The following is a 57,671-nucleotide window of genomic DNA, read 5'->3' as shown; positions in this document are numbered from 1 at the left end:
GCGTTGTTGTCGACTTCTTTGTCACCGACAACGACAAGGTAGGGAACCTTGTTAAGAGTATGCTCGCGGATTTTAAAGCCGATCTTCTCGTTTCTCAAGTCAGCATTAACCCTATAGCCCAAAGAATCCCACTTTTTCGCCAGATTCTGACAATAATCACGCTGATTATCGGTGATATTGAGGATAGCCACCTGAGTCGGCGCCAGCCAGGTCGGGAATGCACCTTCGTATTCCTCGATCAGGATACCAATAAAACGTTCAAAGGATCCCAATACCGCCCTGTGCAGCATGACCGGGGTCTTCCGCTCGGAATTATCGGCAACATACTGCGCACCCAGACGACCCGGCATCGAGAAGTCCACCTGAATAGTGCCACACTGCCATACCCGTCCGATACAGTCTTTCAGCGAGAACTCGATTTTGGGTCCGTAGAAGGCGCCTTCGCCTGGCAGCAATTCCCAGTCTACCCCTTCGCGATTCAACGCTTCTTCCAGGGCGGCTTCCGCCTTGTCCCAGACCTCATCGGAGCCAACCCGTTTTTCCGGACGGGTTGAGAGCTTGTACAGGATTTCGGTAAACCCGAAGTCTGTGTAGATCTCGTGCAGCATTTCAATAAATGCCGAGACTTCCTGCTGAATAGAATCTTCTTCGCAGAAAATGTGGGCATCGTCCTGGGTAAAGCCCCGAACACGCATCAGTCCATGCAGCGCCCCGGAGGCCTCGTTCCGGTGGCAGGAGCCGAATTCCGCCAGTCTCAGGGGCAGATCCTTGTAGCTTTTCAGACCCTGGTTGAAGACCTGCACGTGGCAGGGACAGTTCATGGGCTTGATGGCGTAGTCGTGCTTCTCCGACTCGGTGGTGAACATGTCGTCCTTGAACTTGTCCCAGTGCCCTGACTTCTCCCACAGGGTCCGTGACACCACCTGTGGTGTCTTGATCTCCTTGTAGCCATGCTCCTGCTGCTTGCGGCGCATGTATTGCTCAACTTCCTGATACAGCGACCAGCCATCCGGGTGCCAGAAAACCATGCCCGGTGCTTCTTCCTGCATATGGAACAAGCCAAGCTTCTTGCCGACCTTCCGGTGATCCCGCTTCTCGGCCTCTTCCAGACGGTGCAAATAGGCTTTGAGATCTTTCTTGTTACCCCAGGCGGTTCCGTACACGCGCTGAAGCTGCTCATTGCTGGTGTCGCCACGCCAATACGCGCCGGCCACCTTGGTCAGTTTGAAGGCCTTCAGCTTGCCGGTGCTGGGAACGTGGGGACCGCGGCACAGGTCGATAAAATCGCCCTGGCTGTAAAATGAAAGGTCCTCATCGCCGGGAATGTCCTGAATGATACGGACCTTGTATTCTTCGCCCATATCCTCAAAGAGCTTGATCGCCTCATCGCGGGACATGATGGAGCGAGAAACCGGCAAGTCCTGTTTGGAGAGCTCTTCCATCCGCTTCTCGATCCGCGCCAGATCCTCATTGGTGAACGGGCGGTCGTACTTGAAGTCGTAGTAGAAGCCATTGTCGATAACCGGGCCAATGGTGACCTGGGCTCCTGGAAACAGTTCCTGGACAGCCATGGCCATCAAGTGCGCCGTAGAATGGCGAATGATATCAACGCCGTCTTCATCACGCTCGGTGACGATTGCCAGCTCGGCATCGTTTTCGATGCGATAACTGGTGTCCACGAGCTGGCCATCCACCTTTCCGGCAAGGGCGGCTTTGGCAAGGCCAGCGCCGATATCGGCGGCGACATCATGAACGGTTACGGGTTCGGCAAAACTGCGATGGCTACCATCGGGCAGGGTTACGACGGGCATGAAAGGCTCCTGTTGGTTACTCAGCGGTGATCTATACCAGAGACCACATGGTGACGGCACGGCGCGATACAAACCGCGGGCCGCTTCGAGGCGAAGTCTAACAGAAAAAAACCCGGCAGGTTAATGCCGGGTTTGCACGGACAGGTGTGGCGTCAGGCTGGCTGGCCGGCGGCTTCCTCCCTGGCCCGCCGACGCAACTGACCAAACGCCAGAAGGCCGAGTAACACCAGAGCAGGAATGAACATCAGCTCTTTTGGCGGCCGTTCCAGGTCAACCTGCACGGCATCGATGGTCCAGCCAAACTGGATGCCAGCATCCTCCGCCGGGCTACCGAAACCAACGAAGTCTACCGCCATCTTTTCGCCATCCGGGCTGAGTTCAAGGCCGGCGTCCATCAGACGTTGCTCGGGCGTGTCGCCAGCGGGAATCTCAAGCCGCACATAGGTGGTCACCTCGTCGCCGTCAATCGTCATCCCGGAAGCCTTCAGGACAATCGGTTTGTCTGCTGGCACATCCTCAACATACTCCATGATCTCGGCGCCGGGCCGATCTGCCGTGGGCGGGTAAACCATATCCCACCAGAAGCCGGGCCGGAACATGGTGAACGTAATCAGCAGCAATAACAGCGATTCCCACTTATAGCTCTTGGTAAACCAGAACCCCTGCGTGGCCGCGGAAAAGACCAGCATCGCAGTGACTGCACTGAAGATCGTAACCAGCAGGTCAAACCATCCGGTCAACCCAATGAGCAACAACTGGGTATTGAAAATAAACATGAACGGGAGGATCGCCGTACGGATGTCGTAGGTGAAGCCCTGGATACCCGTTCGTATGGGATCGGCGCCGGATATGGCAGCGGCGGCATAAGCCGCCAACCCCACGGGCGGCGTATCGTCCGCCAGAATGCCAAAGTAGAACACAAACAGATGCACCGCAATCAGCGGCACGATCAGCCCATTCTGGGCGCCCAGAGTGACGATTACCGGCGCCATCAGCGTGGACACAACGATGTAGTTGGCAGTGGTCGGCAAACCCATGCCGAGGATCAGGCTGATAATGGCCGTGAAGATCAGCATCAGCAGCAGGTTGCCGCCAGACAGGAACTCGACAAATTCGGTCATCACCAGGCCAATACCGGTCAGGGTAACCGTACCCACCACGATACCGGCGGTGGCAGTTGCCACGCCAATACCCACCATGTTTCGGGCACCGGTGGCGAGCGAATGCGCAAGATCAAACACGCCATCCTTGAACGCAGTGAGGAAGTTGCCGTGCTTGTAGAAAAAGGCCTTCAACGGTCGCTGTGTAACAACAATGAAAATCATGAACAGCGTGGCCCAGAACGCCGACAGCTGTGGCGAGAAACGCTCAACAGTAAGGCACCAGACCAGCACTACAACGGGCAGAAGAAAGTACAGCCCGGTCTTTACAGTTGGGCCAACCGGCGGCAATTCGCCCATGTCCTTATCCGGATCGTCTTCCTCGAGTTCCGGAAATCGGGTGGCATAGCCAACCAGGCCGATATAGATCAGCACCAGCAAAGGTGCCAACACCCACATCGCCGCTTCACCGAAAAGCGTTTTCGTCCAGCCGATCCCGTAATACACCACCAGGGTCAGCACACTCAGGCCGATGAGGATAACGACCCAATTCAGCATCCGCTGGGCAAGAGTCGGCTTGTTGAGACGCTCAATGCCCTGCATGTTCAGCTTGCAGGCCTCAAGGTGCACGATATAAATCAGTGCCACATAGGAAATCATCGCAGGGAGGATGGCGTGCTTGATGACCTCCAGGTAGGAGATACCCACATATTCGACCATCAGGAAAGCGGCCGCGCCCATGATGGGAGGTGTCAGCTGGCCGTTGGTTGATGCGGCCACTTCCACTGCGCCGGCCTTGGTAGCCGGAAAACCAACCCGCTTCATCAGCGGAATGGTGAACGTGCCGGTAGTGACGACGTTGGCAATAGACGAACCGGAAATAACGCCGCTTAAACCACTGGAAACCACCGCAGCTTTGGCGGGACCACCACGCATATGCCCCAACATGGCATAGGCGACTTTAATAAAGTAATTACCGGCGCCTGCTCTCTCAAGCAGCGCGCCAAACAACACGAACAGAAAGACGAAGCTCGTGGAAACCCCAAGTGCAACGCCAAACACGCCCTCAGTGCCCAACCACTGGTGCGACGCCAGCTTACTGAGGCTCACGCCTTTATGGGCAATCACATCCGGCATATAGGGGCCGGCAATCGAGTATGTGATGAAGACCGCAGCAACGATAGTCAGCGGGAGCCCGAGCGACCTACGCGTGGCTTCCAGCAAAAGCACGAGACCGATAAGCGCAACCCACAGATCCTGGGTGATCGGCGCGCCGGGCCGCGTTGAAAGCTCTTCGTAAAAAACGTAGAGGTATGAGGCGCAGAAAGCGGCAACAAGCGCCAGAATCCAGTCATAGATGGGGACGATATTTACATGCCGCCCCTTGATCATCGGGAAGGCAGAAAACGCCAGGAAAACGGCAAACGCAAGATGGATCGAGCGCGCTTCCGTGGAATTAAAGATTGCGAAATTGAAGATATAGGGCAGCGGTGACGCAATCCAGAGCTGAAACAACGACCACACCAGGGGAACGATAAAAAGAATAACCGCAGCATATCCGCTGGTCGCCCTGCCCCCGGTTTCAGTCTGCAGGATCTGGTCTACATTACTGCTACCACCAGCACCAGCTCCGTTAGCCGGATCGCTCGTCGCCATAAATTAGTCCCGTACGTAAAAATCAATCTCTGAAAGGGCGTCACAGCGGGCTTGAGCCCGCTGTGACGGAGTGCAGGCAGATCAGTCGATCAGACCAGCTTCTTTGTAGTACTTGGCAGCACCCGGGTGCAGAGGCGCACTCAGGGCATCAGAGACCATTTCTTCCTTGTTCAGGTTGGCAAATGCAGGATGCAGGCGCTTGAAGCTGTCGAAGTTCTCGAAAACAGCCTTCACAACCGCGTAAACAACGTCATCGGGCACATCAGTGGATGACACAAAGGTTGCCGCAACGCCGAAGGTGGTAACGTCATCGTCACTGCCACGATACATACCACCAGGGATGACTGCCTTACGATAGTACGGGTTTTCGTCGATCAGCTTCTGTGTGGCAGCGTTATCAACGTTAACCAGTACACTGTCACAGGAGGTGGTCGCTTCCTTGATTGCACCAGAGGGGTGGCCAACCGTGTAGAAGAAGGCATCAATGTTACCGTCACACAGGGCCTGGGACTGCTCCGCGGCCTTGATTTCGGCAGCCAGTGAGAACTTGTCCAGCGTCCAGCCCATCTCATCCATCAGGACTTCAGCAGTGGCGCGCTGCCCTGAACCGGGGTTGCCGACAGATACCCGCTTGCCTTCCAGGTCTTCAAAGGTTTTGATGCCTGAGCCCTTGCTGGCAACAACAGTGAACGGTTCCGGATGCAGAGAAAAGACCGCGCGGAGATCTTTGTTAGCACCATCATCCTTGAACTGGCTGGTGCCATTGTAGGCATGGTACTGCCAGTCGGACTGGGCAACTGCCAGATCGAGCTCGCCCTGGCGGATGGCATTCAGGTTGTAGACGGAACCACCGGTACTCTCCACAGAGCAGCGAATACCGTGCTCTTTACGGTCCATGTTCACCAGACGACAGATAGCACCGCCAGCCGGGTAATAAACGCCGGTTACACCGCCGGTGCCGATGGTCACGAAGCGCTGCTCCTGGGCGGAAACGGAGGTTGAAGCAGCGCCCAGGCTGACTGCGGCAGCGACAGCGAATGCGGAGGCTTTAAGTTTCAGTGTCATGTGAGTTCTTCCTTTTTTCTGTTCATTGTAATTCGGCGCCCGCTTCGGGAGCGGGCAAGACGTACGATCACCATAAAACATAGACCACTTCACACCATAAATAAAGTATGGATTAGCTCGCTAACCGGTTGACCAGACAACAAAAAAGCCCGCAAAGCGGGCTTTTTTGCAGGTCGGTGCGAATGTTATTTCGCAGCTCGAGCCTTGGCAAGCATCTGATCCGGCCGCAGCAGGAACCGGGCCAGGGCCGGCAACAGCCAGATGGCTCCAACCATGTTCCAGAGGAACATGAAGAACAGCAGGAAGCCCATGTCGGCCTGGAACTTGATTGGCGAGAATATCCAGGTGACAACACCCAGACCCAGAGTCACACCGGTAAACATAACCGCCTTACCAGTGGAGCGCAGGGTCTCGTAGTAAGCCTCCTGAAGCGTTTTGCCTTCAAGCAGGTATTTCTCCAGCTTGCTGTAGATATAAATGCCGTAGTCGACACCTATACCGACACCCAGGGCAATAACCGGCAGGGTCGCCACTTTGATACCAATGCCGGATACCGCCATGATTGCCTCACAGAGGATCGAAGTCAGTCCCAGAGGTATCACGATACACAGCACCGCACGGATCGAACGGAAGGTCGCGAAGCACAGCAAACTCACCACACTGTAAACGAGGATCAGCATCTTATCCTTGGCGCCGGAGATAACCTCGTTAGTAGCGGCCTCGACACCGGCGTTACCCGCCGCTAGCAGGAACCTGTGCTCATCAGTGCTGTTGTTCCCGGCAAACTGTTCGACGCGCTCAACGACGGTTTCCAGAGTTTCTGCCTTGTGGTCCTCAAGGAAGACCAGTACTGGCGTCAGGCTGCAATCAGTGTTGATCAACCCGGCAGGCGCCTCACGAATGGACGCATTGATAATGGTCTGGTTGCGGGAGATCTCATACCACTTCCAGTTGCCCTCGTTCAGAGCCTTGGTCACCATCTTGGAAACATCTGCAAGTGATACCGAAGACTGAACGCCCGGCGTGTTCTGAAGCTCCCACTGCAGAGTATCCATGGCCCGCAGCACATTATACTGCGTGCACTGCTCTTCCGGTGTTTTGACCATCACCACCAATACATCCGCACTGGTCGAGTAATTATTGATGATGTAGGCATTGTCCTTGTTGTAGCGGGAGTCCGCACGAAGCTCAGGCGCACCCTGATCCAGGTCGCCAATCTTCAGGTCCTGCTTGTAATAAAGACCAAGACCGAGACCAATTACAGCAATCAACAACGAAATTGGCGCAACGCCCGGATGGGAGAAGTAGGACAAAACACGCCATTTCCGATCCTGTTTTTCGCCGTGATTCTGCACGTGACGAATACCCCCTTTGGAGATACCGACATAGGACATAATCAATACATGCAAAACCAGGTTGGTGAAGATCACGAACGCCACACCAATACCTGCGGCAACAGCCAGGTCCCGGATAACGTCGATCTCGATAAAGAACAGGGTCAGGAAACCAAAGGCATCCGAAATCAGAGCCAGCATGCCCGGAATGTAAAGAGCACGGAAAGCCAGGCGCGCAGCGGTCACCGCATCAAAGCCCTTGGCAGCTTCAACCGCCATGGCATTCACAATCTGAACGCCGTGACTGATACCAATCGCAAACACCAGGAATGGCACCAGCACCGAATAAGGATCCAGCCCGTAGCCCAGCAGCCGAAGCGTACCCAACTGCAGGAACACTGCAATGATTGAGGTAAAGACAGGAACCAGGGTGCCGGCAATAGCCCGCGAGTACCAGAACAGAAGCAGCGTGGTCAGCAGAATGGTAATCCCTGCAAACCAGGCAATAGAACCAATCCCCTCAATCAGATCGCCGACCTTCTTGGCGAAACCGACTATATGAATCTTGATGTTCGGGTTCTGTTCTTCGTACTTTTCACGAATCTTTTCTTCAAGCTGACGGGAAAATTCGCCGTAGTCCAGAGCCTCACCGGTCTCCGGATTCTTCTCGTACAGCGGCGCGTAAACGATCGTTGATTGGAAGTTATCAGAGATCAGGCGCCCGACTTCGTTGGAACGAAGAACGTTCTGGCGAAGCTTCTCCAGACTGTCCCGGGAGCCGTCATAGCCGTCCGGTATGACAGTGCCACCCTGAAAACCCTGTTCGGTAACCTCAACCCAGCGGACATTCGACGTCCAGAGGGATTTGAGACCCGAACGATCCACGCCGTTGAGATAAAAAACCTCGTCGGTGATCTGCTTCAGGGTTTCCATGTACTCTTGGGTGAAAATATCGCCCTCTTCTACCTCGACGGCGATACGAACGAAGTTACCGAGGTTTTCAAGATCATCCCGGTGCTCAAGCATATTTACAATGTAGGGATGCTCAAGCGGAATCATTCGCTCGAAGCTGGCATCCGGCTGGATCTTGACGGCGTTATACCCCAGAAACAGCGTCAACACGGCGAAGACGACGAGAATGATTGGCCGATTATTGAAGATCAGCCTTTCGAGAAAGGGTTCGGCCTTGGGCGTGGTCAGATAGTGCTCGCCCTTGTCATGCTTAGGGTTGGACATTCAAAAGCCCCTCTATTATTCGTTCGGTTGTTGCCACATCAGGGCGTTATTGAAGGTTTCTTCCACGGGCGTCTGTGATTTTTACGCCACCTTCGCCGACAATCAGCAGGTCTGTTCCTGAGATAGGCACCGCGCTCATGACACCTTCACGATCACTTCTGAAATGCTCGCGGAAGGTTTCGGCGCCATTGGTGCTCATCAGTACCGCACCACTATTACCTACCAGGGTGATACGACCATCTTCCGAAACGACGCCGTCGTTGAGCGTAGCCCCAGCTGAATTGGGGACCATCCGCCAGCTTCTGCCGAGGTCTGAAGAGAACAGCATGTTGCCACGAAGGCCGAAGGCGAGCATCTCGTTCACCCGGCCTGTACCGATGACACCGAACAGGGAGCCTTCATAAGGCGCCTCACGGCGCTCAAAGGTCTCACCACCGTCTACAGAGACATGTATCTGACCGGCTTCACCAACGACCACCAGTGCACCACCCGTGATCCGGGTAATGCCATTGAGATGGAAGTTCTGCCGGTTATCAATTCTTGGCGCCCAGTCTTTCCAGGTCTCACCACCGTCCATGGTGCGCAGGAACATACCGTAAGCGCCTACCACAAAACCGCGGTTCTCGTTTTCAAACCAGACATCCAGCAGCGGGTTAACTGGACCAATGTCCATATCCGCCTGAATGTTCTCGAGGGCAAAGTAAAGGTCGTCCAGTGCCCACTCGAGATCCTCTTTCTCTTCTTCGGGCGCTTCTTCGATGCGCTCCTCCATGGCGGCAATCTGCTCTTCCCGGCTCTCAATGGCCAGTTCCATGGCGCGGATACCGTCAATCTGAAGGTCCCAGGTGGCCCCGGCGTCGCTGGTATGGAGGACAACGCCGCTGTGGCCCACGGCCCAGCCATGGCTGTCGGAGCCAAAATCGATCCCTGTCAGGGTCACAGAAACAGGTACCTCACCCTGAACCCAGGTTTTCCCCTCATCATCCGAGTAGATGATATGGCCGCGTTCTCCCACGGCCACAATGCGATCCCCAACCCGGGTCGCATCGGTGAGAAGATTTTCCGGGGCCAGATCCGTCGGCCGGGCCGGGGTTTCGATGATATCTGCAAGCGCAAACGCTGCAGGGGCAGACCAGACCATGGAAAGTCCAAGGCAGGCAGCGCCCAGAGTCTTGCACATCAACCTTTTAGCCATTCAGATTGCCTATTATGTTGTATTGAACTGTGTCTCTGACCGGCAAAGCCGGGAATAACTGTAAACATACCGGCAACCTTACGATTGCCGGTATGTCGGGTCGCCACTTCCTGTGGGCGGGGACGCATCCCTCGGCCAACAGTGCGTTAGCGAACACTCCTGCGGCGCAGGGAAGCCGGCGAGAAGTAACGCTTGTTCGGGACCTCATTGGTGAACACGCGGGTATTGGCCTCTTCTGTGTCCAAACCGAGTACATGATAACGACGGGCCTGAAGGTCATGATAGACGTCAAGAACCGTCCACACACCTGGAAGTTCATAATAATTTTTCGGCAGCCCCATCGTGACACGCCAGAGTTCGCCGCGACCGTCGTATTGATCCAGCAGAACCGTGTTCCAGCTGTCCTCGTCGATATAGAAGCGGCGCTTGCCATAGATATGGCGCTCACCGTCTTTCAGTGTGGCTTCTACCACGTGCACACGGTGAAGCTCCCAGCGGGTGAGGTCCGGATTCAGATGGGAGATACCGAGGATTTCCTCGTAAGGAAGACCTTTTTCCCCAATTCGGTAATTGTTGTAGGGGATGTAGATTTCCCGCTTGCCTTCGTAATTCCAGTTATAGCGATCCAGGGCCCCGTTGAAGATATCGGTATCATCTGCGGTCCGGAGGTTGTCAGCCGCTGCAATCGGGGAGTCGTACCCCAGGTTTGGCGCCCGACGTACCCGACGCTGACCGGCGTTGTAGCCCCAACCATTCCGGGGATTGATGATCTGATTCAGGGTCTCATGAATCAGAATGGCGCCACCGGCAAGGCGGGGTGGTGACTGGGTAAACGACAGGTAGTAGAAGATCACGTTATCCAGATCTTCTTCACCGCCTTCCGGGTTGTAGTAGTTGAAGAAGGCTTCCTGTTGAGAGGTAACCAGCGAGTAGTCACCGTTGGTCTGGACTGCCACCTCACTGGAGCGACGGGTTATATTCACGCCCCGCCAGCGGGTCAGGTGGTTCCAGACCGCCTGCCAGGCCTTCTGCTCGTCATTGCCGTGCAGGATCGGGAATGGGTAACCGCCAAAGGCTCCGTCCAGGCCTTCGCCCTGGCCAACAATCTCCGCGCTTACCGCGTTTTCACGGGTATTCTCAGCCACCCAATCAGGGACCGCATGGGTACGACGGGACTGGTAAACGGGCACACGGAATGTGGTCGGGTAGGTTTCGAGCATCGCCTTCACACCGTCAGTGAGGTACTCCTCATACTGATCCATGTTGGCAGGCGTAATGGTAAAAAGGACTTCATCATCCGGGAACGGATTAATGTGGTGCTGTCCGCTGCCCTCATAGCCGGGAGGCGGTTCTGTCAGCCCTCCGGTCCAGGCCGGGATGGTGCCGGCACTGTTGCCGGCCTTGGGCGAGCCAAAGGGTGTCAACTCCTGGCCCAGACGGGCCGCTTCACTGGCGGAGACCGCCGCCCACGCAGGCGCTGATGCCACGGAGAAAGCCAGCAGGCCGCCGAGAATCGCATTTTTGTTATACATCATTGTGAAACCTTAAGTGCGTCTGGAAGCCTCTGCGGAGGCTTTTTTATTGTCGTCTGATGGAATTACAGACCTTACTCCAGATTACCCGATCCCAGACTAAAGTCTATCGACCGAAAGTGCGATTTTGTATCTGGCTTCACTCCGCGAGGCTCTTGTGCACCACCTCATAAACATCCCGGGACAATCCGGATTTGTCGCGAATACGCTCCAGGGCAGATTTCATCTGAGCGCTGTACGCGGGCGCAAACTTTCTCCATCGGGTAAGCGGCGTCACCAGGCGCGCAGCAATCTGCGGGTTGCTGTCGTCCAGGCGGCAGACCTGATCCGCCAGGAATTCATAACCAGAACCGTCAGGCTTGTGGAAAGCAGCCAGATTCTGACCCGCAAACGCACCCACCACAGAGCGAATCTTGTTGGGGTTTTTCCAGTCGAACGCCGGATGCTCCAGAAGCTTACGGATGTCCGCCAACTGCCCGGCCTGATCACTGGACGCCTGCACAGAGAACCACTGTTCAACAACCTGCGGATCTTCCTGGAACCGATCATAGAAGTGATCAAGCGCCTGCCGGCGATCAGCCTCAAAGCCCGAATTGACGAGCGCACGCAAAGCACCCATGCGATCGGTCATATTGTCAGCAGCGTTCAACTGGCTCACAGCCAGGCCCCGACCCTCCTCGTCATCAATCATCAGCAACCAGGCCAAAGCGGTATTGCGCAGGCTACGACGGGCAATGGCCTCCGGCGTCACCTCGTAGGGACCACTGTTCTGTTGGCGCTGGTAGCAATCAATCAGCTCGCCTTTCAGGGCACCGGCCAGGTGCCGCAGCACTGAGTCACGAGCCCGGTGAATGGCTGGCACATCGGCGTTTTCGGTAAGCTCAATCAGGTACGCTTCCGAAGGAAGCTGTAGCATTTTCGCCACCAGGGCCTGATCCAGATCGGTGTCGGAAATCAGCTTGCGATAAGCCTCAACCAGTCTTGGTTCGATGTCCGCATCGTCCGGCGCTCCGACCAGTGACTGGATGACATCGACGGCCAGTCTCTGGCCCGCATCCCAGCGGTTGAAACCGTCCGGATCATGGCTCATCAGGAAGAGCAGCTGTTCTCGGCTCCAGTTGTAGCGAACCCGAACCGGCGCGGAGAAGTGCCGCAAAAGTGATGGCACAGGTCTGGATTCGACGCCATGGAATTCGAACGTGTGGACGGCTTCGGTCAGCTCAAGCACCCGCTCCGTCGGCGCACCCGAATCTCCGGATTCAAGCTGCAACGGCAGGGGCTGGCCATCCTGTCCAAGCAGACCCAGCGCAAACGGGATGTGCTGGGGTTTTTTGTTGGTCTGGCCCGGGGTATCCGGAATGCTTTGCTCAACAGTCAGGCGGTACACACCTGTCTCCGCGTCAAAGTCGTCCGAAATGGCCAACACCGGCGTGCCGGCCTGCTCGTACCACAGACGGAACTGGCTCAGATCACGGCCGGAGGCATCCTCCATGGCTTTTACAAAATCATCGGTTGTGACGGCCTGGCCATCGTGGCGCTTGAAATACAGGTCACTGCCCTTGCGGAACATGTCCGGCCCCAGCAGGGTATGGATCATGCGTACGACCTCTGCACCTTTCTCATAAATGGTCAGGGTGTAGAAGTTAGAGATTTCCATATAGGAAGCCGGCCGCACCGGATGCGACATCGGGCCTCCGTCTTCAGCAAACTGGGCGGTACGCAGCAGCGTGACATCCTCAATCCGCTTCACAGTCGGCGAACCCATGTCTGCCGAGAACTGGGAATCCCGGAAAACGGTAAAGCCCTCTTTCAGGCTGAGCTGAAACCAGTCGCGGCAGGTGACCCGGTTACCTGACCAGTTGTGGAAATATTCGTGGGCGACGATGGCCTCAATGCGCTGGAACGCCAAGTCCGTAGCGGTTTCCTGGCTGGCCAGAACACAGGACGAGTTGAAGATGTTGAGCCCCTTGTTCTCCATGGCGCCCATGTTGAAGTCGTCTACCGCCACAATCATGAAAATATCGAGGTCGTATTCTCGACCATAGACTTCCTCATCCCAGCGCATGGAACGCTTCAGCGAGTCCATGGCGTGATCGCATTTCTCGGCGTTGCGGGGCTCCACATACATGCGCAGATCGATGTCGCGGCCAGAGCACGTGGAAAACGTGTCCCGTTTCTCAACCAGATCTCCGGCCACCAGGGCGAAGAGGTAACAGGGCTTGGGGAACGGATCTTCCCAGGTAACAAAATGACGGCCGTTTTCCAGCTCGCCTTTTTCAACGTCATTACCGTTGGAGAGGAGAACCGGATAGGCGTCCTTGTTGGCTTCTATGCGAGTGCGGAAACGCGCCATCACGTCCGGGCGGTCCGGGAAGAATGTGATGCAGCGGAACCCTTCAGCCTCGCACTGGGTGCAGAACATGCCCGAGGACTTGTAAAGCCCTTCCAGACGGGTATTGTTCTGCGGCTCGATCCAGGTGACGACCGTCAAAGTGAACTGTTCCGGCACCGAGCGAACCACCAATTGATCGCCCCGATCTTCATAATCACCCGCGGCCAGCTCAGCGCCGTTCAGAGCGACAGACTCGAGCGTCAGGCTATCACCATCGAGCTCCAGAGGCGCCGCCGTCTCATCCGATTCCGGGTTCCGGCGGAGTTCGAGGGTGCTGTGCACCCGTGCGCCATCCTCAAAAAGCTCGAATCGCAGGTCTACAGTGTCGACCAGATACGCAGGTACCTTGTAATCGCTCAGATAAATGGTTTGTGGCTGGCTGGTACGCATGGGTTTTCTCCAGAATTCGCGGCCTGTGGGCACTGGCGTACAGTACCCACAGGCATGACAAGATTTGCCGGGAAAGGCGCTATCAGCCTTCCATGACCCGGAAGCGGACTTCATAACCGGTGAACTTCCGAATATTGATCACACCGGTATCCAGAATAAGGTACTGCCCCTTGATGCCCTCAAGTACGCCTTCGACCTCCGGCGATTTGTCGAGGTTATGGGTTTTGATCTTGGCTGGCCAGACCTGGACAGGATAGCCCAGGCCAAGCCCCTGCTCGTCAACTTCCCGAATGGAGTCCTGGCCGTGGGCCTGCCTGAGCGACTCAAGGTCGTCGGATATCAGCCCAAGCATCCGCTGCCGCTCATCCACCAGATCGAGTTCCGGGACATCGCCCTTGAGCATGGCCCGCCAGTTGGTCCGATCGGCGACGTGAGCCTTACAGGCAACTTCCACAAGGCCTGCGAGGTATCGCGTTGCAACTCGCACCATCGGGATAGCGTCAACAGCCCCCTGATCAATCCACCGTGTTGGCACCTGGGACGCCCGGGTAATACCAACCTTGAGACCCGACGAGTTCGCAAGGTACACCACATGCTCCACCATGCAATGGGTTTCACCCCACTCGGGCTCACGGCAGGTACCAAGATGATAGTGGCACTTCTCCGGACTCATGATGCAGCTGTCACAAGCGGCAAGCTTGCGGAAACAGGGGTAACAAAAGCCCTGATTAAAGCTTTTGTTGGTTTTCCTGTCGCAATGGATACAGCGAATCACGCCATCAAAATCCAGGCGCAAAGGCCTGCCGATCAGATCATTCAGAGGGATACGGGTATCGCCAACGGCAATGGAATAGGCCACCGGGTTTCCGGCCTCCGCCGGCATTTTCCGGAGCCGGCCGGTGACATCAATCAGTTCGCTCAAGACTTGACCTCGACAAACTGGCTGGGGTCCATATCGTCTTTATCCTGCTTGCGCTGCACCGAAGGATCGCAGGCGGTACCGGCTTTGCTGCCCCGATCCAGGTAGCCAGTACGCTCTTCTTCAGGAATGTTGTGAAGGTTCTCGTAGTAGATCACCGCTTCCAGGCTGATTTCACGCTGTTCGGGCGTCAGTTTTCGGCCATCAGGCCATTTGCCGAGTTCAATTGACTGCCGGAGGCTCCGGTAGACATTGGGATCCAGTCGCTCGATCAGTTCTTCGTAAGTCATCCCGCTCTCCTGAAAAAACGTTCATTAAAAATATGGCGGAACCGTTTGACAGCATCAAACGATAATGATTATCATTACTTCACCAAATGACGACGGTCGTATCATTTGGTCTCTCTCATCAGGAGCTAAAAGCTCTTTTAACGCCCCGCCTCTGGCGGGGCTTTTTTATGCGCCCCTTCTGCCTTTTACGGGCAAAACCACCGCAAGGGCCAGGCCGGCAACAAACCCGCCCAGGTGCGCCTCGTTGGCCATACGCCCGAGCCCGATCATTTCGGGCAGCGGGGTAAATCCGATGACCATCCACGCAACGGCAAAGGTTACCAACGCAGGTGGAAACTGAAACCTCGGTGCCGATCGCTGGCTGAGCCAGCAATAACCCAGAATCCCATAAACCACTCCCGATAGCCCACCGAACAGCGGACCCGAGACAAAATACTGCAGGCCGTTGGAAATCAGGCTGGTGATCACAAACAGCATGATTAGCCGGGCGCGACCATCAAACCACTCGATCTGGCTACCCAGAAACCAGAGCATGACCGAATTGAAAATGATGTGGGTCCAGCTGAAGTGCAGAAAATCCGGCGTCAGCAGCCGCCAGACCTGGCCGCTTGCCAGCGTCGCTGTCAGCGCTTCAATGCGGCCGGCCATGGTGCTCCAGTCGTAATCCCGGGGGTCGATCACCATCAGGCTGGCCGCCAGCTCATTCTGCCCCATGGCCGTGAGCCAGACCATGGTTACGGCAAACACGATAATCCCCAGCACCAGCGGCGCATGACGTGGAGAAGGTTGCCAGCGGCCACCAACAAACACCGGTGAGCGGTTCTGACGATCCACCGCTTCCCTGATTTCCGGTTCCGCCATAAAACGGTCAAGGGCCGAGAGCACGGGTTCCGCATGGGCGGGATCTTCCAGCCAGAGCACCTGGAACCCGCCCTCTTCCGTGATGCGGTGGGTCACACCCTGGCCGTTCAGCCAACGGCTGAAACCCGCCAGGTTTACCGTGGTATCCAATTGCTTGACTCGGTACACCGCTTACTCCGCCTCCGGAAATGATTCAGCCACAACGCTCGGTCTAGCGTGCAAGACTGTCCTCGCTATTGGGATAATCCGCTTGCTCCGGTCTTTCCACATCAACCCAGACAAATTTGTCCCGGGAAAGTGCCCGCTCACCATCCATTCGGTAAGCGACCAACCGCCCGTACTTCACGGCACTGTAGTCGATGCACGCGACATTGGATTTGAGCGGCGCCGGCTCTCCTTCCATCCAGTAATGCCCGACAAAAACCGGGGGCGCATCGAGAGGATAACTGATCAGCTGCTTTCGCTCGCTTTCCGTCAATACGCGGCTTGCCACTTCCGGTGGCAACGGGTCCGGCTGGAAGACAACATCGGCATAGGTATGAGGATCGTCGGCCCAGAACTTGGTTCGGAAAAACTCGCGCACATAGCCATCCCGACCGGTGATGGTCATTCCCCGGGGGAGCCGCAGATCCGTCCCCCTCAAAAGGGTATCCATAACCTGCCCGGCAAAAGACTCGATGGCGGCAGAGGCGTGCAGGAAATCCTCATCAATGCACGCACCACCCTGCGACTGCTTGAATTTCTCGATCAGGTCGCCATCCCAACACGCGTGCACAACGCGGAAATCCTCGTCGTCGATGAACAGCGGTATGGTGTAGAACCACTCGAGAAACTCATTCCACTCGTAGGGGTGCGCTTCGAACTGCTCGAGAGTCTCGCGGATCAGGCGGTCGTGACGCGCGTTGTGCTCGCGCAGGAAGGTTTTGCCGCTGCCCGGGCGCGCCCGCGTACAGTAACCCAGGGCATTGTACTCATGGTTGCCCATGACAATTCGGGCCGAACCATGTTCCACCATATCGCGCACAAGGTGCAGGGCTTCACGGATGCGTGGGCCACGATCAATGATATCGCCGATGAAGATCGCCTGACGACGGGGGTGCTGGTAGACCCCGTTGATCTTCCGATAGCCCATCTGGTCCAGCAATCGGGCCAGGGTATTGGCACAGCCGTGAATGTCGCCAATGATGTCGTAACCGCGGTTTGCGGTCGGTTTTGTAGCAGCCATGATCAACTCGCTGATATTTCACTAGCCCAGCCAAGCTTGTCACGGCAGGTGGCGTAGAAATTATGGTCTGTGGGGTGAATCAACCGGATCTTGAACGGCTTTTTGGTAATGCGAATGATATCGCCTGGCGCGCAGGCAATGTTCATCTGGCCGTCAAAGCTGATTTGCGGATAGGTTTCATTGGTCTCCCCGATCACCAGTTTGATTTCACTCTTGCCATCGACAACGATCGGCCGGCTACTGAGAGTGTGGGGAAACATGGGCACCAGAACAATGGCGTCCAGCTTCGGGTGCATAATCGGACCACCGGCAGACAGCGAATAGGCGGTAGACCCTGTCGGCGTAGAGACAATCAGGCCATCCGAACGCTGGCTGTACACGAAATGGCCGTCGATGAAGAGGTCAAAGCCAATCATCCGGGTGGATTTACCGGGATGCAGTACGACATCGTTCAGGGCCGTACCAAACCCCAGGGGCTGGCCGTTGCGCTCAACATTGCCATCCAGCAGGAACCGCGTCTCCTCCATGTACTCGCCTTCCAGAACCTTGCCCAGGCGCTCCTCAAGATCGGACGGCGAAATGTCAGTCAGGAAGCCCAACCGCCCACGGTTCACCCCAAGCAGGGGAATCTTGGACTTGGCCAACTCCCGGGCGGCGCCCAGAAGGCTGCCATCCCCGCCAACCACGATGACCAGATCACAGATTTCGCCCAGAAGCTTTTTGCTGGCCACCTGCAGGCCATGCCCTGGCAGCATGCTGGCTGTGTCTTCTTCAAGAATGACGTGGTAATTGTTGGTGATCAGGTACTGTTTGAGCTGGCGCAGTGATTCAACCACTTTCACACTGCCCATTCGGCCAATTACACCAATGTTCCTGAACTGATCCATGAAGTTTCCTGTGATGTCGGGATGCGGCGGGGACCAACGAAACCGTTACCCCGGTGACAATCTGGCGTACAGTTTAACGAAAGTCACCCCGATACTGAAAAAGTTCGAACCTCAGGCCTGGTGTTTCTCACACCGATCGTCAACGCCCGGGCGGAATTCCGAGGGTTGGCTTACCCGCAGGATAGGCTCACCGCAGGGTTTGCCATCATTGCCCTTGTGGGTGCACACAGGATTTTCATAGTGATCCAGCCATTCACGATAGGCGGGTTCATTCATGCCGCAGCGTTCCGCGGCATAGGCGGTGGGGTTGCTGAAGTAGGTCTCAATGTCCTTGAAGGGCAGCGTTACGTGACCGACGCCTGGCTGGTAGGCCACCAGGAACACCGCCTGGCGCTGCAGGTGGTCCATGATGGAGTCTTCCGGAGGTTCGCGGTTTCTCAGCTCGTGGTTCTCTTCCTCGAGAGCGACAATCTTCTCGTCTCTCAGCTCGAGTTCACGCTGACGCCGCTCCAGCTGCTCCCTGAGGAGCAGGAGCTCGGCACCCGCGTTTGAATCCTCCCGCTGTTTCTCCTCACCTACCGCGGCCATCTGCTCCTGCATGGCGAGGTACTGCTCGTTTCTTTCGGAAAGTCGCTTCTTGAGCTGCTCATTACTGAGGCGCTGGCGTTCGTATTTCTGCTCGAGATCCGCAATATCACTGCGTAACCCCTGGACCTCCAGCCGGTGCTCTCGCTGGATATCCGAAAGCGCATCGCGGTGGACACTCTGGAGGGTCTTGATCCGCAGGCGTTGCTCACGAATCAACTGCGCCAGGCGGGAACGGTCGGCGGCGGCTGCGGCCTCTTCGCGCTCCGAAGAATCTTCTGCCTGCTCACTCAGAACCGGAATATTCTCTTCCTGTACCGGCTCAACTTTGCGGAATTTAAGGCTATTGGCCTCTACTGCCTTGCGAATGGCCTGGAAATGATTATTCCCCGGGGTCATGTCCGGGTCCCAAAGATCCTCCTTGAACTTGGGATCGGGGCATTGGCTTCGGCAAACCAGCCGGATCGGACCACCGCCCATGTCCGGCCCCTTGGCGCCTTGCCTGGCGAGCTCTTCAATCGGCAGGTTCCAGTGACTGTCTGCCCTGCCCTCCTCATCAAACCAGATTCGGAAGAACACGAGTGCCTGAACCCGAAGATCGGGACTCAACTCAACCAGAACAGCCCTGACATCGGTTTCGGCAAGATCGGACAGCCCAACGTAGCCATCCAGGAAAGCGCCGAATTCCGTGGCCCGCATTTCGCGAGCCACCTGGCTTCCTTCCACAAAAAATACCGCCGAATAACCATCGGTTGCCTGGTCGGCAGACACCATTGCACGTTCTCCAAAGTTCAACGACTCGACACCACACGACAGAACACTGAGAGATGTTCCATCCGATCGTGGTGCCGGCCTCTTCAACCCCAGCCTCCCGGAGCCGGGGCGAAGACGCAAGCTGACAGACTCAAAGCTATTAGTCTAGCCAGACAATCGTTTCTGCACAGGGAAAAAGTGCAACGATTTGTGATCGTGTTTGCGCTTAAAGCTCTGCTGCCAGGCGACTGCCCTGGTTGATCGCTCGCTTGGCATCGAGTTCAGCCGCCACATCCGAGCCACCAATCAGGTGAACTGGCAGGCCCGCTGCCTCGAGTTCGCTTTGCAGTTCGCGCAGCGGCTCCTGGCCCGCGCAGACGATAATGGTATCCACGGGCAGCATACGATCTTCGCCCTGCTCTGCGCCTTTCGGCGTGACCGTTATATGCAGCCCCTCATCATCGATTTTACGATAGGTCACACCGGGCACCATCTGAACCTGACGGTTTTTTAGGGAAGTCCGGTGAATCCAGCCGGTGGTCTTGCCCAGGTTCTTGCCCACTTTCGAGGCCTTGCGCTGAAGCAGGTAGACTTCCCGGGCCGGCTCCGGTACCTGGGGCTCAACGCCCTGGATGCCACCACGATGCTCAACACTGAGATCCACACCCCACTCACGCATGAAGTGATCGGTATCCAAAGCAGCTGACGTGCCCTTGTGGACGATAAACTCGGAGACATCGAAACCGATACCGCCGGCGCCGATCACGGCCACTTTCTGGCCAACCGGCTTGCGCTCCAGCAGCGCGTCCAGATAACCGATCACTTTGGGATGATCGATACCCTCGATTTCCGGCGTACGCGGCTTTACGCCCGTGGCCAGAATCACTTCGTCAAAGCCACCGGCTTTCAGGTCGTCAGCGCTAACCCGGGTGTTCAGGCGTACATCGACCTGATGCTTGTCGAGCATCACCCGGAAATAACGCAACGTCTCGTAAAACTCTTCCTTGCCAGGAATCAGCTTGGCAACGTTGAACTGGCCACCAATCTCGCTGCCGGCGTCAAACAGTGTCACCTTATGGCCACGCTCTGCCGCCACGGAAGCAAAAGCCAGTCCTGCCGGGCCGGCACCAACCACCGCGATGGATTTGGGCTTCGCGGTCTTCACGTAGGTCAGCTCGGTTTCATGACAGGCGCGGGGATTGACCAGGCAGGACGTCAGCTTGCCACTGAAGGTGTGATCAAGGCAGGCCTGATTACAGCCGATGCAAGTGTTGATCTCCTCCGCGCGATCTTCCGCCGCCTTCAGAACCAGATCGGCGTCTGCGAGGAACGGCCGGGCCATGGACACCATATCGGCATCGCCCTCGGCCAGAATCTTCTCGGCCACGTCCGGCATGTTAATCCGGTTGGTGGTGACCAGAGGAATGCTCACTTCACCTTTCAAGCGCGCGGTCACCTTGGTAAATGCGCCCCGGGGAACTGAGGTGGCAATGGTAGGTACGCGGGCCTCATGCCAGCCAATACCCGTATTGATGATGGTTGCACCCGCCTTCTCGATTTCCTTGGCCAGATGCACCACCTCTTCCCAGGTACTGCCGTCTTCAATCAGATCCAGCATGGACAGGCGGTAGATCAGGATAAAGTTCTCGCCCACTCGTTCACGAACCCGGCGAACGATTTCGATGGGCAGACGAATGCGGTTTTCGTAACTGCCACCCCAACGGTCAGTCCGATGGTTAGTGTGAGACACAATGAACTGGTTAATGAAGTAACCCTCTGACCCCATCACTTCAACGCCGTCATAACCGGCGCTTTGTGCCAGTGCGGCGCACTCCGCATAGTCCTGGATCTGCTTCTCGATGCCGTCTTCATCCAGCTCCCGGGGCTTGAACGGATTGATTGGCGCCTGAATGGCCGAGGGTGCCACCAGCTCCGGAGAATAGGCGTAGCGGCCAGCGTGGAGGATCTGCATGCAGATCTTGCCATCAGCTCCATGCACCGCATCGGTAATGACCCTGTGCTTCTCGACTTCCTCTTCGGTGGTCATCTTGGCGGCGTGCTGGAAAACGCCCCCCTCCACATTCGGAGCAATACCGCCAGTCACGATCAGGCCGGCACCGCCTCTGGCACGCTCTGCATAGAATGCCGCAAGGCGTTCGAAGCCATTTTTGGCCTCTTCCAGGCCGGTGTGCATGGAGCCCATCAGGGTGCGGTTACGCAGTTTGGTAAAACCAAGGTCCAGTGGCTCAAGCAGGTTCGGGTACTTGGCAACGCCTGGCGTCGTGCTCGCGGTCATGTTTGCTCTCCTCATCGTGATCTCGGGCGGAACGCCTGTAAATGACAGGGCTCCGTTCATTGTTGAGCCTTAAACTACCCGCGCATCTTGCCATCGACAATATCCAGGGATAACATTTTATTATCTTTGCATAACATGTCAGACAAAGGCTTCAATGAACGCCCACCTCTCCAGCCCGTCAAAAAACCGAAACTCACTCGGGGACATCAGTGTTCTCTATGTGTCGGCTCTTTTGCGGGCCGCCGAAGCCGAAGGCGCCAGCAGCGCAGAACTGGCATCCCGTTTCCAGCTTGACCATCAGACCCTGACATCACCGGAAGCGCGCATCAGCATCCCGCGGTTTATGCGTCTGGGGCATGCCGCGATCAACGAGACCGGCAACCCGACTCTCGGGCTGAGGATGGGTGCGCTATCACGCCCTGTCGACGCGGGTATTGCAGGGCTGGCCGGAGAAACCGCCGGCACCGCTGGCGCAGCACTCGCCACGCTGATTCGATACGCTCTGCTAACCAGCCGCAATAGCCGTGGCGTTCCAACGGTCCAACCGGAAACCCGGCAAGCAAAGTTCTACTCGATTCGTCCCTATAACGGCTTCAACTACTTCGTGGTGGATTCTGTTCTTGCCGCGTGGACCCAGTTTCTCAGGACCGTTACGGGCCGTTATGACGTTCTGGAGAAGGTCACTATCGAATACCGATCAATCGGCCAGGATGATTTGTTCGAGAGCTGGTTCCGCTGCCCCGTGCAGTTTGGAGCTTCGAGCAACAGCCTTACCGTTCGTCAGGACATTTGGGAAAGCGCCAGCCAGCAGGCTCAGCCCGCCATGCATGAAAAGCTTTCGGATCTCTGCGAACGGGAACTGCAGCAGATACGACGGGGGTGGACCACAGGCGACCGCGTAAAAAACCTTCTCACACCCCTGTTTCGGGGCGAGACACCCAGCCTGGAAACCATTGCAGTTAAACTGGGGATTGCGCCATGGACGCTCCAGAGACAACTGGCCGCCGAGGGAACCGGATTCAGGGAACTGGTGGATGAAACGCGAAAACAGTTAGCGCGGGATTATATTCGGGAGACAGAGACATCACTGGCGGAGATTGCCTGGCTTCTGGGTTTTGCCAATCCTGCGGCCTTCCACAAGGCCTACCGGCGCTGGTTCAATCTAAGCCCCGGGGAGCACCGAAAGCAGATCAGGCATGGAAAACATCGGTGATGGTTTCATCCCTTGCCTATAACTCCATGGCGTCGTCCCAGCCATCATCGTCTTCATATTCTTCGAACTGGTTTTCAATCAACTCTTCTTCGTAATCCCGCATCACAGCCTTCCTGATTCCTGAATTTTCAGAAATAGCCTAGAAGTTTTCAATGACAGAACGATGACAATGAAGCTTCGCGTTGAATGTAAGACAACTGGAAAGGTCGGATAACGTGAAAAGTAAAACGAGGGGAAAAAATGGCGGAGCGGACGGGACTCGAACCCGCGACCCCCGGCGTGACAGGCCGGTATTCTAACCAACTGAACTACCGCTCCGTGCGGGTCATCACAGCTCGCCTCGAAAAGGCTTGGCAATCAAGGGTGTGATTGCTCTGTGACAACGAGGGCGCATTATAAAGAGGCGCCCTGTTATGTCAACGCTTTTTCTTAAATATTTTCAGAAAAGGCGTTCTGTTACATGGCATCGACCATCGCGTCCTTGCCCTGGGCGGTTTTGCGGTATTCGATAGGTGTCATTCCGGACCAGCGTTTGAATGCGCGATAAAAAGTGCTGGGCTCAGAAAAGCCGGTCAGGTAGACAATCTCATCAATGGATTCATCGGTAGTTGCCAGCAACTGACGGGCCAGGCGATAGCGAAAATCCGCGAGTACCTGATTGAAACTGGTCTCGGCCTCTGTCAGCCGGGTACGCAGGGTCCTCGGCTTGATGCCGAGCCGCTCGGCGACGGCATCGAGGGTGACCTCTCCACTATCGAGGAGCTCTGCGACAATCCGCTCCACCTGACCAACGATGTCTTTCTTCTCCAACCGGGCAACCTGTTCGCTGGCAAACCGCTCGTGCAGATCCAGCAGCTCCGGCTCGGCATGCGGCGAAGCATGGGAAAGCAGCTTGGCCGGGAAATACAGCCGGTTTTCCGGCGCGCCGAAGGTGACGTCGCACCCCAGCACCTCGCGAACATGATCCTGGCCCTCGGCACGCTCATGCTCGAACTCGATGCGTGACGGGTAAAAGTTGCCATCGGTGATGGAGCGGAAAAAGGTAATCAGTCCCAGCACGAAACATTCATTGAAATGCCGTAAACGACGTACATCATCAGACGCTGCATCCAGAACCATGCAGGCATCGTCGCCCTCAATGAAGAAATCGGTGTTAGCAGCATCACTCAGCAGACGCTGATAGTTCTGGGCCCGACGCAGGCCCTCGCCGAAGGTTGGGCTGCTCAGAAAGAGGTATTCCAGCACCTGCCCCTTATACGCTGGCAGCAACTGTCCCAGATGCAGGCCAACATCCGGATCGCCGGAAACATCCTCAACAGCCTGCCAGAAGTACATCTGTGCACTGTGGGGAGTTCGAAGCTGTTCGGTATAAACGTAATTTTCATCCACACCCAGACGGCTGAAAATCGCATTGGTATCGATTCCCTTCTTTTTCATCGCCTCATAAATCAGGCGCAACATCACTCCCGCGTCACGAAGTTCCTGCATAAGATCCCGTTTTCTTATTTGTTGACTTCTACTTTGGCCGGCCGGACAGTCGCCGGGGCTCGCCAGGTCAATGCCTGATCTGGCAGGGTTTGCCACACTCCAGAGGTTTGTCAGATCCAGAGGGCCCAGAAAAGGCACCCTGTTAGACAATCGTCTTATATTAGAGCATATCAGGCCACGAACGCCGAGTTGTACCAAAATGTAAAAAAAAGCATATCCTCTGCTACTACGCTTTTACTCAGGCAGCGCCGGCATTTCCGGTCGAGGCTATAAAGGAGAACATCCATGCCAGAGACCCTCGTTTACCACACGACACCACCCGCCTTATTGCCCATGTATGGCAGAACACTGCTGCCGAAACAAAAGCAAACCGGCGGTGACGTCAGCATCCCGGAGTTGTCTGCCAGCCTGCTTGGCGTCAGTACTGCCGGCAAGAACCTCAAGCGCTACCAGCAGGTCTGTGGCTTCGAGGCAGGTAGTCATCTGCCCGCTACCTGGCCCCATGTGCTGGCTTTTCCACTGCACCTGAAACTGCTCACCGAGAAGGCCTTTCCCCTGCCGCTGCTGGGCCTGGTGCACCTGCGAAACACCATTACCCAGCACCGGCCGATCGGCACCGGGGAGAACCTGGATTTATCTGTACGACTGGGGAATACCGTAAAAAGTGACCGGGGCGTGGAGTTTGATCTCATCACCGAGGCTCGCTCGGCTGGCAAACTGGTCTGGGAAGAAGCGAGCACGACGTTGTTCCGACAACCGGATGGCGAGAGCAAGTCGTCCGGCAAAAAAACACCGCCAGAGCTGGAACGTTATCCAAACACCGAAAATTTCAAGGCGCCCGAATCGATTGGCCGGCAATACGCCCGGGTATCCGGCGACAGCAACCCGATCCACATGCATGCCCTGAGCGCCAAAGCGTTCGGCTTTCCACGGGCAATCGCCCACGGTATGTGGACCAAAGCCCACGCACTGGCGCTATTGGAACAACAGGAAGGCTGGCAAGCCAGTGCCCTCAGCATCAGCTGCCAGTTCAAGAAACCGCTGTTTCTGCCTGGTACAGCCCAGCTGAACTGGAACACCGGAGAAACGGGGTGGGACTACCAGGTGCTGAATGCCAAAGGCGATGCGCCCCATCTGACCGGGCGCGTCGACTGGTTTTAGGCAGGCTTGCCATCCGGTGCGCAGGGGGAACCCCGGGCGCCGGCAACGGGCAACGTGAAATAGAAACAGGCACCACCGCCTTCCGGCCGCTCGAAACCGATGTCGCCACCCTGCGCCTGTATGAGGGAACGGCAGGTTGAAAGACCAATCCCCATCCCTTCATCCTTGGTCGTGAAGAACGGCAGGAACAGTTTCTCTTCGGCATCTTCCGATAGGCCGATGCCGTGATCCCGCACCTGGATTCGAACACAGGTGCCACCCTGCACACTGGCACTCACTTCTACCGGCGCGCTGGAATCAATACTGCTGGTCGCTTCCAGAGCGTTGCGAATCAGATTCAGGGCGACCTGCTGTACCTGAACCGGGTCGGCCAGAACCTCAGGCATATCCTCAGGCACGGACAGCTCAATAGCGCCCTTGTTATTACGCATATCCACCTCGGCAAACTGCCGGGTGTCTTCCAGCAACGCAGGCACCGACAGTACTTCCTTGCCCGTCGCCGGTTTTTTCATGAATCGACGAATGCGTCGGATGATTTCACTGGCGCGATGGGACTGTGCCTCGATCTTATCGAGGGTCTCCTGGAGCAGCCCCATGTCAGGGCTTTCCTTTGCCATCATCCGCTTGGCGACCCGGGCATAATTGGTGATGGCGGTCAGCGGCTGGTTCACCTCGTGGGCAACGCCGGCGGCCATTTCACCCATGGTGGTCAGGCGCGAGGTATGGGCAAGCTGATCGCGCTGTTCCTGAACCAGTTGCCGGGCATCCTCCAGCGCCTTTTCATTGTCCAGTTCGGCGGTGATATCCCGGAATACAACAACCGCACCGTGGAGCTCGTCAGAGTCCAGTTTCGGGGTTGAGCGGTACTCCGCCGGAAAGCCGGTTCCATCGGCCCTTAGCATTCGGATATCCCGCTGGTTCTCGGCCACACCCTGCTGACAGGTCGCCTTCACCGGCAGTCCGTCCGGATTGTCACCGGCAGTCGCGAAGTGGGTTTCGAAGAAATCACGACCAATCAGCTCTTCCACCGGGCAGCCAACAATTGACGCCGCCGCCGGATTGGCAAATTCAATAATGCCGTTCTCATCGAGGCCGTAGATGCCTTCGCTGATGGAGTTCAGAATCCGGGCCTGGTCACTCTGCAGCTCCCGGTTGCGGGCCTGCAACTCTCTTTCAAGACGAATAACGCTGGCGTGGGTTTTCACGCGAGCGATCACTTCCTGGGACTGGAACGGCTTGGAGATGTAGTCGGCACCGCCGAGTGAAAAGCCCTTCACCTTTGCCTGCAGGTCGTCCAGCGCAGACAGAAAGACGACGGCACAGTCGGCCGTCTGCGGGGCGGCCTTGAGGCGCTCGCAGACTTCATAGCCGTCCATCTCCGGCATCATGATATCAAGGAGAATCACTTCGGGCTGATGGCGGTGGGCAAGGTCGAGGGCCTTTTCGCCCTCGTTGGCAATGAGTAGCCGGTAACCTTTGTCTTTCAGGGTCTCATAGAGGACTTTGAGGTTCTGCGGATTGTCATCCACGAGCAGAACCGTCACCTCCGAGTTCTCGCTGACAGCTTCAGTCATAAATGTCGGGCCGGTTAGAAAAGTAACCGTATGATGCCGCCGGGATCACCCTGCGTCGATAAGGTCCTTTACGGACAGGACCATACGAACGAGATGTGCCAGGGAATGGGTCCCCATCTTGTGCATAACGCGGGAACGGTGGATCTCGACCGTGCGCTGGCTGATTTCCAGCTCAATGGCAATCACCTTGTTGGCCTGACCGGCAATCATACGGTCCATGATCTCGTGTTCCCGGGGGGTCAGGCTCTTGATGCGGCGAATGATCTCCTGCTTCTCGTCCAGAGACTTGCGCTGCTCAAGGTCCTGTTTGAGGGCTGCCTCAATTTTCTCCAGCAGTGCCTCCTCACGGTAGGGCTTCTGGATGAAGTCCACAGCGCCCTCTTTCATGGCGTCGACGGCCATGGGGACGTCACCGTGCCCCGTCACAAAAATAATCGGCAATATGGAGTGCTTTTCATTGAGCTTTTTCTGGAGCTCCATACCGTCCATGCCCGGCATGCGAATATCCAGCACAATGCAGCCTGCCATCTTGTCGGAATAGTCCTTCAGGAAAGCGGTTGCACTCTCATAGGTCTTTACCGGCTTGCCGTCGGATTTCAGCAGCAGCTCCAGGGAATCGCGGACTGCTTCATCGTCCTCAACAACGTACACGGTTTGCTGGATATCAGTCATGGGTGTGTTCTCTCCTGTCCGTTTTCTTATGATCGCCGGTCAGTGAATTGACGGGTCTTTATGGTCGTCACGGGCATGTTCCTGACGCTCGTGTTCCCGCATTTTTTCTAGCCGTTGCTGGATAATGCCAAAAACGCTCTGCTTCGGGTACCTGCCTTTGTCATCGGCCTTGCCCGCAGGCTTTCCAAGCAGCAGCGTGATGGCCTCTTCAACACGGGCGACCGCGTACACCGCAAACTGCCCCCCGCGCACTGCCTGCACCACTTCGCTGTCAAGCATCAGGTTCTGCACATTGGTGGATGGCACGATGACACCCTGGCTGCCTGAAAGCCCACCCTTGAGCTGGCAGGTGGTAAAAAAGCCTTCCACTTTTTCGTTGACACCACCAATGGGCTGAACCTCACCAAACTGGTTGACCGACCCCGTAATCGCAAGATCCTGCCGAACCGGTATACCGGAAAGGGACGAAATCAGCGCGCACAGCTCTGCCAGAGAAGCACTGTCTCCGTCCACTTCACCGTAGTTCTGCTCGAAGGTCAGACTGGCCGACAGGTGCATCGGATCGTTGACCGCAAAATGGGAGGCTAGCCAGGAGCTCAGGATCATCACGCCCTTGGAGTGCAGATTGCCACCAAGCTTTACATCTCGCTCAATATCCATGACCGCGCCATCTCCATAATAGCAGGTAGCGGTGACACGGTTGGAAAGACCGAACTCAAATCCACCCGTGGACAGCACCGAGAGTGCATTAACCTGGCCAACACATGTGCCACTTGTAGTTACGAGCGTTGTGCCGTCACGGATGGAATCATAAAACTGATCCCGGATCCGGCTGCTGCGGTATTTCGCGCTTTCCAGCGCGCGCTCAACGTGCAGGTCCCGGATCAGCTTGGCACCGGCCTGACGGGCCCAGAAATCGGATTCCCGCAGCAGGTTGGCAATATCGGCCGCATGCAAGGACAGTCGATCCTGATGCTCGGCCATACGGGCACTGTGCTCAATCACCCGGGCAACCGCCTTGTTCGAACAGTGCAGCAGCTTCTTCTCGCTCACCAGGCTGGCGATAAACTTGGCATATAGCAGCTGACTGTCATCGGAACGGTACATTTCGTTCTCGAAATCCGCCGTGACTCGAAACAGCTCGGCGAATTCGGAATCGTACTCCTGCAGCAACATCCAGGTTTCACGGTCGCCGAACAGAACAATCTTGACGTCCAGGGGCACCGACTCCGGTTCAATTGAGATGGTTCCGGACAGCGTCAGTTCCCGTTCCAGGGAATTTATCTGTATGGACTTCGAACGCAGCGCACGCTTGAGGCCATCCCATACGAACGGTTGCTCCAGAACCTTGATGGCGTCCATCAACAGATAGCCGCCGTTGGCCCTGTGCAGGCTGCCCGGGCGAATCAGGGAGAAATCCGTGAACACGGTGCCCTTGTAAGTGACGTTCTCAACGTAACCGAACAGGTTGTGGTAGGTGGGGTTATCCTCCACCACCATTGGCACTTCGTTGGTTTTCTGATGCACCAGAACATTGACGAGGTAACGGCGGGGCATCTTCTTGTCGAGGGACGCATACGCAATCGCTGCCTGTTCCTCGTTGTCATCGAGGAAAATCTCGAGATTTTCAACCAGGTCCGCCCGAACCGCTTCAAAGAAGGCGACCACGTCCGGCAGATCCTTGTATTTCTCGATCAGCTCATCAATCTGATGGCCTGAGATACTCTCGAGGGTCTCCTGATTCAGGGCTTGCTGTTTATCAGCGTATTCCTGCTCCCAGTCCGCCAGTTTGCGAAGCGCCTGCCGGAGCTTTTTCTCGAGCTTGTTGATGGCATCTTCGAACTTGTCGCGCTGCTCATCGGTCAGAGCCTGGAAAGATTCCGCAGTGTGGGGTTCGTCGCCATTCATGGCCACCAACCGATAACCGCCCGGGGTTGTCACAGTGAGGCTGACTTTTTTGCGCTTGGCCTGGGCCGCCACCTTCTCCAGCTCGTCTTCCTGCTTTTTGCCGTATTCGTTTTTCAACTGTTCCGAGCGCTCAAGAAAGCTGTCGCTGTCAAAGGTCTGGGGAATAACCTTGACCAGGCGACTCATCAGCTTTTCCATATCCTGTTTGAGCTGGGTACCCTTCCCGGCCGGGAGCTGCAACAGCTTCGGAATGCGCGGCTCCTCGAAGTTGGCCACGTAGCACCAGTCATGGCTCTGCTGATCCGTATCCACATGATGCTCGAGGTAACGCAGCATCATGGTGCGCTTACCCAGGCCATTACGGCCAACGGCATAGACGTTGTAACCGCCATGGGGCATTGCCAGAGCAAAACGCACAGCCTCCTGGGCACGGTTCTGGCCAACGATTTCAGCCAGGGGCTCCAGTTGCTTGGTGGTTTTGAACGGCAGATCTTTCAGAACACAGGCTTTGTAAAGCTGGTGCAGAGGCAGTGACTTCAAGGTTTGGTCCTGTAACGGTTAACACATTGGCCGGTCATTGTAGATTCTGCGGTCGGCTCTGTCGCGTTCAGCACGAAGATTTCTGGAGTCGCGCACAGTGCGCGGGATTTTGTTAGGCAGTTCACAATTCCGCCGCCGCTCATTTTTCAGCCAGCCTTTCCGGAACTACACTTCATGTCCCAACCATAAAAACAATGCACGCAACGGACGCCAGCGTATGACCAATGATTCCGCAGAGCGCAGAATCAAGGATCGTTACCCCGCCTCCTGCCTGAAGGTCCAGCTCCGGGAGCGTAGCTTCCTTGGTCGTGGCAAACACCCCACGCCGGTTACCTGCCTGGACCTCAACCGATACGGAATGGCAGTGCTATGCCCCCGACCAGTAGAGCCGGGCGCCCGTCTGTTCATGGATTTTGACGGCAAGTACATCAGCGAATCGCGGGTTTGTGCCCGGGTGGTGGAATGCCAGCCCTTCCAGACCGGCTATCGCGTCAGTGTCCAGTTCAGCTATTGCCTGGACAAGAAGGGCTATTCACGAACTGTCGACAATGCCCTGTCGCGGATTGAAGGCTTCTACAACCGGTTTGCCAGCTGAGCCAGGCCTTCGGAATCAAACCAGCCCGGCGTCAAGGCTGGCCGCAACATACATCCCCAGCTCCCGACACTGATCTTCAAACTCTTCCCGGTATTCACCCCGGCAGATCAAAGGTTCCTGAATCAGCTTCCAGCGCAGCCCGGTGGTAATGCTTTCTATTGCCCGCTTGGTGCCCGTGCCGTCATGGCCAGCGCGAATGTAATAGGCGAAAGGTAGCCCCTGGGTCTTCTCGAGGCAGGGATAGTAGCTGCGATCGAAGAAGTCTTTTAAAGCACCACTCATATACCCGAGATTCTCAGTGGTGCCCAGAATAATGGCGTCGCAGGCAAGAACGTCTTCGGGACCGGCATCCAACGGTGCCAGAACGGTTACTTCAACGTTTTCGATATCTTCATGGCGGGCACCCTCATCCACAGCTTCTCGTAGGCGGAGGGTGTTCGGGGAAGGCGCATGGGCAACAATCAAAAGTTTCTTCATGCCATCCATACGTCCTCCCTACATCAAGCTTAGAGCAGCTCGCCGTTGGCTTCTGCAGGCTCTTCTTTTGCGCCTTTCTTCGGTTCAGGCTTGGGCATCAACTTGTCCCGAACCTTGGCTTCGATCTCGTTGGCAATGTCCATGTTTTCTTCCAGGAACTTGCAGGCGTTGGCCTTGCCCTGACCGATCTTGTCGCCATTGTAGGCGTACCAGGCTCCGGACTTGTCGACAAAGCCTTCCTTGACGCCCATATCCAGCACTTCCGCCATGTGGTAAATGCCCTTACCGTACATAATCTGGAACTCGGCCTGCTTGAACGGCGGCGATACTTTGTTCTTGACTACTTTCACGCGGGTCTCGTTACCGACCACTTCGTCACCATCTTTCACGGCACCAATGCGGCGGATATCAAGGCGAACGGAGGAGTAGAATTTCAGCGCGTTACCACCGGTGGTGGTTTCGGGCGAGCCAAACATAACCCCGATTTTCATACGGATCTGGTTGATGAAAATCATCAGGCAGTTAGCGTGTTTGACATTACCGGTCAGCTTGCGAAGCGCCTGGGACATCAGTCGCGCCTGCAGACCCACGTGGCTGTCGCCCATTTCACCCTCGATTTCCGCTTTCGGGGTCAGGGCCGCCACGGAGTCCACGATGATCACGTCTACCGCATTGGAACGAACCAGCATGTCGGCAATTTCCAGGGCCTGCTCACCGGTATCCGGCTGGGACACCAGAAGGTCGTCCACATTGACGCCCAGCTTTTCGGCGTAAACCGGATCGAGCGCGTGCTCGGCATCCACGAATGCACAGGTTTTGCCGGCTTTTTGTGCTTCGGCAATTACCTGCAGGGTGAGCGTCGTCTTACCGGAACTTTCCGGACCGTAGATTTCGCAAATTCGACCATATGGAAGACCGCCAATACCCAGGGCAACGTCCAGGCCAAGGGAACCGGTGGAGACCGCAGGAATGGCTTCGCGGGGCTGATCGCCCATTTTCATCACGGCGCCCTTGCCGAACTGGCGCTCAATCTGCCCAAGTGCTGCGCTCAATGCTTTCTTGCGGTTGTCTTCCATCAGTGCAAACCCTCTGTCGCCTGGGCCGCCACCCTCAGGAAAAGGCTGGCAGCGAAATAGTGAATCGGGAATCTGTACAGCTCGAACAGCCCATTCCCTGTATATTTGAACAGTATTAAAACATAACCCGCAGAGGAGACCAACCCCTCCGGATGTGAAAGCCGTCAGACTTCGTCCACAAAATTGTTAACCCCTTGAAGGGCAAAGAGAACGGCCTGCCTGCGGACCTGATCACGATCACCCTCAAAGTGTTTTACCACGGCCACGGTGGAGGCCGGGCTGCTACCCCAGGCAAACCAGACGGTGCCCACAGGCTTGTCATCGCTGCCACCGCCGGGCCCGGCAACACCACTGATAGCCACGGCAACGTCAGCATCTGTCGCCACCAGGGCACCGGCAACCATTTCCCGCACCACCGGTTCGCTGACCGCACCGTGTTCATCCAGCGATTTCCGGGTTACGCCCAGAAGCCCCTGCTTGGCCTCATTGCTGTACGTGACCAGGCCACCCAGCACGTAGGCCGAAGAACCGGCACGATCGGTCAGTACCTTCGCAACCCAGCCGCCGGTGCAACTCTCCGCCGTCGCAACTGTACGGCCGGTTGTCAGCAGTCGTTCACCAAGGCGGTTGCCTGCCTCTTCCAATTCCTGATCGCTGGCCAGCATAATGACCTCCTTCGTTTCATCACGGCGGTTATTTTCTTACAATTCACGCCTTCATCCAAAGCAAGGCTACCGGACCCGTTCATGTCAGCAGCTCAGACCGATCTTTCCAAGCACACCCCAATGATGCAGCAGTACCTGAAGATCAAGGGCCAGCACCCCAATGAACTGGTTTTTTACCGCATGGGGGACTTTTACGAACTGTTCTACGAAGATGCCAAGAAAGCGGCCGAGCTGATGGATATTACCCTCACCGCCCGGGGCCAATCTGGCGGCAATCCGATCCCCATGGCCGGCATCCCCTATCACTCTTCTGAGGGCTACATTGCCCGGCTGGTTCGGGCAGGTCAATCCATCGCCATCTGCGAACAGATCGGAGATCCTGCCACCAGCAAGGGGCCGGTTGAGCGACAGGTGGTGCGGATCGTCACACCGGGAACCCTGAGCGACGACGCCTACCTGGAAGATCGCAGGGACAATCTGCTGGTGGCTATCTATAACCATCGGGAGCAGTTCGGTTTTGCCTCGCTCGATATTTCCAGCGGCCGTTTTGCCGTGTCGGAGCTGGAAAACCTGGAGGCCCTGCAGGGCGAACTGCAGCGCCTGCGTCCGGCGGAAATCCTGATCAGCGAGGATTTTCCCTACGAGGACGTTCTGGAGGGTTTCACCGGAATACGCCGTCAGGGGCCCTGGCTCTTCGAATCCGATACGGCCCGCAGGGTTATTACCCATCAGCTTCAGGTCAGGGACCTGACAGGTTTCGGCTGCGAGGAACTCAATCTCGCCGTCTGTGCCGCGGGCTGCCTGCTGCAGTATGCCAAGGAAACCCAGCGTACCGCCCTGCCCCATATTCGCAAGCTGACCCGTGAACGGCGCGATGAAGCAGTCATCCTGGACGCGGCCAGCCGTCGCAATCTGGAAATTGACACTAATCTCATGGGCGGCCACCAGTACACCCTCGCCTGGGTCATGGACCGCACTGCCACATCCATGGGTGGACGGGAACTCCGGCGCTGGCTGAATCGGCCGCTTCGGGATGTGGAGATCGTCCGCCAGCGTCAGCAGGCGGTATCGGCACTGCTGGACGGGTTCCACTATGAGCCGGTGCACGATCTACTGAAAGCTGTTGGCGACATTGAGCGCGTGCTCGCACGGGTCGCCCTTCGTTCGGCCCGCCCAAGAGACCTGGCGCGGCTTCGGGATGCCTTCCAGGCCCTGCCGGACCTGCAGGAAACCCTGAAACCGGTCAATTCCCACCACGTCGTCAGGCTGGCGACCATCATTGGGGAATACCCGGAACTGGCGGATCTGCTGGAGCGCGCCATCATCGACAATCCCCCGGTCGTGATCCGTGAAGGCGGGGTCATCCGGGAAGGCTTCGACGAGGAGCTGGACGAGCTGCGCAACATCAGCGAAAACGCCGGCCAGTATCTGCTGGATGTGGAAACCCGGGAGCGGGATCGCACCGGTATCAGCACCCTCAAAGTAGGTTACAACCGGGTCCACGGCTACTACATCGAAATAAGCCGGGCCCAGTCCGATCAGGCGCCGGTGGATTATATTCGCCGGCAGACCCTGAAAAACGCCGAGCGATTCATCACGCCGGAACTCAAGGAGTTCGAGGACAAGGCCCTGAGTGCCAAGAGCCGGGCCCTGGCCCGTGAGAAAGGCCTGTACGATGACGTACTGGAAACCGTCGCCGGGCAACTTGCGCCACTTCAGGATGCCGCCCAGGCACTGGCAGAACTGGATGTGCTGAGTAATTTTGCCGAGCGCGCTACCTCCCTGCGCTTTTCCGCGCCGGAGTTCAGCGAATCCCCGGGTTTTGACATTGAGGAAGGGCGCCACCCGGTGGTTGAACAGTTGCTGGACGAGCCGTTCGTACCGAACGATCTGCTAATGGACACCCAGCGCCGCATGCTGGTGATAACCGGCCCGAACATGGGCGGTAAATCCACCTATATGCGTCAGGCTGCGCTGATTGCGCTGCTCGCCTACACCGGCAGTTTCGTGCCCGCCAACCGGGCAGTGATCGGCCCCGTGGACCGGATTTTTACCCGCATGGGTTCCTCGGACGATATCGCCGGCGGCCGATCCACCTTCATGGTGGAAATGACCGAAACCGCCAACATCCTGCACAACGCCACCGAGCACAGCCTGGTGTTGATGGACGAGGTTGGTCGTGGCACCAGCACCTTTGATGGCCTGTCCCTGGCCTGGGCTACTGCCGAGCACCTTGCCCGGGAGATACGCTGCTACACGCTGTTTGCCACCCACTATTTCGAGCTCACCCAGCTCGCCGACGAACTGCAACATGCCGTAAACGTCCATCTGACGGCCACCGAACACGATGACAGCATCGTGTTCCTGCACAACGTGCATGATGGCCCGGCAAGCCAGAGCTACGGTCTGCAGGTAGCAAAGCTGGCCGGCGTGCCACAGGATGTGATCCGTAACGCCAAAACCCAGCTCTCACACCTAGAGGGCAGCGCTTCGCCAGCGGCGCCGGCAGCTTCGGCCGCTGAACAGGGCAACAACGCATCCCTGGCCAAACCGGCAACCAAGGCAAATGAATCCGTTTACCAGGGCGATATGTTCGCCAGCCTGGAGCCCAGCGCCGTGGAAGAGGCACTTAAAGACATGGACCTCGACGGATTAACCCCCCGGGATGCCATGAATCAGCTTTACGAACTGAAGGCGTTGATGAAGAAATAGCGAAGAATTGATCTGTGTAATAAGGTTATAGCAGTCGAACGCTTGCGGCTGTGCGGGTCGCTCCCTACAATATCGCGCACCAAAATATAACGGCAGCGCCCGACGGCGCTCCTGATGAGACTGACCGACCACTGGACCAGGGATCTGACTATGGCGTTTATCGTTACTGATAACTGCATCAAGTGTAAGTACACAGACTGCGTGGAAGTCTGTCCGGTAGACTGCTTCTACGAGGGACCGAACTTTCTGGTAATCGACCCGGACGAATGTATCGACTGCGCCCTGTGCGAGCCAGAGTGCCCGGCCGAAGCCATTTTCTCGGAAGACGAGCTGCCGGCCGATCAGGTCCAGTTTGTGGAGCTGAATGCTGATCTGGCCGCCAAATGGCCGAACATCACCGAAAAGAAAGATCCGCTGCCAGACGCTGAAGAATGGGATGGCAAGCCGAACAAGCTTCAGTATCTGGAAAAGTAAGCATCCGGAACTGGAACAAAGAAGGGAAGCCGAGGCTTCCCTTTTTCTTTGCCTGAAGTTCCGTGATTGCGTCAGGTGCTGGCCAGCTTGGCACCCATGGCCACGAAAAACCCTCCCGTCAGGCCGTTCAGCGTTCGCTTTACACGCGCGTTTACACCGAGACTCCGAAACGTCACCACCACCCATGCCAGACCACACTGCCAGAGCATTGCCAGCAGAAAATGCACACCGGCCAGCATCAACGACTGTTCAAAGGCGTTGCCTGCCGGATCCACAAATTGTGGCAGCAAAGCCATATAGAACAGCGCAGTTTTGGGATTAAGAACGTTGGACAGCAGGCCCTCACGAAACGACACCGCCAAGCCCACCTTCCGGCGGGCAACCGTTACGTCCTTTGCCGCAGGCGCGTCACCCCGGCGAAGGGCCTGGCGCAACGAACCGATGCCGAGCCAGACCAGGTAGCAAGCGCCGGCCCACTTCAATGCAGAAAATGCCCAGGCGGTTTCCACCAACAGGAGGGAGATGCCCAGCGCCGAGAGCGTGGCATGAATGAACAGGCCGCTACAGATTCCGACACTGGTCACGCACCCATCCCGCAAACCGCCCCGGCCGGTATTACGCATCACCAGCAGGGTATCCACACCGGGCGTGATGGTGAGCAATGTAATGGCAACCAGATAGGCCCAGAACAGATCCGATATCAACGTCATGCCCTCTCAAAATCCTGAACAAAACCTTCCCCGGGGCCCTTCCGACAATCTCAGACTCAGGCCTCCTGCTGGAGAATCTTACGCGCAGCGGCGGACTTGTAAAATGGCGCAAGCCGCCGACGAATCAGGGCCTCAACATAGCCCTCTTCACGCAACACGTCTATAACCGGAATTGCGTAGGCATCTATCTCCGCCATAACAACCTCGCGGCTTACCCCCATATCGCCCAGCAGGTCTGTAAGCGGGCGCTCGCCATATTTGTCGAACAGGTGGGAAACCACGGCCCGGGCACAGTTCTCAAAGTATCCGGTCTTGCGAAACTGCAGCCAGAACTCATAGCCCAGCACCACAAACTCCTGCAGCTGCACGTCTCCGAGCCCCTCGTGCAGCTCGGCAATGGTGCGATCCTCCAAAGACACCCAGGCGGCCATCACACTGTCGCGCAGCTCCTCATCAGACAGGGCACTGTGCAGGAATTGCTCACTGCGGCTGATCAAACCGGGCAGGCTGTCAGACAACCAGGCTTTCAGTCGACGCTCAAAGGTTTCATCCAGCCCCGGCACCGCCCGATTGGCCATCCGCTTGCCAAATTTCATCATCGAACCAACGCCCGGCACAGACTTGGTGATCAGGTTATCCTCGTACAGGTAGTTCACCAGGCCGTGGTACACGACATTGGACACCAGCTCCTGATAGACCGGGTGCGCCATGATCTCGCTGATCACCCGTTCACGCTGCTGCCGGAGCTCCAGAGCTTCCTCCAGAAAGCCCGTGGCCTGTTCGCGGGTGATGATCTCGCCCAGGGTGGTCTTTGACTGCACTTCGGCATTGAGCACCTCGGTGGCCATCTCCGCGGCCAGTTCCGGAATGCCTGCATCCAGTTCCATGTCCATAACGATACGCTGGATAACGCCCATCACCTGCTCTTCCGAGGTTATCCGGCCAAGGGTTATCTCGCCGGCATAATGCCAGAGCTCATCGAGCTCCTGCTCCAGGAACTTGCGCAGCTTTGCGCCCTTTAGCGAAGCCAGCTCATGTTTCACATGCTGCTCAAGCAGTTGGTTGGCGAGATCCGTTTTGCCTTTGGTCATGGCGTCAGTTGTCCTGTTGAAGAAATGAAACACACAGGCCAGAGGCTAACACGAACGAAACGCTGGCAGGTTTGCCAAAACTACAGGTGGAGAGGCGCGGCCGGGCCAGTATGATTCAGTCACGCACTCTGAGAAGGAGTTACTGAAAATCGTTGAAGGTGTGGGGTTCCGCAGCAAGTGCGAGGCAAAGACTGCCGGGGCCAACGTAGATGCTGCTGGTAATCCCCATCTGGGAGAGCAGCAGTTCCACACCATTGCGTTCGCAAGCATCGCGCAGTCGGTTGAGCCCGGGCAAATCCTCGATCTCCGTCCAGGTAAGACCACAGGACAGGCTTACATAGGGTGTCAGAAGCCCGGCTTCGACACGGGCAGCGGCATAGTTCATCACCTTTTCCACGGCCACGTCGAAACTCCGGGTTTTGGCCGCAGGCTGGCCCTCGGCCCCCTGCCCGAAGATAACCGGCGTAATGTTCAGTGCTTTGCCCAGGAAGGCAACCAGTGCCGACACACTCTTGTCACCACGACGCCGTGCCCGTTCACGGATGTAGTGCAGATCCCTCGGAATCACGCAGGTGTAGATCCTGTCGCTGAAGGTTTCCACCTCATGGCGCAGGGCATTCTTGGACACATTCTGGTCGATCAGCTTGAGGGTGTGGGCTGCCAGCAAGCCCTGGCCGGCGAAGATCTGCTTGCTGTCGATGACCCGCATGAAGAAACGACCATCGCGACCGGCGGCGTGCCGCGCCCCTTCGTAATTTGCCAGGACACTGTTCATGGCTTCGGTGGCATTCTGGAAAATCAGGCTTCGGGTTTTCGTGACAGTCTCGCAGATAGCAACATCAAACTGGGTAACGATCTTCTCCATGAACAGGTCGTGGATCTGCTCAGCGGTGAAGGCGCGAGTCTCGGCCTGATGCCCTTTCTGCAGCAAACCGCTCTGGTAAAACTCCTGGGTCCGAACCGGATCATGTTTGTCTATATAGGTCTGGCCATCAATTACAGCGGTTACCGGCAGGACGAACAGGTCATGCTTGCGGCTGAACTCGTAGGGTAAGTCGCACGCAGAATCGACGATCAAACCAACTCGCATGGTGGGCCTCCAGCTCCGGGCAGCTCCTCGAGCGGAAGCCCCCTTTATTGTCGTTATTCTTTGTGCCGAACAGTTTTACACACCCCGGTCAGAATTTCAGCAACCCGGCCCTATCCTGCAGTCGATGTCATATCCAGTTCCTGAAGATTCCGTTCGAGCAGCTCACGGTTATCCTGCTGCCAGGGATGAAAGCCTTTGCGGAAATAGGCCAGGAATTCCGGCAGACACTTGCGCAGTACGCCGGGTTTTCCCCACAGGAAATTGAGGCCACCAATCCAGGTACGAAGACTCCAGAGCTTGCCATCAGCTTTCAGCAGGCTACAGGTGTTCAGGAAGGTGTACTTGAAGAAGTTCCAGGTCACAAACAGGAAGACGATCCGGCGCAGCCGCTCGTTGCCGACACATTCCCGGTAAACATCAAAGGCAACGGATTTGTGTTCGGTTTCCTCGATGGCGTGCCAGCGCCAGAGCTTTGCCATGGCCGGGGTAGCCCCTTCCATCCATTCGGGGTGACTCAGGATGGCGTTGGCCAGTACCGCCGTGTAATGCTCGGCACCGCAGGTGCCCGCCAGTTGCCGGCTCGGCGGAAGTTTGCCAACCCACGCCATATGCTTCTCGAACCGCCGGTCGAGGGCATCGATATCATAGCCCCGCGCCTTCAGAGCTTCGTTGTAGCTCTTGTGCTCCCGGCTGTGCAGCGCCTCCTGGCCTATAAAGCCGCGAATTTCCGCTTTCAGCTTGGGATCCTCAATCTGGTCCCGATAGAGTCGCACGGCATTAATGAATTGCTGTTCGCCATCAGGGAACTGCAGGGAAAGGGCATTGAAAAACGCGGTCCGGAAAGCATCGTTGCCATGCCAGAGCGTTTTCAGATCCTCGCTGACATCGAACCGCAGATGTCTCGGCTCAACGGACACCCCCTCGGGCGTGGAGCTGATGGTCATGACTGCCTCCTGTTTTTGTAGTGTTGTTATCAGTATTGAACAGCGGACAAAATTTCATCAGTTCTGGCAGTTTAAACCCGGAAACCGCGCGGAAGGAATACTTCAGGAGGAAAAATTAGACAAATTGTCACGAAATGACATTCTGTCAACGCCCATGCTCAGGGAAACATTCAGGCATAAAAAAGGGAGGCACGAGGCCTCCCAAGGACACACAGGGGGTCAACGCCTTCCGGTGCAGAGCCGGAAGACGCAGGTTTAGTGCTCTTCCGCGGCTTTCACGCCCGGCGCTTCCGGGTCGGCGGTAAAGCCAAGCAATTTGGTACGTTCAATCAGGAAATAGAGGACGGCGCCGGTGGCCAGGCCCCAGCCAGCGCCATAGACGGCCAGAACAACACCCATGGTGCCGGCAATGCCACGCTCGGTGTTATTCTCCAGCTGCTCCAGCCCTACCATCAGGCAGATATAGCCGGTCAGCAGCAGTGTCAGTGACAGGGCAATCGGCAGCACCGGTTGGAAGAAGCTCACCAGCGGCAGAACGAAAAGGGCAATAAAACCCGTAATCCAGAAAGTACCGCCGCCACTGTAGATGGAGTCCATGGCGTTACGACCGTACTTGTAGCGCTCGGCCATGGTGGCAGTGACAGCCGTCCAGATCGGGCCCGCCAGCCCCGGATAGGGTGCGAAGAACGCGTGGCCACCATTGCGGATAGCGGTTACCAGATGCACCCGGTCGATGCTGTTATCGATATCTTCGTCTTTGCGCAGATGATCAACGCGGTTCATCAATGACTGGCCGACCACGATATCGCCGAAGGCAATCACGTAGGCGATCACCGCCGTGGGAATGGCGTACAGGAAGACGTTGGCATCCGGGAATCCGACGGCGAACGGCAGGTAGTTCCACAGCTCATCAAACGCGGGTTTGGTGATGCCCCACTCCACATTGGGCACCTCGTATTCGCCAGTTGCAAAGCCAACCAGGATCGCAACCACCATACCCGGCACCATGCCGTAGTTGGCAATCTTGCGGGCGATTGAATTGCTTTCCACAAAACCTTTGAACGATACCGAGAACATCAGGTAGAGGCACACCAGGCCACCGATGATCAGGGAGATCGGCGTGTTGGCGAGACGGCCGCCTGCCTCAATCTCACCCATCAGGGCGGCGATACCGGCACCGATGATAATCCCGCCTTTCATGGAACGGGGAATCAGCTCCACCAGTTTGCTGCCCAGGCGTGTAATACCCAGAACCAGGAAGATAATGAACACCAGGAACTGCAGCGCGAACAGCGCCTGAATCGCCTCGGGGCCCGGCTCGTAGTCGCTCAGGAACAGCAGAACCACAGGAATCCCTGGCGTAATCCAGCCCGGCACCAGGGGAACACCCAGCAGTGCCGGCAGCATGAAACCGATGCCACAGATCACCACGTAAGCCAGAGCCACGTCGTAGGGCACACCCAGGTATTTCTCAAGAAGGGGAATCATGGCCAGGCTGACCACGAACATGATCAGAGCCTGCACCATCTCCGCGAACTCCCAGCGGTAATGAACGAACGGCAGACGAACCTTGAAGGGACCGGCCGGCCAGAACGGCTGCTCTTCCCCGTTCTTTCGGTGAAACATTTGCATAAAAAGGTCTCCGGGCTCACGCGGCGCGTGTGCCTGACAGCGTTGTTTTTTCTGGTTTAATTCGGCTGCGCCGGGGCCGGCGCAGCCGATCGGGGAATCAGTCCAGTTCTTTGGCCTGATCCCTCAGCACGAACTTCTGGATCTTACCCGTGGAGGTTTTGGGCAGCTCCGAGAAGACGATGGTCTTGGGTACCTTGAACCGGGCCAGGTGCTCGCGGCAGAAGTTGATGATGTCTTCCTCGCTGACTTGACCGGCTTCCGGCTTCAGGGTCACAAAGGCGCAGGGGGTTTCGCCCCACTTTTCGTCCGGCCGGGCAACCACAGCTGCCTCAAGCACAGCCGGGTGGCGGTAAAGGGTATCCTCAACCTCAATGGTGGAAATGTTCTCACCACCGGAGATGATAATGTCCTTCAGCCGGTCCTTGATCTCCATGTAGCCGTCTTCGTGCCATACAGCCAGGTCCCCGGTGTGGAACCAGCCACCCCGGAAGGCCTCTTCGGTGGCTTTGGGGTTCTTCAGATAGCCCTTCATCACCGTATTGCCGCGCAGGAAAATCTCACCGATGGTTTTGCCGTCTTTGGGCACTGGCTCCATGGTGTTCGGGTCGCCGACCATCGTGCCTGCCAGAGTGTGATAACGAACGCCCTGACGGGCCTTTTTCCGGGCACGATCATGCAGTGGCAGCGCATCCCACTCGGATTTCCAGGCACAAACGGTTACCGGGCCATAGACTTCGGTCAGACCGTAAACGTGAGTCACCTGGATGCCCATTTCCTCGATGGCACCAATGACCTGGGCGGGGGGTGCCGCGCCTGCTGTCATGGACTTCACGTCGTGATCAATGCCGGCCTTGGCGGATTCCGGCACGTTCAGCAATGCGTTAAGCACAATCGGGGCGCCACACATGTGGGTAACCTGATGATCCCGGATCAGCTGCAGAATCTTCTCGGGATCAACCCGGCGCAGGCAGACGTGGGTTCCTGCCATGGCGGTGATGGTCCAGGGGAAGCACCAGCCGTTGCAGTGGAACATCGGCAAGGTCCACAGGTACACCGGGTGCATGTCCATGGACCAGACTGCCTGGTTGCCGATGGCATTGATGTAGGCGCCACGATGGTGGTAAACCACGCCCTTCGGGTTCCCGGTCGTGCCGGATGTGTAGTTCAGGGAGATGGCATCCCACTCGTTGTCGGGGAAGCTCCATTGGAACGCCGGATCCCCTTCCTGAAGGAACGCCTCGTAGTCCAGATCGCTGACCTGAACACCCTCGCCATACTCGGGATCGTCCACATCGATCACCAGCGGCTTGGTGTCCAGCCGGCTGACGGCGTCCCTGATCACCTCACCGAACTCCCGGTCGGCAATCACAACCTTGGCCTCACCGTGATCCAGCATGAAGGCGATGGCCTCAGCGTCCAGGCGAACGTTCAGGGTGTTCAGCACCGCGCCAATCATGGGCACCCCGAAATGGGCTTCCACCATCGCGGGAATATTCGGAAGCATGACGGCAACGGTATCACCGCGTCCGATGCCGCGCCCTTTGAGGGCTGATGCCAGACGGCGGCAACGTTCGTAGGTCTGCGCCCAGTTGTAACGGATGGCCCCGTGAATGACGGCGGGATACTCCGGGTAAACCGTAGCGGTACGTTCGATGAAATCAACGGGAGATTGGACGGCGTAGTTGGCGTCGACGGGCGCCAGGCCTTGATCAAATATCGAGGTCATTGCGTGGTCCTCTTGAGTACTGTTGTTCTTATGGCGTATTCAGGAATATCGCTAAACTAGCTATACTTCGGGCTGGTCAGAATAGTATTGGATAGCAAAAACACTAGAAACTATACCAACGTATTATAGTTAATTTACTATAACGATAAGCCATGAACGATTTTTCCACTCCAAGTGTATTTAGTTTGCATGACGCCGACCCGCAACCCGGTTTGATCCTGGATGCGACAGGCAGCGTTCTGGAGGGCAACCTGGCCAGCCATCATCTTTGCCAGAACGCCAACCTGACCTCGCTGTTCCATCTGCTGCCGGTCAACGTTCAGGCGCTTGTGAAGTCGTCCCTGGAGCAGGAACGATCGATCGAGAATGTGGAAGCCAGAATTCCGGCAGACACCACCGAGCGTTTCCTGGTGTGGACGTTCGTCCCCGATATCGGGAGCTCGACGGTTCTGGCGCGGGCCAGAGACGCTACAGACGAAATCATCAACCGGGAAGAAGCGACCCGCTCCAACCGTCTTTACCGGCTGATTACCGAGAACACCACCGACCTCATTTCCCGCCATGCCCCGGACGGACGGTTTATCGATGCCACGCCCGCGTCCTGGCGGCTGCTGGGCTACTGGCCGGAAGAACTGAGGGGTAAGCCCCTGGAAGAAATTTTCCGGGGCGATCAGGTGGTTCAGAAGCTGGCTGAAACCCGCAACCAGCTACGGGACGACGGCTACGCCACCATGACTCTGGAGATTATTCACCGGGACGGTTCCCGCCGCTGGTTCGAGATTGCCAGCAGGGCCATTCGGGAAACCTACACTGGCGCTGTGATTGAGGTCATCAGCGTATCCCGGGATATCACCGCCCGGGTAGAGTCCGAGGAGAACAACCGCAGGCTGGCCGACGAACTCGCCCACACCGCCAGGCTCGCCACTCTGGGGGAGCTTGCCTCAAGCATTGCCCACGAGATGAACCAGCCATTGGCCACCATCGTGAACTTTGCCAGCGCCAGCCAGCGCTATCTCAAAGGCGCCCGAACCAATCCCGAATGCCTCGATCGAGTGGACGACGGCCTCCAGAAGATTGTTCACCACGCCAACCGGGCCTCGGAGGTCATCAAACGTTTGCGAGCTTTCCTGCGCAAGGGCCAGAAGCGGACCGCACCAATCGCACTGAACGAAGTCGTCAGCAATGTCGCCCGTCTTTGCCAATGGGAGGCCGAGAAAAACAAGGTGCAGATCCGAGAGAATCTGGCCTGTTGTGCGCCCGTCATCACCGCCGACCCGGTGCTGCTGGAACAGGTGCTGATCAATCTGATCCGCAACGGTATCGAAGCCACTGTTGAGGCTCGCGGTGAGGACAACCCGGGCCCACACTCGCAGATCGCCATAACGACCTGCATCAACGATCAGAACGAAACCCTGATTGAGGTCATCGACGAAGGCCCGGGGCTCGACGCGCAGGGCATTCGCCAGATGTTCCAGCCGTTCTATACCAGCAAGCCCCAGGGGCTTGGCCTGGGGCTCTCGATGAGCCGTTCGATTATCGAAGGCTTTGGAGGCTTCCTGGACGCCAGGCCGGCAGCAACGGGCGGACTCTCCCTGATCTGCCGTTTCCCGGCCAGCCCGGGCCACAAGAACAGAACCTCGAACACGGAGATGCAGCCAGATGAGTGATCAAGCGACACCGGAAGCCACCACCGTCTATGTGGTTGACGACGACGCCGGCATGCTGGAATCCACCCAGTGGTTGCTGGAATCGGTCGGGTTGAACGTGGAAGCCTACAGCGACGGCCGGAAATTCCTGGATGCGGTTGGCAACAAGAAAGCGGGCTGCGTGGTTCTGGATGTGCGGATGCCCGGGCTGGGCGGCCTGAACGTTCAGGAGGAGCTTCAGAAGCGGGGGCTGGACCTGCCGATCATCTTTGTCTCCGGGCACGCCGACGTTCCCATTGTGGTGAGGGCGTTCAAGTCCGGGGCCTTCGATTTCATCGAGAAGCCGTTCAATGAACAACTGCTCCTGGACAGCGTCCAACAGGCGCTGCAGGAACATCAGCAGTCCGCTCCAGAGTTGCAGGGTGATGAGGCAACCGAAGCCCTGCTGGCCACCCTCACCCGCCGTGAACGGGACGTGTTCCTGCCACTGGCCCAGGGCTACACGAGCCGGGAAATCGCAGAACAGCTGGATGTCAGTGTCAAGACGATTGATCTCTACCGGGCACGAGTCATGAAACGCCTGGGCGCCGATCGCTTGCCGGATGTGACCGGCACTGCCATTGCCGCCGGCCTTCTCGATCCGCTGGACATGCGTGGCGAGAAAACCTGAACGGCACTAACGCGCCGCAGACTGGACGTCGTGCGCCAGCACACCCAGCCTGGCCACGGCATGCTCGATGCGCTCACTCCAGGGGTTGGCGCTGTTCAGTCTCAGGCAATTGTCGTATTTGTCGGCGGTTGAGAACATCAGCCCCGGCGCCACGTTGATATCCTCCGCCCTGGCCCTGTGGTAAACCTCGGTGCCGGAAACGCCGTCGGGCAACTGGACCCATAGCACAAACCCACCCTGGGGACGGCTCACAGCCGTACCTTCCGGGAAGGCCCTGGCCACAGCAGTCCGCATCCGTTCGGTGGCTTCGCGATAGTGCTGCCGGGCTGAACGGAGGTAGCGATCATAGCCGCCCTGCTCCAGAAAATGCGCTACCGCCATCTGTGGAATCGATGACGTGGCCAGATTGACGAAATACTTGTGCTGCCTGGCGCTGGCCATATGCCGCCCCGGCACCATCCAGCCCAGCCGGAGGCCCGGTGAAATAGTCTTCGAAAACGAACTGCAATAAATCACATTGTCCGCCCGATCAAAGGCCTTGGCCGGTTTCGGCCGGTCCCCGGTGTGATGAAGGTCGCCGTAGATGTCGTCCTCGATCAGCGGAACAGCCGCTGCCGCCAGCATGGAGACCAGCTGCTTCTTGCGCTCGTCGGACATTTGCGCACCCATGGGGTTGCTGTGATTGGTCACGACCACACAGGCTTTGAGGGGCCACTGTTCCAGGGCCAGTTGCAGGCCTTCAAGGCTCAGACCCTCGGAAGGATGCGTTGGAATTTCAATGACCTTCAGCCCGACCACTTCCAGAGCCTGAAGAATGCCCGGGAAAGACGGCGATTCTACGGCCACAATATCTCCGGGCTGGGTTACCGCTCTCAGCGCCAGTATGATCGCCTCCTGGGCGCCATTGGTGGCAAGTACGTCGTCTGGCGTCACCGGCACACCGAGGGTGGCCATCCGCTGGGCGATCTGCCGGCGGAACGATTCCTTGCCGGGAAAGGCATAGTCCAGGGTTTCCAGACCCCGGCGTGCCGCCCAGAGCGTGCTGTGCTGGATCTGGCGGAGCGGCAGGTAATCCGGGTGGGGGATCGCCGTGGCCAGCGGTACCATGCGCTTCTGTTCGTCCGCGCACAGGTCCAGGGCCATCTCCCTGGCACTGACTGGAACCGGACGGCTTCGGTGCCGGCGCATAACAGGCTCGGGGGCGTCCACAGTGGGCAGCCGTACGAAGTAGCCGCTACGTTCACGGGCCTGCAGAAAACCCCGCGCCTCCAGCGTCTGGTGTGCCTGGAGGATGGTCGAGATGCTAACCCCGAACTGCCGGCTCAACTGTCGCACGCCCGGTAGCCGTTCGCCGTCCCGGTACACGCCTTCATGAATCAGCCCCTGAAGCTGATCCGCGACCTGGTTGTAGAGAATGCCCATTGCCCGCCCTCGCCTGCGAAGCTTCATCGTGATAATGATCTATTGCACCAGAACCCGAGCTGTTCGGTGCAGTACAGATTGCTTCCGATATGACCAGTACAGATCTCACCAAATGCATTCTGTACCGGTTCAAAACGAGATTATCTGAATCTGTTATGGCAGTCAGATCTTTTCCTACAATAGGCTCGAAATCAGATGATATTTCCAAACAGGCCAGCGCTTTAAAATAGGAGAAGAGACCGTGACTTTACCCTTCTATCAGGTTGATGCGTTCACCAGCGAGGTGTTCGGTGGCAACCCGGCCGCGGTCATGCCGCTGGACCAGTGGCTGCCAGATAACCTCATGCTCTCGCTTGCCGCGGAGAACAACCTCTCCGAAACAGCCTTTTTCGTGCCTCTTCCGGCCGGCGAGGACGCGGATTTCCATATCCGCTGGTTTACTCCGGGCACAGAGGTACCACTGTGCGGCCATGCCACCCTGGCCAGCGCCTGGATCATCTTCAACAAACTCGGCTGGGACAGAGAGCAAATCCGTTTACGCTCCAAAAGCGGCCCACTCTCCGTCCGGCAATCCGACGACGGCTGGCTGGTACTCGATTTCCCGAATCTGGCCTACGAGAAACAGCCCACGCCGGCCCTGATTCGGGAAGCTCTGGAAAGCGCGCCTGATACAGCGTTTTTTGTTCCAAACGACACCAATTACATGGTGGTCCTGAAGGACGAAGACGCTGTGCGGTCTGCGCAACCGGATCTGCGCAAATTAAAGCAACTGGGCAACCAGGGGCTGATCATCACCGCACCTGGCAACAACTGCGATTTTGTCAGCCGCTATTTCGCGCCTGGCGCCGGCATTGATGAGGACCCGGTTACCGGTTCCATTCACAGCGTGCTGGTGCCTTACTGGTCCGAACAACTGGGCAAAACCGAGCTTGAGGCTCGGCAGATTTCTGCCCGGGGCGGTGTACTTCGCTGCGAGCTAAAGGGGGATCGCGTCGACATTGCCGGCCAGGCAGCCTTCTTTATGGAAGGCGCCATTCATTTGTGAGGCACACTTGCAGAGTGCAAATGAAAAAACCGACATGGTCGCCGGTGATAGCTCTGACGGTCAGTTTCGTAAACTTATCCTCAATTCTTAATCAGAGGCGAAGTGATGACAGCGACCAAAGCATTTGCAGCACAGTCACCAACGTCCGGCATGGCACCTCATACCATAGACCGCCGGGATCCACGTCCCGATGACGTTGCGATCGAGATCGACTACTGCGGGGTCTGCCATACCGACATTCATTTTGCACAAAACGACTGGGGGATCACCGAGTATCCGGTTGTCCCCGGCCACGAAATTGTGGGGCGGGTCACGGCCGTTGGCCCCGAGGTCAAAAGCTTTAACGTAGGCGATGTCGTCGGCGTCGGGTGCATGGTGGATTCCTGCCGTACCTGCTCAGCCTGTGAAGCAGGTCTGGAGCAGTACTGCAGCGAAGGCATGACTTCCACCTACAACGGCCAGGACCGCCACGATCACTCCATCACCTTTGGCGGCTATTCCGAGCGTATCACCGTCAGCGAACGGTTTGTCGTTCGCATTCCGGAAAAGCTGGATATCAAGGCCGCTGCGCCTCTGCTTTGCGCCGGCATCACCACCTACTCGCCGCTGCGCCATTATGGCGTCAAAGCGGGCCACAAGGTCGGTGTTATCGGCATGGGCGGTCTCGGTCACATGGGTGTTAAATTCGCCCGGGCACTTGGCGCGGAGGTGACCATTTTCACCCGCTCCGAGAGCAAGGTTGCGGAAGCGAAAAAGCAGGGTGCCGATCATGTAGTGATCTCCACCGATGAAGATCAGATGGCCGCAGCCGCTGAAACCTTTGATTTCATGCTGGACACGGTTCCGGTCCAGCACGATCTGAACCCTTACCTCAACTGCCTGAAGCACGATGGCACTCACATACTGGTTGGCCTGCTGGAGCCGGTAGAGCCACCCGTAGAGGCTGGCGCCCTGGTATTCAAGCGCCGTGTTCTGGCCGGGTCGCTGATCGGTGGCATGCCGGAAACCCAGGAAGTTCTGGATTTCTGCGCAGAACACGACATCAGCTGCGACGTGGAGATGCTTGATATAAACAACCTCAATGAGGCCTACGAGCGCATGAAAAAAGGCGATGTGAAGTATCGCTTCGTGATCGATATGCACACCCTGAAAAACGGGTAACTGCAAAGGCGACCGGGCCCCACGGGCCCGGTCTCTGATTCCTTCTCATCCCGCCACTTCATACGTGGTTACCCCGGCACCACAGACGCCAGCCCCCCATATCCGTATAATTCGCCCACTCAATGTTCGTACCCGGTTTGTGGTTACCCCATGCCTTCACACTACGATGTCATTATTATCGGCGCTGGCGCAGCAGGCCTGATGTGCGCGGCCACTGCGGGCTATCGCGGCCGCAGCGTGCTGGTGTTGGACCACGCCAACAAGCCAGGCAAGAAAATCCTCATGTCCGGCGGCGGCCGCTGCAACTTCACCAACCTGAACAGCACGCCCGCCAACTTCCTGTCGGACAACCCGCACTACTGCATTTCCGCACTCAAGCGCTACACGCCCCAGGATTTTCTGGAACTGGTAGACCGGCACGGCATTGAGCATGAGGAAAAAGCCCCTGGCCAGTTGTTCTGCAAGGACAGCGCCAAGGATATCCTCAACATGCTGCTGACCGAATGCGAGTGGGCAGGAGCAGAAGTGAGAATGAAAACAACGGTCGACCGCATTACCGAAATCGACAGCGGCTACCGCCTGAGCGTCGGCTCCGGCGATCTCACCTGTGAATCCCTGGTGATCGCCACCGGTGGCCTGTCGATTCCCACCATGGGCGCCACCGCATTCGGTTACCGGGTAGCCGAGCAGTTCGGGCTGGACATACTTCCCACCCGCGCGGGCCTGGTACCCTTTACCCTGCAGCCGGAATTGAAAGACCAGCTCGCGCCTTTGTCCGGTGTCAGTTGTCCCGTTGACGTGCAGTGCCATGACCAGCACTTCCGGGAACCGATGCTGGTCACCCATCGCGGGCTCAGTGGCCCGGCGATGCTCCAGATTTCCAGTTTCTGGGAGCCGGGCGACAGCCTGGCCATCGATCTGCTGCCGGCCTGCCGCATCAAGGATGACCTGCTGAACCTCCGGAAAACCCGCCCGCAGTCAACCATTGCAAACTACCTGACCCAGCACCTGCCAAAACGGTTTGCCCAGGCCTTCAACGAACTGCAGGGCTGGACCGGTCCCTTGCAGGGCTACAAGAACAGCGATATTGAGCAGGTTGCCGATGTCCTCGGCCATTGGTCGATCAAGCCGGCGGGAACCGAGGGCTACCGCACGGCAGAGGTTACCCTGGGGGGTGTGGATACACGCCAGCTCTCCTCCAAAACCATGGCGGTGCTGGAGAAGCCAAACCTGTATTTCATCGGTGAGGTGGTGGACGTGACCGGCCACCTCGGCGGCCATAATTTCCAGTGGGCCTGGGCTTCGGGTGTGGCGGCCGGCAACAGCGCCTGAGGGCACATCCGACTGCCCAAAGCGACCGTCGAACTGGTAAGCTGAGTTCATGTATTGGCATGACCGGAGAACACACAAGATAGGGGGAACGGATGCTCCAGACCCACAGTGACACCACAACCAGCAATGCCCTCGTTGTCGAAGGTGGCGCCATGCGCGGCATCTTCGCCGCCGGCGTACTCGATGCCTTTCTCGAAAAGCGGCATCAGCCTTTCACGGAAGCCTGGGGCGTCTCCGCGGGCTCAACCAATCTCATCGGCTACCTCTGCGGCCATCACGGCCGAAATCATCGAGTAATCACCGACCACGCCTGTCGGCCGGAATTCATCAACTGGGGGCGTTTCTTCCAGGGCGGGCATTTGTGCGATGTTCACTGGCTCTGGCATCAGTCTTACCAGGAAGTACCACTCGATCTGGAACGCTACCTGTCTGGCACCACCAAACTCTGGGTGGCAACCACGTCGGTGGTGACCGGTGAGGCCCGGTATTTTCCGGTCGACGACCAGAACATCCACAACGTGCTCACCGCCTCCTGCTCCATTCCCCTGGCCTACCGTGATTATCCAAGAGTGGAGGACGAGCCCATGAGTGATGGCGGAATTGCCGATTCCATTCCGGTTGCGGAGGCCTATCGCCGGGGAGCCCGGGATATCACGGTGGTGCTTTCCCGACCGCTGGGCTATGAGAAGAAGCCGTTGGCGTTTCCGGCGCTCACCAAGCGGATGTTCCGGGAGCAACCGGGGCTCGCCGAGGCCATAATCCGGCGGGGCGAAAGATACAACGAGACACTGGAATTCATTCGAAATCCGCCGGAGGACTGCCGGCTCCGGATTATCGCGCCACCGGAGGATTTTCCGGTAAGCCGGTTGACCACGGATCTGAACAAGCTGGATCTGGGGTATCAGCAAGGCCACCGCGCGGCGATGGCCTATCTGGCCGAATTGGCCCAGGAAGTAACCTAGCGAAGCACCACCAGGGGCTTTTTGGCGGTTTTCAGCATCGTGGTGGTTGTACTGCCCACCAGGAACTGACGGATGCGGGAGTGCCCATAGGCGCCCATCACCAGGATGTCGATGTCGTGTTCTTCCTGGTAGGCGTGCAACGCGGGTTCCACATCCCCGGCCCGGATCGCCAGAGTGATCTCGGATTCCAGACCTGCCAGCATTTTCTCGGCTTTCCTGAGCTGCTCCCAGCGGTCGTTGGTGTCCGGTCCAACCATCACCAGATGCAACGGCATGCCTTTCAGAACCGGGCTGCCAGCCAGCAATTCCACGCCCTTGAACGCCGTAGCGCTGCCATCGAAGGCCAGCATGGCGCTGCGGGGCTGGGTATAGTCGTCCGGCACCAGGAGAATCGGGCGGTGCATGCTGCGAATCACCGTCTCCAACTGACTGCCGATGTGGGTGTCACGCTCGGAACTGCTTTCACCGTGCAGCCCCATGACCAGCAGGCGGGTCTGATTCTCCAGCGCCAGCAGAGACTCGGTCAGGTCACCATGGCGCTGACGCTGCACCACGTCATTGATACCGGATTCGCTGACCCGCTTTGCCGCTTCGTCCAGCATGTGGTGGCCGTGTTCCAGGGCCAGCTTGGCGCGCTTGCGGTCCAGCTCTGCCAGGTCTTCGAGCAGCTGTTCACGGCTGCCCAGACCAATGTTGCCAGCCAGATCCGGCTCCGCCGGATAACGTTCCTCGTCCAGCACGTGCAGCAGCATCATGGGCGTTTCCATGTGCTTGCTGGCCCAGGCTGCGTAATCGCAAACCGCCGGCGCCGCCTGGGAGCCATCAATACAGGCAACTACTCGTAACATCTCAACCTCGCCTTCATGATCCTTGTGATTGTTATTCTGACTGCGATCGCTGTTGGATTCCTTGGTCTGTGTCATGTCAGTGCCCCATCAGCTGGTCAACGGCGTCCGGCTTGTCGTGCACGCCAAAGCGGTCAACAATCGTGGCACTGGCTTCATTCAGCCCGATAACCTCAACTTCCGCGCCTTCCCGGCGGAACTTGATGACCGCCTTGTCCAGGGCACCGACTGCGGTGATATCCCAGAAATGGGCCCGGCTCAGATCAATGACCACATTATCGACTGCTTCCTTGAAATCAAAGGATTCCGTGAATTTTTCCGAGGAACTGAAAAACACCTGGCCCACCACTGTGTAGGTGCGGGTATCGCTTGCTTCATCCAGCTCAGAGGTCACCAGCATGTAATGGCCAACTTTGTTGGCAAAAAACAGGGCCGCCAGCAGAACGCCGGCCAGAACGCCGAACGCCAGGTTATGGGTGGCAACCACCACAATCACCGTAACAACCATCACGATGTTGGTTGAAAGCGGATGTTCCCGCAGGTTCTTGATCGAGCCCCAACTGAAGGTACCAATCGACACCATGATCATCACAGCAACGAGGGCCGCCATGGGGATCTGGACCAGCCACTTGTCCAGCACCAACACCATAATCAGCAGGAACACACCGGCAGTCAGTGTCGACAGCCGGGTACGGCCGCCGGATTTGATATTGATAATGGACTGCCCGATCATCGCGCAGCCCGCCATACCACCAAGCAGGCCGGAGCCGATGTTGGCAATGCCCTGACCCTTGCACTCACGGTTGCGGTCACTGGTGGTGTCGGTCAGGTCATCGACGATGGTTGCGGTCATCATCGATTCCAGCAGCCCCACAACAGCCAGCCCCACGGAGTACGGCAGGATGATCATCAGGGTTTCCAGGTTCAGGGGCACATCCGGCCACAGGAAGATCGGCAGAGTATCGGGCAATTCGCCCATATCACCGACCGTGCGGATGTCGAGGTTCAGGTACATGGCAACGCCGGTCAGAACCACAATGCACACCAGAGGTGAAGGCAGGATCTTGCCGATCCGGGGCAGCAGCGGGAACAGGTAGATGATGCCGAGGCCGGCCGCCGTCATGGCGTAGACATGCCAGGTAACATTCGTCAGTTCGGGCAGCTGCGCCATAAAAATAAGGATGGCCAGGGCGTTTACAAAACCGGTTACCACCGAGCGCGAGACGAACCGCATCAGGCCGCCGAGCTTAAGGTAGCCAGCGGCAATCTGAAGAACACCGGTCAGCAGCGTCGCAGCAAGGAGATACTCGAGACCATGCTCTTTAACCAGTGTCACCATCAACAGGGCCATGGCGCCAGTGGCTGCCGAAATCATGCCGGGACGGCCACCCACGAAGGCAATGATCACCGCAATACAAAAAGAGGCGTAAAGACCCACTTTGGGATCGACACCGGCAATGATCGAGAAGGCAATGGCCTCCGGGATCAGTGCCAGCGCCACGACGATACCGGCGAGCACATCGCCACGAATGTTCGAAAGCCAGTTGGCTTTTAGGGAATTCACCATAATGTCGGGTTTCCGGATTGCTGTGGAGATAAAAAAACTGAGATAAAACCGTCGATTGCACCCAACCTATCTCACGTTGGCTACAGGGATATGTCTCAGGGGATTAAACCAGAGGAAGAGGAAGCTGAGCGCTAGGGCGGAAGGATCGTCACGGTTTCAGTTTGCTGCACGGTTGATGAAAATCAGGTAACTGCGAATTTCAGGGTCGCGAAGCTTACCAGACCCCTAACGGGAAAGTAAGGCGGTTACGGGAATCTTCTTAGAGGTGTAACGACCGGTTGCACCTGCTGCTATCATCAACATATTCAATTATTAACAGGAGCCTACGCCCTCCCATGGATGATCTTGCTTCCCAGTTTCTGGCCGGAAACCAGACCACTCTCGACCTCGCCGTTGCGCTTTTGCTTGGCGCCATCATTGGCCTGGAGCGGGGATGGGATGCCCGGGAACAGAAATCCGGCGAGCGAATTGCCGGCATCCGCACCTTTGCCCTGGTAGGCCTGCTTGGCGGTATTTCCGCGGTATTGGCACAGGAAATCACGGAATGGGCGTTTCCCGTGCTTCTGGTCAGTGTCGTGGCCATGGCCATCGTGGCCTACAGCGAGCGCCTTGAGCATATCCGTAATTTCAGCATCACCGGTATGGTTGGCATGGTGCTGACCTTCTGCTTCGGTGCGGTGGCGGTGGCAGTGGACCCGGTCATCGCCACGGCCGCAGCGGTGGTAACCGCAATCATTCTGGACAACAAGGAAGAAATCCACGGTTGGGTCAACAAGCTGAAGGAACATGAACTGGATGCCGCTCTCAAGCTGCTGCTGATTTCCGTGGTCATGCTGCCGTTGCTGCCAAACGAAAAGATGGGGCCTGGCGGGGTTCTGAATCCCCGGGAAATCTGGTGGATGGTGGTGATGATCGCCTCCATTTCCTTTGTCGGCTATTTCGCCATAAGGGTCGCCGGTACCCGCAAAGGCATCCTGTTTACCAGCCTATTCGCCGGGTTGAGCTCGTCCACTGCCCTCACGCTGCACTTCGCCCGCCAGGCCTCGAAAACTCCGCAGCTCAACGCCCAGTTCGCCACCGGTATCCTGATTGCCTGCGGCACCATGTTCCCCCGTATCCTGGTTTATTGCCTGGTGATCAATCCCGATCTGTTGCCCAGTCTGATCTGGCCCGTGCTGGTGATGACCGCCCTGCTCTACGGGCCCGCGCTCTTTATCTGGCGGAAAAATGACCGAGAGCTTCAGGTAAGCCAACCAACCCTTAACCAGAACCCGCTGGATTTGACCTCTGCCCTGGTTTTTGGCGCGTTGCTCACAGCCATCCTGCTTATGGGCGAGTTCCTCGGCAACTGGCTAGGTGATGCGGGCATCTATTTCCTGGCAGCCACCTCCGGCATCGCGGATGTGGACGCAATTACCCTCTCCCTGACCCGCATGTCCAACAACAGCCTGGCCATGGGAACAGCAGTCATAGGCATTGTGATCGCCGCTGCCACCAACAACCTCGTGAAATCGGCGCTGGCCGGGTTTGTCGGCAATCGCCAGATCGGGCTGCTGGTCGGGGGGCCGATGGTGCTCTCTCTGGCAGCCGGGCTTCTGGTCGCCTGGCTGCAGTAATCCCTTACCTGGCCCGACGGAACGTCAGATTGTAACGATACCCGCCCGTTAGCGGGTGCTCCCCGGCTTTGAGGGTCAGCACGCCGTGATAACGCATCCGGGCCGGGCCGCCCCAGACCACAACGTCACCATGGGCAAGTGGCACGCGGATGGGGCGTTCGCTGCGTTTGAGACCACCAAACTGGAACACCATCGGCAGGCCCAGAGAAACCGACACGATGGGCTGCGTGAAGTCCTGCTCGTCCTTGTCCTGATGCAGCCCCATTCTTGCCCCGGGCTGGTATCGATTGATCAGACAGGCGTCCGGTTCAAATCCCTCAAAACCAGCGGTTTCGGCGGCGCTTCTGGCCAGTTCCCGGAAAGCCGCAGGCATGGCGGGCCAAGGCCGGCCGGATTCCGGATCCTCCGCCTGATACCGGTAACCCCTGCTATCGGTAACCCAGCCAAGATCCCCGCAGCAGCTCATGGCCGCAGACATGGCATGGCCACCAGGGGTCTTCATGTGTCTGAACGGCGCTTCTGAGGTAACCGTTTCAATGCCGGCCATGAGTGATTCGGCGTTCGGGAGCGCGAACTGCCGCAGCACCACCGCGCCATCCATCAGAGGCTCGACTGTCTGTTCCGGTGGCAGGTTAGAAAACAGGTCTTGGGTCATGACTACTGCCCCCTCATAAATGATTTAATCTAATAGCTTACGTGGCTTTTTCACAGGTCGATGAAAGCCTGTTCATGAAGCCGGGCTGAAAAACACGTATATTCTATGGGCTGATTCATTCCTGTTAAGGACTTATTAATGCTGTTTGCAATCATAATTGGCGGTCTGATTGGCTACGCCTTTGGCAAATTCCCGGGCTTTCTCATAGGTGCGGCGATTGGTGCCTTTCTCTTGAACCTTCTCAAGCGCCGCCTGATTGGCAAGCTCCAGAGCATTCAGTCCGGTTTTATTGAATCGGTTTTTGCGGTGATGGGTGCCCTGTGCAAGGCAGACGGCGTGGTATCCAGGGATGAAATCCAGATGGCCGAAGCCATGTTCGTTCGCTTCCGCCTGAATGAAGAACAGAAAGCCAAGGCCAAAACCGCCTTCAACCGTGGTAAAGAGCCGGATTTTGACCTGGATGCCGAACTTAACCGGTTCCTCCAGGCCAGCGGACGCCAACCCGCGTTTCTCCAGATGTTCCTGCAGGTTCAGGTATCAGCCGTAGCTGCGGACGGCAAGGTGCACCCGGCCGAACACGAAATGCTCGTAAAAATCGCCCGTGGGCTGGGGCTACCGGAGAGCCAGGTGGACCAGCTGGAAGCCATGCTCCGAGGAGCCCACACCAACCGGGCCGGTGCGGGCCAGCCCTCCTCCGCTGATCAGATCAGCGATGCCTACAAGGTTCTTGGGGTATCGCCTTCCGCCAGTGATGATGAACTCAAGAAGGCCTACCGCAAGCTGATGAGCGAGAACCACCCGGATAAACTTGCGGGCCGGGGATTGCCCGAGAGCATGCGGGAGATGGCAGAGGAACGCACCCGCGAAATCAGTCATGCCTACGATGTGATCAAGGAAGCCCGGAAAAAATCTGCGTAAGGCCCTCTGCCGTCACCGGTTCAGAACCAGCGCGGTACCCGCACGCGATAACGCTCGTAGTCCTCGCCAAATTTATCCGCCAGCGCCTTCTCCTCCTCCCGGGCCTGGCGGGTGATCACCAGTACACCGGCCACCAGGCATACCAGGGAAAACACACTGGGCAAGGCCAGGAAAAAACCGAGCTGCCCAGCCATCACAGCCAGGAACAGGGGATTACGGGAACGGCCAAATGGCCCGCCTGTGAGCAGTTTGCGCTCATCCTTCCGAGGATCGATACCAGAGCGCCAATCCTCATGCATGTAGGCCTGCAGATAGTTCACGGTAGTAAATGAGCCAATCAGGAGGAGCATGCCAACCAGCAAAATCGGCCACACATAGAGCGGGCCGAACACGCCCAGCCAGGGGTCGATATCCGCAAAAATCCGCACCACGCAGACGCCCAGAATGAACGCCCGAAACACATTGAAGGTTTGCCGGTGCCACCAGGGCGCACTCCCTCGCTCACCATAGTTAATGTGCGAAAAGCGCATTCTCTGATACAGCCCGAGGCTTCGGCC

The 57,671-nt window shown here is 57.3% G+C and carries 45 protein-coding genes and 1 tRNA gene (2 of these 46 running past the window's edge); 13 read left to right on the top strand and 33 right to left on the bottom strand.

All coding sequences use genetic code 11. The features are described 5' to 3' along the window. The 14 genes from thrS to ACP86_RS16260 form a co-directional block, all read right to left on the bottom strand. A protein-coding gene (gene thrS, locus ACP86_RS16325) for a threonine--tRNA ligase (RefSeq protein ID WP_008170491.1) crosses the window boundary here: on the bottom strand, positions 1 to 1,811 show its 5' portion. The gene continues 115 nt to the left of window position 1, outside the view; the window shows 1,811 of its 1,926 coding nt (coding positions 1-1,811); its start codon is at positions 1,809 to 1,811; its stop codon lies off the left edge, out of view. Positions 1,812 to 1,963: 152 nt separating this feature from the next. Next, a complete protein-coding gene (locus tag ACP86_RS16320) occupies positions 1,964 to 4,567 on the bottom strand; it encodes a TRAP transporter permease (protein WP_008170492.1) in 2,604 nt (867 codons plus the stop codon). A gap of 81 nt (positions 4,568 to 4,648) precedes the next feature. Then, a complete protein-coding gene (locus ACP86_RS16315; RefSeq protein WP_008170494.1) occupies positions 4,649 to 5,632 on the bottom strand; it encodes a TAXI family TRAP transporter solute-binding subunit in 984 nt (327 codons plus the stop codon). 185 nt (positions 5,633 to 5,817) lie between these two features. Continuing rightward, the gene (locus tag ACP86_RS16310) at positions 5,818 to 8,202 is read right to left on the bottom strand and encodes an efflux RND transporter permease subunit (protein WP_008170496.1); all 2,385 of its coding nucleotides are present in this window, start codon (positions 8,200 to 8,202) and stop codon (positions 5,818 to 5,820) included. A 46-nt stretch (positions 8,203 to 8,248) separates the two neighbouring features. After that, positions 8,249 to 9,397 (bottom strand): WD40/YVTN/BNR-like repeat-containing protein, encoded by a 1,149-nt coding sequence (locus tag ACP86_RS16305; protein WP_227497736.1) that lies wholly within the window; start codon positions 9,395 to 9,397, stop codon positions 8,249 to 8,251. Positions 9,398 to 9,543: 146 nt separating this feature from the next. Next, the gene (locus ACP86_RS16300) at positions 9,544 to 10,929 is read right to left on the bottom strand and encodes a DUF1329 domain-containing protein (protein ID WP_008170500.1); all 1,386 of its coding nucleotides are present in this window, start codon (positions 10,927 to 10,929) and stop codon (positions 9,544 to 9,546) included. Between the two features lie 139 nt (positions 10,930 to 11,068). Continuing rightward, on the bottom strand, positions 11,069 to 13,711 hold the full coding sequence (gene pepN / locus ACP86_RS16295; protein WP_053114789.1) for an aminopeptidase N: 2,643 nt from the start codon (positions 13,709 to 13,711) through the stop codon (positions 11,069 to 11,071). Positions 13,712 to 13,793: 82 nt separating this feature from the next. Beyond that, on the bottom strand, positions 13,794 to 14,633 hold the full coding sequence (locus ACP86_RS16290) for a DUF2797 domain-containing protein (RefSeq protein ID WP_053114788.1): 840 nt from the start codon (positions 14,631 to 14,633) through the stop codon (positions 13,794 to 13,796). Beyond that, positions 14,630 to 14,920 carry a YeaC family protein gene (locus ACP86_RS16285; protein ID WP_008170505.1) on the bottom strand — a complete coding sequence of 97 codons (291 nt, stop codon included), beginning with the start codon at positions 14,918 to 14,920 and terminating at the stop codon, positions 14,630 to 14,632. Before ACP86_RS16285 ends, ACP86_RS16290 begins: the two co-directional genes overlap by 4 nt. A 165-nt stretch (positions 14,921 to 15,085) precedes the next feature. After that, entirely contained in the window at positions 15,086 to 15,949 is an 864-nt protein-coding gene (locus ACP86_RS16280) for a rhomboid family intramembrane serine protease (protein WP_053114787.1), read from the bottom strand. A 43-nt stretch (positions 15,950 to 15,992) separates the two neighbouring features. Further along, on the bottom strand, positions 15,993 to 17,006 hold the full coding sequence (locus ACP86_RS16275; RefSeq protein WP_008170510.1) for a metallophosphoesterase: 1,014 nt from the start codon (positions 17,004 to 17,006) through the stop codon (positions 15,993 to 15,995). 2 nt (positions 17,007 to 17,008) lie between these two features. Beyond that, entirely contained in the window at positions 17,009 to 17,893 is an 885-nt protein-coding gene (locus ACP86_RS16270) for an NAD(+) kinase (protein ID WP_008170512.1), read from the bottom strand. 111 nt (positions 17,894 to 18,004) lie between these two features. After that, positions 18,005 to 19,252, bottom strand: coding sequence for a hypothetical protein (locus ACP86_RS16265; RefSeq protein WP_008170514.1), 1,248 nt, complete (start codon positions 19,250 to 19,252; stop codon positions 18,005 to 18,007). Between the two features lie 205 nt (positions 19,253 to 19,457). Beyond that, on the bottom strand, positions 19,458 to 21,527 hold the full coding sequence (locus ACP86_RS16260) for an FAD-dependent oxidoreductase (protein WP_053114786.1): 2,070 nt from the start codon (positions 21,525 to 21,527) through the stop codon (positions 19,458 to 19,460). Positions 21,528 to 21,681: 154 nt separating this feature from the next. Here ACP86_RS16260 and ACP86_RS16255 point away from each other — a divergent pair, with 154 nt between their 5' ends. Further along, entirely contained in the window at positions 21,682 to 22,740 is a 1,059-nt protein-coding gene (locus ACP86_RS16255) for an AraC family transcriptional regulator (RefSeq protein WP_053114785.1), read from the top strand. Positions 22,741 to 22,981: 241 nt separating this feature from the next. On the opposite strand, the gene ACP86_RS16250 is transcribed toward ACP86_RS16255, so the two are convergent. Both ACP86_RS16250 and ACP86_RS16245 read right to left on the bottom strand, forming a co-directional pair. After that, positions 22,982 to 23,058 (bottom strand) — tRNA-Asp (locus ACP86_RS16250). A 138-nt stretch (positions 23,059 to 23,196) separates the two neighbouring features. Beyond that, on the bottom strand, positions 23,197 to 24,228 hold the full coding sequence (locus tag ACP86_RS16245; RefSeq protein WP_008170520.1) for an AraC family transcriptional regulator: 1,032 nt from the start codon (positions 24,226 to 24,228) through the stop codon (positions 23,197 to 23,199). Between the two features lie 285 nt (positions 24,229 to 24,513). Here ACP86_RS16245 and ACP86_RS16240 point away from each other — a divergent pair, with 285 nt between their 5' ends. Then, positions 24,514 to 25,389, top strand: coding sequence for a MaoC family dehydratase (locus tag ACP86_RS16240; protein WP_053114784.1), 876 nt, complete (start codon positions 24,514 to 24,516; stop codon positions 25,387 to 25,389). On the opposite strand, the gene ACP86_RS16235 is transcribed toward ACP86_RS16240, so the two are convergent. From ACP86_RS16235 to ACP86_RS16225, 3 genes are read right to left on the bottom strand one after another with little or no spacing between them, the layout of a single operon-like run. Next, the gene (locus ACP86_RS16235) at positions 25,386 to 26,963 is read right to left on the bottom strand and encodes a response regulator (protein ID WP_053114783.1); all 1,578 of its coding nucleotides are present in this window, start codon (positions 26,961 to 26,963) and stop codon (positions 25,386 to 25,388) included. The two genes, ACP86_RS16240 and ACP86_RS16235, sit on opposite strands and share 4 nt — an antisense overlap. A gap of 45 nt (positions 26,964 to 27,008) precedes the next feature. Continuing rightward, positions 27,009 to 27,635 (bottom strand): response regulator FixJ, encoded by a 627-nt coding sequence (fixJ, locus tag ACP86_RS16230; RefSeq protein ID WP_008170525.1) that lies wholly within the window; start codon positions 27,633 to 27,635, stop codon positions 27,009 to 27,011. Between the two features lie 39 nt (positions 27,636 to 27,674). Next, entirely contained in the window at positions 27,675 to 30,083 is a 2,409-nt protein-coding gene (locus ACP86_RS16225; RefSeq protein ID WP_053114782.1) for an ATP-binding protein, read from the bottom strand. 217 nt (positions 30,084 to 30,300) lie between these two features. Between ACP86_RS16225 and ACP86_RS16220 the strand changes: the two genes are divergently transcribed. After that, on the top strand, positions 30,301 to 30,678 hold the full coding sequence (locus ACP86_RS16220; protein ID WP_008170530.1) for a PilZ domain-containing protein: 378 nt from the start codon (positions 30,301 to 30,303) through the stop codon (positions 30,676 to 30,678). Positions 30,679 to 30,693: 15 nt separating this feature from the next. Here ACP86_RS16220 and ACP86_RS16215 read toward each other — a convergent pair whose 3' ends face one another. The 3 genes from ACP86_RS16215 to pncC form a co-directional block, all read right to left on the bottom strand. Continuing rightward, on the bottom strand, positions 30,694 to 31,164 hold the full coding sequence (locus tag ACP86_RS16215; RefSeq protein ID WP_053114781.1) for a flavodoxin family protein: 471 nt from the start codon (positions 31,162 to 31,164) through the stop codon (positions 30,694 to 30,696). A gap of 20 nt (positions 31,165 to 31,184) precedes the next feature. Next, positions 31,185 to 32,231 (bottom strand): recombinase RecA, encoded by a 1,047-nt coding sequence (gene recA / locus ACP86_RS16210; RefSeq protein WP_053114780.1) that lies wholly within the window; start codon positions 32,229 to 32,231, stop codon positions 31,185 to 31,187. A gap of 164 nt (positions 32,232 to 32,395) precedes the next feature. Then, on the bottom strand, positions 32,396 to 32,896 hold the full coding sequence (gene pncC / locus ACP86_RS16205; protein ID WP_008170536.1) for a nicotinamide-nucleotide amidase: 501 nt from the start codon (positions 32,894 to 32,896) through the stop codon (positions 32,396 to 32,398). An 81-nt stretch (positions 32,897 to 32,977) separates the two neighbouring features. Between pncC and mutS the strand changes: the two genes are divergently transcribed. Together mutS and fdxA are read left to right on the top strand one after the other, a co-directional pair. After that, positions 32,978 to 35,608, top strand: coding sequence for a DNA mismatch repair protein MutS (gene mutS, locus ACP86_RS16200; RefSeq protein WP_053114779.1), 2,631 nt, complete (start codon positions 32,978 to 32,980; stop codon positions 35,606 to 35,608). 150 nt (positions 35,609 to 35,758) lie between these two features. Further along, entirely contained in the window at positions 35,759 to 36,082 is a 324-nt protein-coding gene (gene fdxA, locus ACP86_RS16195) for a ferredoxin FdxA (RefSeq protein WP_008170541.1), read from the top strand. 71 nt (positions 36,083 to 36,153) lie between these two features. Here fdxA and ACP86_RS16190 read toward each other — a convergent pair whose 3' ends face one another. The 6 genes from ACP86_RS16190 to ACP86_RS16160 all read right to left on the bottom strand — a co-directional run bounded on the left by ACP86_RS16190 (position 36,154) and on the right by ACP86_RS16160 (position 43,275). Beyond that, on the bottom strand, positions 36,154 to 36,792 hold the full coding sequence (locus ACP86_RS16190) for a LysE family translocator (RefSeq protein ID WP_053114778.1): 639 nt from the start codon (positions 36,790 to 36,792) through the stop codon (positions 36,154 to 36,156). A 56-nt stretch (positions 36,793 to 36,848) separates the two neighbouring features. After that, positions 36,849 to 37,883 (bottom strand): hypothetical protein, encoded by a 1,035-nt coding sequence (locus tag ACP86_RS16185; protein WP_053114777.1) that lies wholly within the window; start codon positions 37,881 to 37,883, stop codon positions 36,849 to 36,851. 139 nt (positions 37,884 to 38,022) lie between these two features. After that, positions 38,023 to 38,973, bottom strand: a complete 951-nt coding sequence (locus ACP86_RS16180) for a DegV family protein (protein ID WP_053114776.1) — start codon at positions 38,971 to 38,973, stop codon at positions 38,023 to 38,025. A 110-nt stretch (positions 38,974 to 39,083) separates the two neighbouring features. Next, the gene (locus tag ACP86_RS16175) at positions 39,084 to 39,917 is read right to left on the bottom strand and encodes a metal-dependent hydrolase (protein WP_053114775.1); all 834 of its coding nucleotides are present in this window, start codon (positions 39,915 to 39,917) and stop codon (positions 39,084 to 39,086) included. A gap of 255 nt (positions 39,918 to 40,172) precedes the next feature. Further along, on the bottom strand, positions 40,173 to 41,549 hold the full coding sequence (locus ACP86_RS16165) for a solute carrier family 23 protein (protein ID WP_041645090.1): 1,377 nt from the start codon (positions 41,547 to 41,549) through the stop codon (positions 40,173 to 40,175). A gap of 97 nt (positions 41,550 to 41,646) precedes the next feature. Further along, positions 41,647 to 43,275, bottom strand: a complete 1,629-nt coding sequence (locus tag ACP86_RS16160; protein WP_053114773.1) for an acyl-CoA synthetase — start codon at positions 43,273 to 43,275, stop codon at positions 41,647 to 41,649. A gap of 152 nt (positions 43,276 to 43,427) precedes the next feature. On the opposite strand from ACP86_RS16160, the gene ACP86_RS16155 reads away from it, so the two are divergent. Continuing rightward, entirely contained in the window at positions 43,428 to 44,942 is a 1,515-nt protein-coding gene (locus ACP86_RS16155; protein ID WP_053114772.1) for a PAS domain S-box protein, read from the top strand. Continuing rightward, positions 44,935 to 45,591: a response regulator transcription factor gene (locus ACP86_RS16150; RefSeq protein ID WP_053114771.1), complete on the top strand. Its 657-nt coding sequence runs from the start codon at positions 44,935 to 44,937 to the stop codon at positions 45,589 to 45,591. The genes ACP86_RS16155 and ACP86_RS16150 overlap by 8 nt, the downstream gene beginning before the upstream one ends. Before the next feature lie 6 nt (positions 45,592 to 45,597). Here ACP86_RS16150 and ACP86_RS16145 read toward each other — a convergent pair whose 3' ends face one another. Beyond that, entirely contained in the window at positions 45,598 to 47,013 is a 1,416-nt protein-coding gene (locus tag ACP86_RS16145) for a PLP-dependent aminotransferase family protein (RefSeq protein ID WP_053114770.1), read from the bottom strand. Positions 47,014 to 47,254: 241 nt separating this feature from the next. Between ACP86_RS16145 and ACP86_RS16140 the strand changes: the two genes are divergently transcribed. The 4 genes from ACP86_RS16140 to ACP86_RS16125 all read left to right on the top strand — a co-directional run bounded on the left by ACP86_RS16140 (position 47,255) and on the right by ACP86_RS16125 (position 51,513). Next, on the top strand, positions 47,255 to 48,058 hold the full coding sequence (locus tag ACP86_RS16140) for a PhzF family phenazine biosynthesis protein (protein WP_053114769.1): 804 nt from the start codon (positions 47,255 to 47,257) through the stop codon (positions 48,056 to 48,058). A 105-nt stretch (positions 48,059 to 48,163) separates the two neighbouring features. After that, on the top strand, positions 48,164 to 49,219 hold the full coding sequence (locus tag ACP86_RS16135) for an NAD(P)-dependent alcohol dehydrogenase (RefSeq protein WP_053114768.1): 1,056 nt from the start codon (positions 48,164 to 48,166) through the stop codon (positions 49,217 to 49,219). A 150-nt stretch (positions 49,220 to 49,369) separates the two neighbouring features. Further along, positions 49,370 to 50,551 carry an NAD(P)/FAD-dependent oxidoreductase gene (locus ACP86_RS16130; protein WP_053114767.1) on the top strand — a complete coding sequence of 394 codons (1,182 nt, stop codon included), beginning with the start codon at positions 49,370 to 49,372 and terminating at the stop codon, positions 50,549 to 50,551. Positions 50,552 to 50,643: 92 nt separating this feature from the next. Then, on the top strand, positions 50,644 to 51,513 hold the full coding sequence (locus tag ACP86_RS16125) for a patatin family protein (protein ID WP_008170559.1): 870 nt from the start codon (positions 50,644 to 50,646) through the stop codon (positions 51,511 to 51,513). On the opposite strand, the gene ACP86_RS16120 is transcribed toward ACP86_RS16125, so the two are convergent. Beyond that, complete coding sequence (locus tag ACP86_RS16120; protein ID WP_053114766.1) at positions 51,510 to 52,436, bottom strand: universal stress protein; 927 nt, start codon at positions 52,434 to 52,436, stop codon at positions 51,510 to 51,512. The genes ACP86_RS16125 and ACP86_RS16120 overlap by 4 nt on opposite strands. A 1-nt stretch (position 52,437) precedes the next feature. Then, positions 52,438 to 53,925 (bottom strand): SulP family inorganic anion transporter, encoded by a 1,488-nt coding sequence (locus ACP86_RS16115; protein WP_053114765.1) that lies wholly within the window; start codon positions 53,923 to 53,925, stop codon positions 52,438 to 52,440. A gap of 335 nt (positions 53,926 to 54,260) precedes the next feature. On the opposite strand from ACP86_RS16115, the gene ACP86_RS16110 reads away from it, so the two are divergent. Further along, a complete protein-coding gene (locus ACP86_RS16110; RefSeq protein ID WP_053114764.1) occupies positions 54,261 to 55,541 on the top strand; it encodes an MgtC/SapB family protein in 1,281 nt (426 codons plus the stop codon). Between the two features lie 4 nt (positions 55,542 to 55,545). Here ACP86_RS16110 and alkB read toward each other — a convergent pair whose 3' ends face one another. Next, on the bottom strand, positions 55,546 to 56,196 hold the full coding sequence (gene alkB, locus ACP86_RS16105; protein WP_053114763.1) for a DNA oxidative demethylase AlkB: 651 nt from the start codon (positions 56,194 to 56,196) through the stop codon (positions 55,546 to 55,548). Positions 56,197 to 56,334: 138 nt separating this feature from the next. Between alkB and djlA the strand changes: the two genes are divergently transcribed. Beyond that, on the top strand, positions 56,335 to 57,114 hold the full coding sequence (gene djlA / locus ACP86_RS16100; RefSeq protein ID WP_053114762.1) for a co-chaperone DjlA: 780 nt from the start codon (positions 56,335 to 56,337) through the stop codon (positions 57,112 to 57,114). 20 nt (positions 57,115 to 57,134) lie between these two features. Here djlA and ACP86_RS16095 read toward each other — a convergent pair whose 3' ends face one another. Next, positions 57,135 to 57,671: the 3' portion of a methyltransferase family protein gene (locus ACP86_RS16095; protein ID WP_041645084.1), read on the bottom strand. The gene runs 72 nt beyond the window's last position; the window shows 537 of its 609 coding nt (coding positions 73-609); the start codon falls outside the window, past its right edge; it ends in the stop codon at positions 57,135 to 57,137.

This window comes from Marinobacter sp. CP1 (assembly GCF_001266795.1).
Classification (GTDB): Bacteria; Pseudomonadota; Gammaproteobacteria; order Pseudomonadales; family Oleiphilaceae; genus Marinobacter; species Marinobacter flavimaris.
This window is presented reverse-complemented; position numbering and strand designations above follow the sequence as displayed.

Bases quoted from the DNA above. Each gene is read 5' to 3' on its own strand.
- ACP86_RS16320 (WP_008170492.1), bottom strand. From the start codon at position 4,567: ATGGCGACGAGCGATCCGGCTAACGGAGCTGGTGCTGGTGGTAGCAGT.
- ACP86_RS16315 (WP_008170494.1), bottom strand. From the start codon at position 5,632: ATGACACTGAAACTTAAAGCCTCCGCATTCGCTGTCGCTGCCGCAGTC.
- ACP86_RS16310 (WP_008170496.1), bottom strand. From the start codon at position 8,202: ATGTCCAACCCTAAGCATGACAAGGGCGAGCACTATCTGACCACGCCC.
- ACP86_RS16305 (WP_227497736.1), bottom strand. From the start codon at position 9,397: ATGGCTAAAAGGTTGATGTGCAAGACTCTGGGCGCTGCCTGCCTTGGA.
- ACP86_RS16300 (WP_008170500.1), bottom strand. From the start codon at position 10,929: ATGTATAACAAAAATGCGATTCTCGGCGGCCTGCTGGCTTTCTCCGTG.
- pepN (WP_053114789.1), bottom strand. From the start codon at position 13,711: ATGCGTACCAGCCAGCCACAAACCATTTATCTGAGCGATTACAAGGTA.
- ACP86_RS16285 (WP_008170505.1), bottom strand. From the start codon at position 14,920: ATGACTTACGAAGAACTGATCGAGCGACTGGATCCCAATGTCTACCGG.
- ACP86_RS16275 (WP_008170510.1), bottom strand. From the start codon at position 17,006: ATGGCTGCTACAAAACCGACCGCAAACCGCGGTTACGACATCATTGGC.
- ACP86_RS16270 (WP_008170512.1), bottom strand. From the start codon at position 17,893: ATGGATCAGTTCAGGAACATTGGTGTAATTGGCCGAATGGGCAGTGTG.
- ACP86_RS16265 (WP_008170514.1), bottom strand. From the start codon at position 19,252: ATGGTGTCTGCCGACCAGGCAACCGATGGTTATTCGGCGGTATTTTTT.
- ACP86_RS16260 (WP_053114786.1), bottom strand. From the start codon at position 21,527: ATGACCGCGAGCACGACGCCAGGCGTTGCCAAGTACCCGAACCTGCTT.
- ACP86_RS16255 (WP_053114785.1), top strand. From the start codon at position 21,682: ATGAACGCCCACCTCTCCAGCCCGTCAAAAAACCGAAACTCACTCGGG.
- ACP86_RS16245 (WP_008170520.1), bottom strand. From the start codon at position 24,228: ATGCAGGAACTTCGTGACGCGGGAGTGATGTTGCGCCTGATTTATGAG.
- ACP86_RS16240 (WP_053114784.1), top strand. From the start codon at position 24,514: ATGCCAGAGACCCTCGTTTACCACACGACACCACCCGCCTTATTGCCC.
- ACP86_RS16235 (WP_053114783.1), bottom strand. From the start codon at position 26,963: ATGACTGAAGCTGTCAGCGAGAACTCGGAGGTGACGGTTCTGCTCGTG.
- fixJ (WP_008170525.1), bottom strand. From the start codon at position 27,635: ATGACTGATATCCAGCAAACCGTGTACGTTGTTGAGGACGATGAAGCA.
- ACP86_RS16220 (WP_008170530.1), top strand. From the start codon at position 30,301: ATGACCAATGATTCCGCAGAGCGCAGAATCAAGGATCGTTACCCCGCC.
- ACP86_RS16215 (WP_053114781.1), bottom strand. From the start codon at position 31,164: ATGGATGGCATGAAGAAACTTTTGATTGTTGCCCATGCGCCTTCCCCG.
- recA (WP_053114780.1), bottom strand. From the start codon at position 32,231: ATGGAAGACAACCGCAAGAAAGCATTGAGCGCAGCACTTGGGCAGATT.
- pncC (WP_008170536.1), bottom strand. From the start codon at position 32,896: ATGCTGGCCAGCGATCAGGAATTGGAAGAGGCAGGCAACCGCCTTGGT.
- mutS (WP_053114779.1), top strand. From the start codon at position 32,978: ATGTCAGCAGCTCAGACCGATCTTTCCAAGCACACCCCAATGATGCAG.
- fdxA (WP_008170541.1), top strand. From the start codon at position 35,759: ATGGCGTTTATCGTTACTGATAACTGCATCAAGTGTAAGTACACAGAC.
- ACP86_RS16190 (WP_053114778.1), bottom strand. From the start codon at position 36,792: ATGACGTTGATATCGGATCTGTTCTGGGCCTATCTGGTTGCCATTACA.
- ACP86_RS16185 (WP_053114777.1), bottom strand. From the start codon at position 37,883: ATGACCAAAGGCAAAACGGATCTCGCCAACCAACTGCTTGAGCAGCAT.
- ACP86_RS16180 (WP_053114776.1), bottom strand. From the start codon at position 38,973: ATGCGAGTTGGTTTGATCGTCGATTCTGCGTGCGACTTACCCTACGAG.
- ACP86_RS16175 (WP_053114775.1), bottom strand. From the start codon at position 39,917: ATGACCATCAGCTCCACGCCCGAGGGGGTGTCCGTTGAGCCGAGACAT.
- ACP86_RS16165 (WP_041645090.1), bottom strand. From the start codon at position 41,549: ATGCAAATGTTTCACCGAAAGAACGGGGAAGAGCAGCCGTTCTGGCCG.
- ACP86_RS16160 (WP_053114773.1), bottom strand. From the start codon at position 43,275: ATGACCTCGATATTTGATCAAGGCCTGGCGCCCGTCGACGCCAACTAC.
- ACP86_RS16155 (WP_053114772.1), top strand. From the start codon at position 43,428: ATGAACGATTTTTCCACTCCAAGTGTATTTAGTTTGCATGACGCCGAC.
- ACP86_RS16150 (WP_053114771.1), top strand. From the start codon at position 44,935: ATGAGTGATCAAGCGACACCGGAAGCCACCACCGTCTATGTGGTTGAC.
- ACP86_RS16145 (WP_053114770.1), bottom strand. From the start codon at position 47,013: ATGGGCATTCTCTACAACCAGGTCGCGGATCAGCTTCAGGGGCTGATT.
- ACP86_RS16135 (WP_053114768.1), top strand. From the start codon at position 48,164: ATGACAGCGACCAAAGCATTTGCAGCACAGTCACCAACGTCCGGCATG.
- ACP86_RS16130 (WP_053114767.1), top strand. From the start codon at position 49,370: ATGCCTTCACACTACGATGTCATTATTATCGGCGCTGGCGCAGCAGGC.
- ACP86_RS16125 (WP_008170559.1), top strand. From the start codon at position 50,644: ATGCTCCAGACCCACAGTGACACCACAACCAGCAATGCCCTCGTTGTC.
- ACP86_RS16120 (WP_053114766.1), bottom strand. From the start codon at position 52,436: ATGACACAGACCAAGGAATCCAACAGCGATCGCAGTCAGAATAACAAT.
- ACP86_RS16115 (WP_053114765.1), bottom strand. From the start codon at position 53,925: ATGGTGAATTCCCTAAAAGCCAACTGGCTTTCGAACATTCGTGGCGAT.
- ACP86_RS16110 (WP_053114764.1), top strand. From the start codon at position 54,261: ATGGATGATCTTGCTTCCCAGTTTCTGGCCGGAAACCAGACCACTCTC.
- alkB (WP_053114763.1), bottom strand. From the start codon at position 56,196: ATGACCCAAGACCTGTTTTCTAACCTGCCACCGGAACAGACAGTCGAG.
- djlA (WP_053114762.1), top strand. From the start codon at position 56,335: ATGCTGTTTGCAATCATAATTGGCGGTCTGATTGGCTACGCCTTTGGC.